Origin of the sequence: Caulobacter segnis, from assembly GCF_003243465.1 — a bacterium.
Classification (GTDB): domain Bacteria; phylum Pseudomonadota; class Alphaproteobacteria; order Caulobacterales; family Caulobacteraceae; genus Caulobacter; species Caulobacter segnis_A.
Genome location: NZ_QFQZ01000033.1, coordinates 1 through 47,055 on the forward strand (window position 1 = coordinate 1; position 47,055 = coordinate 47,055).

Annotated in this window: 51 protein-coding genes; 26 read left to right on the forward strand and 25 right to left on the reverse strand. The window is 69.2% G+C overall.

Translation table 11 applies throughout. The features are described 5' to 3' along the window. Window positions 1–415: 415 nt before the first annotated feature. Window positions 416–781: a PRC-barrel domain-containing protein gene (locus DI526_RS11675; protein ID WP_304277809.1), complete on the reverse strand. Its 366-nt coding sequence runs from the start codon at window positions 779–781 to the stop codon at window positions 416–418. A 154-nt stretch (window positions 782–935) separates the two neighbouring features. On the opposite strand from DI526_RS11675, the gene DI526_RS11680 reads away from it, so the two are divergent. Continuing rightward, on the forward strand, window positions 936–1,289 hold the full coding sequence (locus DI526_RS11680) for a hypothetical protein (RefSeq protein WP_304277811.1): 354 nt from the start codon (window positions 936–938) through the stop codon (window positions 1,287–1,289). On the opposite strand, the gene DI526_RS11685 is transcribed toward DI526_RS11680, so the two are convergent. Then, window positions 1,268–1,651, reverse strand: coding sequence for a nuclear transport factor 2 family protein (locus tag DI526_RS11685; protein WP_304277813.1), 384 nt, complete (start codon window positions 1,649–1,651; stop codon window positions 1,268–1,270). The genes DI526_RS11680 and DI526_RS11685 overlap by 22 nt on opposite strands. 229 nt (window positions 1,652–1,880) lie before the next feature. On the opposite strand from DI526_RS11685, the gene DI526_RS11690 reads away from it, so the two are divergent. Further along, on the forward strand, window positions 1,881–2,702 hold the full coding sequence (locus tag DI526_RS11690; protein WP_304277815.1) for an alpha/beta fold hydrolase: 822 nt from the start codon (window positions 1,881–1,883) through the stop codon (window positions 2,700–2,702). A gap of 180 nt (window positions 2,703–2,882) precedes the next feature. Further along, complete coding sequence (locus DI526_RS11695; RefSeq protein WP_304277817.1) at window positions 2,883–3,638, forward strand: AraC family transcriptional regulator; 756 nt, start codon at window positions 2,883–2,885, stop codon at window positions 3,636–3,638. Between the two features lie 16 nt (window positions 3,639–3,654). Here DI526_RS11695 and DI526_RS11700 read toward each other — a convergent pair whose 3' ends face one another. The 5 genes from DI526_RS11700 to DI526_RS11720 form a co-directional block, all read right to left on the reverse strand. Beyond that, window positions 3,655–3,924, reverse strand: coding sequence for an HPr family phosphocarrier protein (locus DI526_RS11700; protein ID WP_304277818.1), 270 nt, complete (start codon window positions 3,922–3,924; stop codon window positions 3,655–3,657). A 5-nt stretch (window positions 3,925–3,929) separates the two neighbouring features. Then, window positions 3,930–4,337, reverse strand: coding sequence for a PTS sugar transporter subunit IIA (locus tag DI526_RS11705; protein WP_304277820.1), 408 nt, complete (start codon window positions 4,335–4,337; stop codon window positions 3,930–3,932). 75 nt (window positions 4,338–4,412) lie between these two features. Further along, window positions 4,413–4,865 carry an HPr kinase/phosphorylase gene (locus DI526_RS11710; RefSeq protein ID WP_304277822.1) on the reverse strand — a complete coding sequence of 151 codons (453 nt, stop codon included), beginning with the start codon at window positions 4,863–4,865 and terminating at the stop codon, window positions 4,413–4,415. Then, window positions 4,862–6,472 (reverse strand): ATP-binding protein, encoded by a 1,611-nt coding sequence (locus DI526_RS11715; protein WP_304277824.1) that lies wholly within the window; start codon window positions 6,470–6,472, stop codon window positions 4,862–4,864. Before DI526_RS11715 ends, DI526_RS11710 begins: the two co-directional genes overlap by 4 nt. Further along, the gene (locus DI526_RS11720) at window positions 6,447–7,154 is read right to left on the reverse strand and encodes a response regulator transcription factor (protein ID WP_304277826.1); all 708 of its coding nucleotides are present in this window, start codon (window positions 7,152–7,154) and stop codon (window positions 6,447–6,449) included. The genes DI526_RS11715 and DI526_RS11720 overlap by 26 nt, the downstream gene beginning before the upstream one ends. Window positions 7,155–7,366: 212 nt before the next feature. Between DI526_RS11720 and DI526_RS11725 the strand changes: the two genes are divergently transcribed. Both DI526_RS11725 and DI526_RS11730 read left to right on the forward strand, forming a co-directional pair. After that, on the forward strand, window positions 7,367–9,064 hold the full coding sequence (locus DI526_RS11725) for a hypothetical protein (RefSeq protein ID WP_304277828.1): 1,698 nt from the start codon (window positions 7,367–7,369) through the stop codon (window positions 9,062–9,064). Window positions 9,065–9,154: 90 nt separating this feature from the next. Further along, a complete protein-coding gene (locus tag DI526_RS11730; protein ID WP_304277830.1) occupies window positions 9,155–9,817 on the forward strand; it encodes a hypothetical protein in 663 nt (220 codons plus the stop codon). Between the two features lie 61 nt (window positions 9,818–9,878). Here the strand turns inward: DI526_RS11730 and DI526_RS11735 are convergent, their stop codons facing one another. The 3 genes from DI526_RS11735 to pseB form a co-directional block, all read right to left on the reverse strand. Then, a complete protein-coding gene (locus DI526_RS11735; protein ID WP_304277832.1) occupies window positions 9,879–10,976 on the reverse strand; it encodes a DUF5694 domain-containing protein in 1,098 nt (365 codons plus the stop codon). Window positions 10,977–11,092: 116 nt separating this feature from the next. Next, window positions 11,093–12,253 (reverse strand): UDP-4-amino-4,6-dideoxy-N-acetyl-beta-L-altrosamine transaminase, encoded by a 1,161-nt coding sequence (pseC, locus tag DI526_RS11740; RefSeq protein WP_304277834.1) that lies wholly within the window; start codon window positions 12,251–12,253, stop codon window positions 11,093–11,095. Next, the gene (pseB, locus tag DI526_RS11745; RefSeq protein WP_304277835.1) at window positions 12,250–13,290 is read right to left on the reverse strand and encodes a UDP-N-acetylglucosamine 4,6-dehydratase (inverting); all 1,041 of its coding nucleotides are present in this window, start codon (window positions 13,288–13,290) and stop codon (window positions 12,250–12,252) included. Before pseB ends, pseC begins: the two co-directional genes overlap by 4 nt. 120 nt (window positions 13,291–13,410) lie before the next feature. On the opposite strand from pseB, the gene DI526_RS11750 reads away from it, so the two are divergent. After that, a complete protein-coding gene (locus DI526_RS11750; RefSeq protein ID WP_304277837.1) occupies window positions 13,411–13,827 on the forward strand; it encodes a hypothetical protein in 417 nt (138 codons plus the stop codon). Window positions 13,828–14,051: 224 nt separating this feature from the next. On the opposite strand, the gene tadA is transcribed toward DI526_RS11750, so the two are convergent. Continuing rightward, a complete protein-coding gene (gene tadA / locus DI526_RS11755) occupies window positions 14,052–14,549 on the reverse strand; it encodes a tRNA adenosine(34) deaminase TadA (protein ID WP_304277839.1) in 498 nt (165 codons plus the stop codon). A 56-nt stretch (window positions 14,550–14,605) separates the two neighbouring features. On the opposite strand from tadA, the gene DI526_RS11760 reads away from it, so the two are divergent. After that, window positions 14,606–15,877 carry a pseudouridine synthase gene (locus DI526_RS11760; RefSeq protein ID WP_304277841.1) on the forward strand — a complete coding sequence of 424 codons (1,272 nt, stop codon included), beginning with the start codon at window positions 14,606–14,608 and terminating at the stop codon, window positions 15,875–15,877. 106 nt (window positions 15,878–15,983) lie between these two features. Here DI526_RS11760 and DI526_RS11765 read toward each other — a convergent pair whose 3' ends face one another. Continuing rightward, window positions 15,984–16,955 carry a CPBP family intramembrane glutamic endopeptidase gene (locus DI526_RS11765; protein ID WP_304277842.1) on the reverse strand — a complete coding sequence of 324 codons (972 nt, stop codon included), beginning with the start codon at window positions 16,953–16,955 and terminating at the stop codon, window positions 15,984–15,986. Window positions 16,956–17,078: 123 nt separating this feature from the next. On the opposite strand from DI526_RS11765, the gene DI526_RS11770 reads away from it, so the two are divergent. Both DI526_RS11770 and rsmD read left to right on the forward strand, forming a co-directional pair. Continuing rightward, a complete protein-coding gene (locus DI526_RS11770; RefSeq protein WP_304277843.1) occupies window positions 17,079–17,711 on the forward strand; it encodes a TMEM175 family protein in 633 nt (210 codons plus the stop codon). Then, entirely contained in the window at window positions 17,711–18,274 is a 564-nt protein-coding gene (gene rsmD, locus DI526_RS11775) for a 16S rRNA (guanine(966)-N(2))-methyltransferase RsmD (RefSeq protein WP_304277845.1), read from the forward strand. Before DI526_RS11770 ends, rsmD begins: the two co-directional genes overlap by 1 nt. Window positions 18,275–18,420: 146 nt before the next feature. Here rsmD and DI526_RS11780 read toward each other — a convergent pair whose 3' ends face one another. Continuing rightward, the gene (locus DI526_RS11780) at window positions 18,421–18,696 is read right to left on the reverse strand and encodes a YjhX family toxin (protein WP_304277847.1); all 276 of its coding nucleotides are present in this window, start codon (window positions 18,694–18,696) and stop codon (window positions 18,421–18,423) included. A gap of 193 nt (window positions 18,697–18,889) precedes the next feature. Beyond that, window positions 18,890–20,947 carry an AsmA family protein gene (locus tag DI526_RS11785; protein ID WP_369691988.1) on the reverse strand — a complete coding sequence of 686 codons (2,058 nt, stop codon included), beginning with the start codon at window positions 20,945–20,947 and terminating at the stop codon, window positions 18,890–18,892. A 125-nt stretch (window positions 20,948–21,072) separates the two neighbouring features. Between DI526_RS11785 and DI526_RS11790 the strand changes: the two genes are divergently transcribed. The 3 genes from DI526_RS11790 to DI526_RS11800 are packed head-to-tail and all read left to right on the forward strand — an operon-like array spanning window position 21,073 to window position 22,854. Beyond that, window positions 21,073–21,714 carry an HAD-IA family hydrolase gene (locus DI526_RS11790; protein WP_304277928.1) on the forward strand — a complete coding sequence of 214 codons (642 nt, stop codon included), beginning with the start codon at window positions 21,073–21,075 and terminating at the stop codon, window positions 21,712–21,714. Between the two features lie 26 nt (window positions 21,715–21,740). After that, the gene (locus tag DI526_RS11795; RefSeq protein WP_304277849.1) at window positions 21,741–22,025 is read left to right on the forward strand and encodes a 4a-hydroxytetrahydrobiopterin dehydratase; all 285 of its coding nucleotides are present in this window, start codon (window positions 21,741–21,743) and stop codon (window positions 22,023–22,025) included. Window positions 22,026–22,068: 43 nt separating this feature from the next. Then, window positions 22,069–22,854 carry an SDR family oxidoreductase gene (locus DI526_RS11800; RefSeq protein WP_304277852.1) on the forward strand — a complete coding sequence of 262 codons (786 nt, stop codon included), beginning with the start codon at window positions 22,069–22,071 and terminating at the stop codon, window positions 22,852–22,854. Between the two features lie 176 nt (window positions 22,855–23,030). Here the strand turns inward: DI526_RS11800 and spdR are convergent, their stop codons facing one another. Then, window positions 23,031–23,588 carry a stationary phase response regulator transcription factor SpdR gene (gene spdR / locus DI526_RS11805; protein WP_304277854.1) on the reverse strand — a complete coding sequence of 186 codons (558 nt, stop codon included), beginning with the start codon at window positions 23,586–23,588 and terminating at the stop codon, window positions 23,031–23,033. A 76-nt stretch (window positions 23,589–23,664) separates the two neighbouring features. Then, the gene (locus DI526_RS11810) at window positions 23,665–25,065 is read right to left on the reverse strand and encodes an ActS/PrrB/RegB family redox-sensitive histidine kinase (protein WP_304277857.1); all 1,401 of its coding nucleotides are present in this window, start codon (window positions 25,063–25,065) and stop codon (window positions 23,665–23,667) included. 74 nt (window positions 25,066–25,139) lie between these two features. Here DI526_RS11810 and DI526_RS11815 point away from each other — a divergent pair, with 74 nt between their 5' ends. From DI526_RS11815 to DI526_RS11835, 5 genes are all read left to right on the forward strand, one after another. Continuing rightward, complete coding sequence (locus tag DI526_RS11815; protein ID WP_304277861.1) at window positions 25,140–25,727, forward strand: SCO family protein; 588 nt, start codon at window positions 25,140–25,142, stop codon at window positions 25,725–25,727. A gap of 75 nt (window positions 25,728–25,802) precedes the next feature. Continuing rightward, window positions 25,803–26,105 carry a hypothetical protein gene (locus DI526_RS11820; RefSeq protein ID WP_304277864.1) on the forward strand — a complete coding sequence of 101 codons (303 nt, stop codon included), beginning with the start codon at window positions 25,803–25,805 and terminating at the stop codon, window positions 26,103–26,105. Window positions 26,106–26,205: 100 nt separating this feature from the next. Then, window positions 26,206–27,468: a polyhydroxyalkanoate depolymerase gene (locus DI526_RS11825; protein ID WP_304277866.1), complete on the forward strand. Its 1,263-nt coding sequence runs from the start codon at window positions 26,206–26,208 to the stop codon at window positions 27,466–27,468. Between the two features lie 31 nt (window positions 27,469–27,499). After that, window positions 27,500–27,859 (forward strand): hypothetical protein, encoded by a 360-nt coding sequence (locus DI526_RS11830; protein ID WP_304277869.1) that lies wholly within the window; start codon window positions 27,500–27,502, stop codon window positions 27,857–27,859. A 52-nt stretch (window positions 27,860–27,911) separates the two neighbouring features. After that, complete coding sequence (locus DI526_RS11835; protein WP_304277872.1) at window positions 27,912–28,631, forward strand: SprT family zinc-dependent metalloprotease; 720 nt, start codon at window positions 27,912–27,914, stop codon at window positions 28,629–28,631. Between the two features lie 52 nt (window positions 28,632–28,683). Here the strand turns inward: DI526_RS11835 and DI526_RS11840 are convergent, their stop codons facing one another. Then, window positions 28,684–30,633 (reverse strand): transglycosylase domain-containing protein, encoded by a 1,950-nt coding sequence (locus DI526_RS11840; protein ID WP_304277875.1) that lies wholly within the window; start codon window positions 30,631–30,633, stop codon window positions 28,684–28,686. A 194-nt stretch (window positions 30,634–30,827) separates the two neighbouring features. On the opposite strand from DI526_RS11840, the gene recQ reads away from it, so the two are divergent. After that, window positions 30,828–32,669, forward strand: coding sequence for a DNA helicase RecQ (gene recQ / locus DI526_RS11845; protein ID WP_304277877.1), 1,842 nt, complete (start codon window positions 30,828–30,830; stop codon window positions 32,667–32,669). A gap of 45 nt (window positions 32,670–32,714) precedes the next feature. Further along, window positions 32,715–33,029: a hypothetical protein gene (locus DI526_RS11850; RefSeq protein WP_304277880.1), complete on the forward strand. Its 315-nt coding sequence runs from the start codon at window positions 32,715–32,717 to the stop codon at window positions 33,027–33,029. Window positions 33,030–33,128: 99 nt separating this feature from the next. On the opposite strand, the gene mmcB is transcribed toward DI526_RS11850, so the two are convergent. Further along, window positions 33,129–33,584 carry a DNA repair putative endonuclease MmcB gene (gene mmcB / locus DI526_RS11855; RefSeq protein WP_304277883.1) on the reverse strand — a complete coding sequence of 152 codons (456 nt, stop codon included), beginning with the start codon at window positions 33,582–33,584 and terminating at the stop codon, window positions 33,129–33,131. 116 nt (window positions 33,585–33,700) lie between these two features. Next, on the reverse strand, window positions 33,701–34,480 hold the full coding sequence (locus DI526_RS11860) for an alpha/beta fold hydrolase (protein WP_304277886.1): 780 nt from the start codon (window positions 34,478–34,480) through the stop codon (window positions 33,701–33,703). Between the two features lie 140 nt (window positions 34,481–34,620). Between DI526_RS11860 and DI526_RS11865 the strand changes: the two genes are divergently transcribed. Beyond that, entirely contained in the window at window positions 34,621–35,097 is a 477-nt protein-coding gene (locus tag DI526_RS11865; protein ID WP_304277889.1) for a MarR family winged helix-turn-helix transcriptional regulator, read from the forward strand. Window positions 35,098–35,109: 12 nt separating this feature from the next. Here the strand turns inward: DI526_RS11865 and DI526_RS11870 are convergent, their stop codons facing one another. The 3 genes from DI526_RS11870 to DI526_RS11880 form a co-directional block, all read right to left on the reverse strand. Then, window positions 35,110–35,379 (reverse strand): hypothetical protein, encoded by a 270-nt coding sequence (locus DI526_RS11870; protein ID WP_304277891.1) that lies wholly within the window; start codon window positions 35,377–35,379, stop codon window positions 35,110–35,112. Window positions 35,380–35,433: 54 nt separating this feature from the next. Next, window positions 35,434–35,967 carry a lipocalin family protein gene (locus DI526_RS11875; RefSeq protein WP_304277894.1) on the reverse strand — a complete coding sequence of 178 codons (534 nt, stop codon included), beginning with the start codon at window positions 35,965–35,967 and terminating at the stop codon, window positions 35,434–35,436. 138 nt (window positions 35,968–36,105) lie between these two features. Continuing rightward, entirely contained in the window at window positions 36,106–37,233 is a 1,128-nt protein-coding gene (locus DI526_RS11880) for a ferritin-like domain-containing protein (RefSeq protein ID WP_304277897.1), read from the reverse strand. A gap of 173 nt (window positions 37,234–37,406) precedes the next feature. On the opposite strand from DI526_RS11880, the gene DI526_RS11885 reads away from it, so the two are divergent. After that, complete coding sequence (locus tag DI526_RS11885; RefSeq protein WP_304277900.1) at window positions 37,407–38,111, forward strand: NAD-dependent deacylase; 705 nt, start codon at window positions 37,407–37,409, stop codon at window positions 38,109–38,111. On the opposite strand, the gene DI526_RS11890 is transcribed toward DI526_RS11885, so the two are convergent. Then, on the reverse strand, window positions 38,108–38,512 hold the full coding sequence (locus DI526_RS11890; protein WP_304277904.1) for an SWIM zinc finger domain-containing protein: 405 nt from the start codon (window positions 38,510–38,512) through the stop codon (window positions 38,108–38,110). The genes DI526_RS11885 and DI526_RS11890 overlap by 4 nt on opposite strands. Further along, a complete protein-coding gene (locus DI526_RS11895) occupies window positions 38,509–38,910 on the reverse strand; it encodes a metallopeptidase family protein (protein ID WP_304277907.1) in 402 nt (133 codons plus the stop codon). Before DI526_RS11895 ends, DI526_RS11890 begins: the two co-directional genes overlap by 4 nt. A 288-nt stretch (window positions 38,911–39,198) precedes the next feature. On the opposite strand from DI526_RS11895, the gene DI526_RS11900 reads away from it, so the two are divergent. The 5 genes from DI526_RS11900 to DI526_RS11920 all read left to right on the forward strand — a co-directional run bounded on the left by DI526_RS11900 (window position 39,199) and on the right by DI526_RS11920 (window position 46,018). Beyond that, complete coding sequence (locus DI526_RS11900) at window positions 39,199–41,508, forward strand: PAS domain-containing sensor histidine kinase (RefSeq protein WP_304277909.1); 2,310 nt, start codon at window positions 39,199–39,201, stop codon at window positions 41,506–41,508. Between the two features lie 97 nt (window positions 41,509–41,605). Then, window positions 41,606–42,997, forward strand: a complete 1,392-nt coding sequence (ahcY, locus tag DI526_RS11905) for an adenosylhomocysteinase (RefSeq protein WP_304277911.1) — start codon at window positions 41,606–41,608, stop codon at window positions 42,995–42,997. A 103-nt stretch (window positions 42,998–43,100) separates the two neighbouring features. Then, window positions 43,101–43,949: a bifunctional hydroxymethylpyrimidine kinase/phosphomethylpyrimidine kinase gene (locus DI526_RS11910; protein WP_304277914.1), complete on the forward strand. Its 849-nt coding sequence runs from the start codon at window positions 43,101–43,103 to the stop codon at window positions 43,947–43,949. Window positions 43,950–43,952: 3 nt separating this feature from the next. Further along, window positions 43,953–45,077, forward strand: coding sequence for a serine hydrolase domain-containing protein (locus DI526_RS11915; protein WP_304277917.1), 1,125 nt, complete (start codon window positions 43,953–43,955; stop codon window positions 45,075–45,077). 146 nt (window positions 45,078–45,223) lie between these two features. Continuing rightward, the gene (locus tag DI526_RS11920) at window positions 45,224–46,018 is read left to right on the forward strand and encodes a transporter (protein ID WP_304277920.1); all 795 of its coding nucleotides are present in this window, start codon (window positions 45,224–45,226) and stop codon (window positions 46,016–46,018) included. Here the strand turns inward: DI526_RS11920 and rarD are convergent. Next, window positions 46,015–46,926, reverse strand: coding sequence for an EamA family transporter RarD (rarD, locus tag DI526_RS11925; protein WP_304277923.1), 912 nt, complete (start codon window positions 46,924–46,926; stop codon window positions 46,015–46,017). The genes DI526_RS11920 and rarD overlap by 4 nt on opposite strands. Between the last annotated feature and the right edge of the window lie 129 nt (window positions 46,927–47,055).

The following is a 47,055-nucleotide window of genomic DNA, read 5'->3' on the forward strand; positions in this document are numbered from 1 at the left end:
GATCCAAGCGCCCTCCCCCGCGACGGGGACAGCTCTGAGTATGGATGCGGTTTCAACGCGGATGATCCAGCGGCGTGTAGAATCGACAAGCGTTTGAAATCGTTCGGTTCGATTTCGTCTACGCGGATCATAGAGCGCCGCGAACGCTCGTACTCTTTCTCTCCTCCCCCATTGGGGGAGGGGGACCGCCGAACGGCGGTGGAGGGGCCAGCCGCTTCGGCGACGCCCCCGTCAGATCAGAAAATGCTCCCTTGGCCGGCCACAGGATGTAGCCCCGCAGCACAGGGCCCCTCCACCCGCGTTCGCGGGTCCCCCTCCCCCGATGGGGGAGGAGAGATGCACCGTACCGCCCCCCCAAAGAAAAAGCCCCACCCGTGAGGGTGGGGCTGGTCGAGCGGCGAGGCTCGGATGGACGTCAGCCCTTCCAGTCCGGCAACGCCGCCAGTTGCGCCTTGGTCAGCTTGGCGCGGACGATGTGGTCGTCCGGATCGCCGGGCTCGGGCGAGACCGTCACGTCGGCCAGGGCCACGACGACCTTCTTGTCCGGGCCCATGCGGTCGATCTCGATGACGATGGCTGTAGGCTTGCCGGCCGAGTCCAGCAGGACATGCTCGACCTCGCCGGCCTTGCGGTTGGCGGAGTCGATGACGTCGGCGTCCTCGATCTGACCCACCGTGAAGGCGCCCTTGGCCAGCTGGCCTTCCTGGTGCGCGATGGTCGTCTGGGCGACCGCGCCCGTGGCGACGGCGGCGATGGAAAGGCCCAGGACAGCGAACTTCATCGATCAGCTCCTTTTCACATGGCGTAGGTTCGGAATAACGCCGTGTGCGGAGGATCGATCCGGGGGCTTCCTTCTCCCCTTGCCGGAGAGGGGCGATTGACCTGATGAGCGCCGCCTTGCCATCCTTTTTCCGAAGTCGCGGAGGGCTAGCAGCGTGGGACAAGAGGGTGGCTTTCGCGTGGTCGCGGTCACGCCCCGGCCGGCGAAGGGACTGTTTCGGAGCCGTCTCGTCGACCTGACCATCGAGGCCGTGGGCGCGCCATCGATCCCTCGCTACATCCTCGGCTTTCGCGGTCGGTTTCCAGGCGGATTCAAGGTCACCCCGTTCCGCCTCGACTTCACCGACGGCGAGCGACTGAGCGGCGTCGCGCCGGCGCGCGATCAGCCCGCGCCCGGCGCGATCCTGAGCCCCGCCGAGCTGCGCGACCTGGGCTGGTGTCGTCGCGACCTGGATCGGCGCCTGGCGACGACGGCGCCGCTGGGCTCTCAGGCCTGGGGATCGAAATAGAAGTAGTGCTCGATCAGCAGCTCGTCCTTGACCCGCACGACGTCGACGCCGCTGACGATCACCGTGTCGGCCGGGCCGCCTTCCCACCGCGTGGTCGCGACGCCGTGGTGGCCGAGGGTGGGGCCGACGACGCGGAAGGTGAAGCCGGGCGGCATGTCCCTGAGGACGTCCCGCACGACGTCCGAGATCGCCTGATGGCCGGTGACGGCGCGGCTCGGTTCGAAGATCACCGCGTCCGGGTGATAGATCTCGCGCATCGCCGCGAGGCGGCGGGCGTCGTCGTGCTCGTTCCAGACGCGCTTGATGCTGTCTTCGAGCAGGCGGGATTCGATCGGCGTGGTCATGGCGGGCGGCGTGGTCATGGCGGGGACTCGGCGGTGGGCGGCTCGCGCGACGGTCGCGCCAGGCCAGGGCGAGCGCCTAGCTAACGGGCTGTCGGGGGCGGCGCCTACCCGCTTGTTCGCCCTTGGGGGCTCCGTCGCGCATTTGAGCAAACGCCGCCCAAACACCGTCATCCGATACAAGGCCCCCGCTCGCCGCGGACCTAGGGTCGGGCGTCGCTGGCGGCCCGGCGGGCTATCGGAGGGTTCCATGAGCAAGCTCAAGACGTTCGCGTTCAACACCGCCGTGTCCGCCCTGATCGTCGCCGGGGGCCTTTTCGCCGCCGCGCCCACCCGGGCCGCGTTCGCCGCGCCGGCGGCCGCCGAGGCTGCGTCCGGGCCCGTCACGGTCATCCTGGTGCATGGCGCCTGGGCCGACGGCTCGAGCTGGAGCAAGGTCATCCCGCTGCTGCAGGCCAAGGGCGTTCGGGTGCTGAGCGTCCAGAACCCCCTGACCTCGCTGGCCGACGACGTCGCCGCGGCCAAGCGCGCGATCGCCTACGCCAAGGGACCCGTGGTCCTGGTCGGCCACAGTTGGGGCGGCAGCGTGATCACCCAGGCCGGTGACGATCCCAAGGTCAAGGCTCTGGTCTATGTCGCGGCGTTCGCCAACAGCGAGGGGCAGAGCGGCTATGACCTGATCAGCGCCTATCCCAAGCAGCCGGTCCTCGACCAGGTGATCGATGACGGCCAGGGCTTCCTCTATCTGAGCGAGAAGGGGATCGCCGAGGACGTTGGCCAGGACCTGCCCAAGGCCGAGGCCAAGGTGCTCGCCGCCACCCAGGGCGCGCTGGGCGCCGGCGCCTTCGGGGACAAGGTCTCGATCGCCGCCTGGAAGACGCGGCCGTCCTGGTACGTCGTCGCGACCAACGATCGCGCGCTGAGCCCGGCTTTGCAACGCGACCTCGCCAAGAAGCTGAACGCGAAGACCAAGGTCGTGCCGTCGAGCCACTATGCGATCCTGTCGCATCCCGCCGAGGTCGCCGCGGTGATCGAGGAGGCCGTCAGGTCCGTCCAGCCCCAAGGGCGCTGACGCCGCGCCGCGGCGCGTATCGCGGATCGGCGTCGGGCTCGGCCGGGGAGGGGTGGGCGACCACCCAAATGGGTCGCGCCCGGACCCTCCGGACGACATTGAGAGGCGGGGCGAACGCGCCGACCTTGAGCGCGAAGGTTGCGAAGGTGCGGCCTCTCGCGGCCGAGGAAGGCGCGCTCCATGCGTTGCGACACAGCCTCCGATCGACGTGACGACGGTGGAAGCCGCGACCTCGCGGTTTCGCGCCGGCAGGATCCTGCGCGGGCCGGTGACGCGGCCTCGATCGGCCGATCCGGCGAGATCCCGCCGGAGATCGCGATCATTCTCTCGAGCGTCGAAGACGGTCTCCGGCGCCTGAGGACGCCCGCCCCGGACCTGGACGGGGTCTGCGAGCTCCTGCACGTGATCGCCGTCGCCGCGGGCGCGACCGCCCAGCGCAAGGCTCCGGTCGAGGCCGGCGCGCGTCGGCTGAAGAGCTCGGGCGGTCCCGCGCCGAAGCCGCCGGGCGGCGGGCCCGAGGTCGCCAAGGGCGGCCTGTCGCGCTGGCAGCAGAAGCGGGCGGTGGACCTGATGACGCCTCTGGACCGACATCCGCCGAGCGTGTCGGAGCTGGCCGAGGCCTGTCGCCTGTCGAACGGCTACTTCATCAAGGCCTTCAAGCAGACCTTCGGCGTCACGCCGCGGCGCTGGCGGCAGTTGCTTCGGGTGGAGCAGGCCAAGGGGCTGCTGGTCGCCAACCAGCTCTCCATCGCCGAGGTCGCTCTGGCCTGCGGCTTCGCGGACCAGAGCCACCTGACCCGGGTGTTCAGCCAGGTCGTGGGCGTGCCGCCGGCGCGGTGGCGGCGATGCGTCGACGGGCTGGAGATCGCAACCGCGCCGGCGGACGCGCGGCGCTCGACCGACCCGCCTTCGCCGGCAAGTCTTACCAGGGGCTAGCTTTGCGAGGGGCGGCCTACCGCTCCTCGTCGAACCGGTTGGCCACCAGCTCGCACAGGGCTTCCAGGGCGGCGTCCGCCTCGGGGCCTTCGGCGCTGATGTCGATGGTCGAGCCGATGCCGGCGGCCAGCATCATCAGGCCCATGATCGAGCGGGCGTCGACGCTGGCGCCGTCGCGGCTGACCGTCACCTCGGCGTCGAAGCTGGACGCCATCTTCACGAACTTCGCCGAGGCCCGGGCGTGCAAGCCGCGCTCGTTGACGATCTCGACCGTTCTGGAATGCATTCCGCTTACTTCTCTCCGGCGAGCACGTAGGAGGCCACGGAGATATATTTGCGTCCAGCTTCCTGGGCGTGGGCGACGCAGGCCTGCAAGGTCTCGCGCTGGCGCACGCTGGCCAGCTTGATCAGCATGGGCAGGTTGAGGCCGGCGATGACCTCGGCCTTGGTCTGCTCCATCACCGAGATGGCCAGATTGCTGGGCGTGCCGCCGAACATGTCGGTCAGCAGGATGACGCCCTGGCCGTCCTGGTCGACGTCGGCGCAGGCCTTGAGGATGTCGGAGCGGCGGCGCTCCATGTCGTCCTCGGGGCCGATGCAGATCGCCTTCACGGCGGTCTGCGGACCGACCACATGCTCCATGGCGGAGACAAACTCTTCCGCCAGACGCCCGTGCGTCACGATCACGAGCCCGATCATGCCAGATATCTCAAACGGGATCCCCATTCCCTGCGCGGCCGGGAGAATGCCGCGCGGGCGGTCTTGATACGCCCGTTAGAGAAGGACTCCAAGAGACTGCATGATCTGACCGATCTTCACCGGCGCGGAGGGTTCCCGCGGCCACAGGTCGAAGGCGGGCAGGGCGATCCCGGCGAGGGTCGCGGTCCGCGGCTCGGGCAGGCGCTCGACGGCCTCCGGGCCGCCGACGCAGCGCAGGACGACGGCGATCTCGCAGAAGGGCAGGGGCGCCTCGGCCGTGACGACGCCCAGGCCGCGCACCTCGATCAGGCCGGCCAGGGCGCCGGGCGCCTTGCCGTAGAGGCGGCCGCCGCTGGCGAAGGCGAGCACCCGATCGTCGGCGACGAGGCGAAAGCCGTGGCCCAGGGCGCGCAAGGCCAGATCGCTCTTGCCGATCCCCGACGGCCCCTCGATCAGGGCTCCGCGCCACAGGCCGTCCTGGCGGCGGGCGATCAGGCCGGCGTGGCGGAGCTCGGCGGCGCCGCTCACGCCCGGCTGTCCGGCAGGTCGACGACGAAGCGCGCGCCGATCACCGCCCCGGCCGCGTCCTTGCGGTTCTCGGCGTGGATCAGCCCGCCGTGGGCCTCGATGATCTGGCGGGCGATGGACAGGCCCAGGCCCGAATTGCCGCCGAACGCCCGACCCTTGGGCCGCGAGGTGTAGAAGCGCTCGAAGATGGTCTCGAGATTGTCGGGCGGGATGCCCGGACCGTCGTCCTCGACCGCCGCGATCAGCCGGCCGCGGGCGCGGGACAGGCTGACGCGGACCTCGCCGTCGGCGGGGCTGAACGAGCGGGCGTTGTCGATCAGGTTGCGGAACACCTGGCCGATCGGGGTCTCGCGCGCCAGGATCTGCGCCGGGTGGCCGGGGTCGGCCAGGGACAGCCGCACCCGCACGCTGCCAGGCGCGTCGCCGGGACGCAGCTGGGCGTCGTAGAGGCTGGTCACCTCGGTCAGCAGGCGGTTGAGGTCCAGCGTCCGGGGCGGCTCGCGCGACAGCTCCGCGTCCAGGCGCGAGGCGTTGGAGATGTCGGTCACCAGCCGGTCCAGCCGGTTGACGTCGCTCTGCAGGATCGCCAGCAGCCGGGCGCGGGCGGCCGGATCGCTGACAATATCCAGCGTCTCCACGGCCGAGCGGATCGAGGTCAGGGGGTTCTTGATCTCGTGGGCAACGTCGGCGGCGAAGCGCTCGATGGCGTCCATCCGCTCGGACAGCGAATGGGTCATGTCCTCCAGCGAGCGGGACAGGTCGCCCAGCTCGTCGTGGCGGCGCGAGAGGTCGGGCAGCGAGATGGCGCGCGCCCCCTGCAGGCGGACATGGTCGGCGGCGCGGGCCAGGCGCAGCACGGGCATGGCGATCAGCCGGTGCAGCAGCACGCTGGAGATCAGGATCGCGATCATGGCCACGATGATGAACGGCAGCAGGGCCTTGCGCTCGGCGGCGATGATCTCGTCGACATCCCCGGCCTCCAGGGTGAGGACGCCGAGCACGGCGCGCACGTGCTGGATCGGAATGGAGACGGAGACCAGGCGCTCGCCGTCCTCGGAGATGCGCGTGCCGGCGACGGTGCGGCCCTTCATGGCCTGGGCGATCTCGTCAGCCAGGGCCTTCTGGGCGCGTTCGGCCTTGGCCTGCTCGGCCGGGGATTGTCGCGGACCTTGCTGGGCCTCGCCGGGCTTGTGAGCGGGCGGGAGCACCTTCCAGTCGACGCGGTCGGCGACCACGAACGAGTCGGCCAGCACCTTGCCGTGCGCGTCGAACAAGCGGGCGCGCTGCGAGTGCTGGATGAACAGCACTTGCAGGATCTGGCTGGCGGCGACGGGGTCGAGCTCCGGCTCTGGAACGCCCACCGTCGCCAGCTCATCAATGACCTTCGCGATCAGCTGGCCCTGGGTGCTGAGGCTGTCGATGCGCGCGTTGACCAGGCCGCTGCGCAGTTCGTTCAGCACCAGCGCCCCGATGACCACGATCACCAGGGCCAGGACGTTCAGCGCGATGATCAGCCGGCCCAGCCGCGAGCCGCGCGGCCAGGCCAGGCGCCGACGGGGCGGGGGCTGCTCGCCCGCCGCCTCAGGCCTCGCGGTAACGGTAGCCAACGCCGTACAGGGTCTCGATGGAGTCGAATTCCGGGTCGACCTGGCGGAACTTCTTGCGCATGCGCTTGATGTGGCTGTCGATCGTGCGGTCGTCGACATAGACCTGGTCGTCGTAGGCGGCGTCCATCAGGTTGTCGCGGCTCTTCACGAAGCCGGGACGCTGGGCCAGGGCCTGCAGCAGCAGGAACTCGGTGACCGTCAGGCGCACCGGCTTGCCGTCCCACAGGCTGTCATGGCGGGCGGGATCGAGCGTCAGCTTGCCGCGCTTCATCACCTTGGCGCCGGCCGCGCTCTGCTCCGCCGGCGAGATCTCGCCCTCCGGCCGCGCCCGGCGCAGCACCGCCTTGACCCGCTCGACCAGCAGCCGCTGGCTGAACGGCTTGTGCATGTAGTCGTCGGCGCCGAGGTTGAAGCCCAGGACCTCGTCGATCTCCTCGTCCTTCGAGGTCAGCATGATCACCGGGATCTCGGAGTGCTGGCGCAGGCGGCGCAGCACCTCCATGCCGTCCATGCGGGGCATCTTGACGTCCAGGATGACGAGATCCGGCGGATTGGCCTCGACGCCTTCCAGGCCGGCCACCCCGTCGTGGAAGTGGTTCACCGTGTGGCCGTGGGCCTGCAGGGCCATCGAGATCGAGCCGACAATGTTCTCGTCGTCGTCAATGAGGGTGATGAAGGCCATCTATCCGTTCTTATGCTTCGACTTTCGTCGCTTCGCCGATCCTACCGGTCGAGGCTCCCGGCTTCAACGCACGGCGCGGCGAAGCTTTCCAACCTGTGTCGTCGCGCTTTGCGGCCCGAGCATGGCGCGATTGCGGCGTCCCCCAAAGCGGGTTCTTCAACCTCACCTTAAGGTCTCGTGGGCCAAGGTGGCGCTCCGGGAGCCATCGCCGAATGAGCCAGATCCATTACGAGCTATTTGTCCGGCGAAAGGTCGGCGCGCAGTGGACGCTGGAGATCGCGACCGAGAATCGCGCGCACGCCCTGCAGGTGGCCGAGGACGTTCTCGAGCAGAAACGCGGCGTGGCCGTCCGGGTCAGCAAGGAGACGCTGCACCCCGAGACCGGCGAGTACAAGTCCATCGCCATCTTCACCAAGGGCATGGTCGACGGCGGCAAGCCCAAGAAGGAGGCCGAGGATCGCGATCCGCTGTGCGTCCAGCCGGCCGACCTCTACACGGCTCACGCCCGCGACCGCATCGGCCGCCTGCTGGACGGCTGGCTGACCCGCCACAAGGCCACGCCCTTCGAGCTGCTGCACCGCCCTGACCTCGTCGAGAAGCTTGAGGCCTCGGGCACCGACCTGCAGCACGCCTTGCAGAAGATCGCCATTCCCGAGGCCGAGGCGCGCGGCGTCACGGTCCACGAGGTCATTCGCCACTTCCAGGGCCTGGTCGAGCGCACGATCGGCAACCTCAGCAAGGCTTTCAAGAAGGGCGCCTTGCCCGACCTCGACAAGGAAGGCTTCGCCAAGGCCGCCGAGCGGCTGGTCGCCGATCCCGACCGCGCCTTCCTGCTGGGGGCGGGGATCGCCGCCTCGATCGCGCCCGCCACCAACTGGTCCGACAAGATCGCCCGCCTGCTCGACCTGGCCGACGCCGCCCCGGCCGAGCCGCGCGCCCGCGCCGCCGCCCTGGCCGCCATCGAGCAGCCCCTGGCCGAGATCATCGGTTCGCGGGCCGGCATGGCCGACCTGCTGGACACCAAGGACGACCTGGGCTCGACCCTGGCGGCCATGACCCGCCTGACCGGCGGCGTCGCCGTCGAGGCCCTGATCCGGATCGAGGCCAGCGTCCGCGCCTGCATGCCCGAACTGTCGGGCACGGCCCAGCGCCTGAGCGGCTGGCTGTCCGGCGACGACTTTCCCAGCGTGCGAAAGGCCATCGCCCAGCGCGTGCTGACCGAGCTGAACGGCGTGCGGCGCCTGAAGCCCGACAGCGCCGACGCCGAGATCGAGTTCCTGCGGGCCCTGGCCATGAGCCTGACGGCCGCCGCCGGCCGCATCCTGCAAGCCGACGACATCCAGGGCGCCTTCACCACGCGCTCGAAGACCCTGCTGAACGGCGAGTTCATCGACAGCCTGCTGGGCCGCGACCGCTCGGCCCACGACGAGATCAAGATCCTGATCCGCCTGGCCGAAAACGTCATGGGCGCGGTCAACAAGCGTCACGCCGCGCGCTGGCTGAACGGCAATATCAGCGCGATGCGCTTCGAGAAGGAAATGCGCCAGGGGCCGGATTCCCCCGTCAGCAAGCTCAGCCAGCTGGCGGTGCTGCAGCGCTCGCTCAGCCGCTCGGGCCTGGTGCGGGAGGACTACGAGCCGCTCTGCGCCAAGCTGGGCGAGATCGGCGCCCAGATCGAGTCCGACACCCGTCTCCTGACCATGCTGGTGCGCGCCCCGGCACCCCTGCCGCACCGCCTGGCCCTGCTGGCCAAGCTGGCCATGGGCGAGGCCGGCCCCACCGGCCCGGTCGCCGAAAAGGCCCGGATCGAGGCCCTGAAACTGGCCCGCGATCCCGGCTCGCGCGCACAGCTCGCCGAGTCGCCCCAGACCATGGACCTGATCAAGACCCTGGCCAGCAAGGCGGCTTGAACGATCGCGCGGCGCTCGGCGGACCGGAACCCTTGAGCTAATATCCGCGCCGGGGCTCGCCGATGTCGCGGGCGGACTCGGAGCGGTCTGATGAAGTTGGCTCTCATCCTGCTTGGCTTGCTCTCGGCGCCGACAGCCGCCGAGCGCACGCCTGGCGATGTGCTGGCGCGGTTAGCCGAGAAGGTCGACCATAGCGAAGCCTACCGTCCCAATGGCTTGGATCCCCGGCGCGGGGTCGTCTTGACCCTGACCGCCGACCCGATCGGGGACGCGATCTGCCGCGCCCAGAAGCTCTTCGTGTTCTACAAGCGCGACGCTGGCGAAGGCGTCGATCGGGTGGAAGTGCAAAACCGCTACCACGTCGAAGACTGGACGGCCCGCCACGCGGCGCCGCCGCGCTCGTGCGACGGCGTCGCCGACGCCCAGTGGACCGTCGCCCAGGACGACCGCACTTTCCGCAGCGTATTGCCCGCGATCGGTCAGGTCTATCGCCTGACCGCCCAAGCCCAGCCCGCCTCGCGCTACCCGTTCAAGTTCATCTGCCGCGACTACGCCAAGGCCTGCGCCGACCCCGCCGCGAAGCTGAAGGAGGCGTTCGCGCTCGGCGTCGACGAGGTGGACCAGGACGGCGCGATCATCTGGGCGCGCCGCACGGCCTATGGCATGGCGCCGCACTGGGACATGAAGATCGAGTTGAGTTCAGGAGCCATATCCACCGTGACTCTGAGCTTCACCCCCCCGCCGTTGTCCTGAGCCCATACCTGGAGTGAGACAGGCGTCCGACTTCCCCGAGACGCCCACCTCGACGCCGCGCTCACCGCAGCACCGCCTCCGTATCCACCAGCCGCACGTCGTGCATCTGGTTCAGATAGGCCTCGTAATAGCCCTTGTGCGAGGCCCCGACGATGCCCAGCAGGCGCATGCCGGGATGCTGGCCCAGGACGTCGCGGATGTTGGCGACCATGCGCAGGTTCCGCGTCTCCCAATAGCCGAGGTACTGCCGGCCGAAGGCCTGCGGCGAAGGCTCGACCAGGGTCGCGCCGAAGTCGCCCCCATAAGCCATCTGCTGGGCCTTGGGGCTGTTGTAGGCGCGATAGACGTTCAACAGTCCCTCCGGTTTGTCGAGATCCTGTTGCAGGCGCTGGTCCTCGGCGCGGCGGGCGCGGGCGACCGGATTGTCCCAGGCGGCGCGGATCGCCGTTTCGAACGCCTTCTGCTCGGCCGGATCGGGGCTGTCGGGCGTATCGGCCGAATGGTCGTCGACGCTCCACAGGCGCTCGTGTCCCAGGCGCGCGGCGAGGACGGCGGCGATCTGGTCGGTCTCGTTGCGGCGGACGCGCAGTTTCTCGAGCTGGGCGACGAGCGTGTCGTCCAGGCCGTCGCCGGCCCGGCGCTCGGCCTCCGGAAGGCGCAGCCATTGGACCAGGGCCGAGGCCCGCTCGCCCGCGGCCAGGAACACGGCGGCCAGGTGTCGTCGCTGGGCGGCGGTCGGCGAGGCGGGCCAGGCGGCCAGCAGGCGCTCGGCCTCGGCGTTGGCGGCTGGGACGTCCAGACCCGTCGCCTGGCCGGCCGCCGTGGGGTCGGGGCAATAGGTCTTCACGGTCTCCGCGTAGCGGGACGGATAGCGCCGCAGGGCGTCGCACTGCAGGCCGGACAGGTCCTCGGTGGCGATCCCGGTCGGCTTCCAGGCCGCCAGCCGCTCCAGCAGCGGCGACAGCCGACCCAGGTCCACGGTTTTGGGCAGACCGCTCAGGTGGGGCGTGCCCAGCACCATCACCATATTCGGCGCGCCGTGGGGTGGGCCCTTCAGGGTGTCGGGATGGAAGGACGGCCGATAGTCCCCGGCCTGGGCGGTGGTCGCGATGATAGCCACGGCCAGGGCGGTGGTCAGGATGCAGGTGGTGCGGAACATGGAATTCCCTAGGCGGCTCTTGCCGCTTAGAGGCTCCGGCGCGGTGTCGTGGAGGCGCCTGACGGATATTTAATCTTGGCTGGGCCGCTGGATCGGCCGACCGCGCGCCTGCGCCGTCAGCCCAGCACCTCCGCCAAGGCGTCGACGACCCGCTCCACATCTGCTTCCGACATCGCCGGAAAGAGCGGCAGGGTCAGGCAGCGCGCGTACCAGGCGTCGGCGCCGGGCAGATCCGCCAGGCCCTGGCGGTTGACGTAATAGGGCTGGCGATGGACCGGGATGTAGTGGACCTGCGTCCCGACGCCCTTGGCCTTCAGCGCCTCGACGACCGCGCGGCGGGTCAGGCCCAGGCCCTCGAAGTCGATCAGCACGGTCAGGAGGTGCAGGGCGGCGTCCGAATAGGCGGGGCTCGTCGCCAGGCGGGCCTTGGGGGCGCGCTCGGGCAGCAGGCGGGCGTAGAGCGCGGTCAGCGCTCGGCGACGGGCGACGAAGCGATCCAGCTTGTTCAACTGCGACAGCCCCAGGGCGCAGAGCACGTCGGGGATGCGGTAGTTGAAGCCCAGCTCTGGCATCTCGTACCACCAGGGATCGCCGTCGGCGGGCCGGACCATGCCATGCGAGCGCAGGCGGCGGGCGCGCTCGGCGAGGGTCGCGTCGTTGGTGGTCAGCATCCCGCCCTCGCCGGTGGCGAGGGTCTTGACCGGGTGGAACGAGAAGCTGGCGAAGCTGGAATAGGCGCCGTCGCCGACCGGGTGGGCGACGCCGTCGAAGGTGGCGATCGAGCCCAGGGCGTGGGGGGCGTCCTCCACCAGGACCGCGCCGGCGGCGTCGGCCAGGGCCTTCAGGGCCGGCAGGTCGCAGACGTCGCCGCGCAGGTGGACGGGCAGGATGGCCTTCACCCGCCGGCCCTTGGCGCGCTCGAGGGCCTCGGCCAGGGTCTCCGGCGTCATCAGGCCGCTGCCCTGGTCGACATCGGCGAACACCACCTCGGCGCCGACATAGCGGGCGCAGTTGGCGGTGGCCAGGAAGGTGACCGAGGGGGCGATGCAGGTGTCGCCCTCGCCAATCCCGAGAGCCAGCATGGCCAGGTGCAGGGTCGCGGTGCCGTTCGACACCGCCACGGCGTGCGAAGCGCCGACCTTGCGGGCGAAGGCGGTCTCGAACGCCTCGACCGTCGGGCCGGTGGTCAGGAAGTCGCCGCGCAGGGCCTCCGCGACGGCCGCGATGTCGTCGTCCTCGATCGTCTGGCGGCCATAGGGGAGGAAGGAGCCGCTCATCGGGCGGCCTTCTCCTCCAGCATGGCCAAGAGGCCCTCGGGCGACAGCCAGTCGTGGTTGTTGTCGCTGCTGTACGAGAAGTCCTCGCCCACCGGCTTGGCGCCGTCGGCGGCGGAATAGGGCTTGCGGCCGAACTCGGCGAAGTTGGGCTCGATCGCGTAGCGGTCCTCGAACTCGACGGTGGCGCGGGCGTCGTCGGCGCTGATCATGATCTCGTGCAGCTTCTCGCCCGGACGGATGCCCACGACCTTGATTCCGGCGGTCGGGGACATGGCCTTGACCAGGTCCGGCATCGACATCGACGGGATCTTCGGCACGAAGATCTCGCCGCCGCGCATCATGGTCAGCGACGACAGCACGAAGTCGACGCCTTCGTTCAGCGTGATCCAGAAGCGGGTCATGCGCGGATCGGTGACCGGCAGCTCGGTGGCGCCGTTATCCAGCATCCGGCGGTACAGCGGCACCACGCTGCCGCGCGAGCCGACCACGTTGCCGTAGCGCACGACGCAGAAGCGCGTGCCGATGTCGCCCGACAGGTTGTTGGCCGCCACGAAGGTCTTGTCCGAGGCCAGCTTCGTCGCGCCATAGAGGTTGGTCGGGTTGCAGGCCTTGTCGGTCGAAAGCGCCACCACCTGCTTGACGCCATTGCTGAGGCTGGCCCAGACCACGTTCTCGGCGCCCAGCACGTTGGTGTGGATGCACTCGGACGGATTGTACTCGGCCGCCGGCACCTGCTTGAGGGCCGCGGCGTGGATGACGATGTCGACGCCGCGCAGGGCCAGGGTCAGGCGCTCGCGGTCGCGAACGTCGCCCAGGAAGAAGCGCATCTTGGCGTAGGTCTTCTCGTCGAATTGCTCGCGCAGCTCGATCTGCATGTCGCTCTGCTTCAATTCGTCGCGGGAGTAGACGATGACTTTCCGCGGGGCGTAGCGGCGCAGCACGGTCTCGATGAAGCGCCGGCCGAACGAGCCGGTGCCGCCGGTGACCAGGATCACCTTGCCGTCCAGATCAAGGGACTTGGGTGAGAAACGGCCCAAGGTCTGCCTCCGAGAGACGCGCGTCCGGCTTGCGGCCGCGACGACGAAGCGTGGTTAACGATGCTGTTTGCACCCGCAGACGTAAAGAGGACGTCAACCCAGGCGCGCTATCAGGGACGCATGCGTCGCTTTCGCTCCCTGCCGCTGGTCCTGGCCGCCGCGCTCGCCGCCGCGCCCCTGGTCGCGCCTGTCCCGGCTTTCGCCGGTCACGGCGAGGAGAAGAAGGAAGCGCCCAAGACCTATTTCGCGCTCGATCCGATCAATGCGGTGGTAATGCGCCGCGACGGCCGACGGGGCGTCATGACCCTGGAGACGGGCCTGGAGGTCAAGGATCCCGAACTGATGAAGCGCGCCGAGGCCTCGACGCCGCGTCTGCGGGCGGCCTTCGCCCAGGTGCTGATGATCTACGCCGCCGGCCTGCGCGGCGGCGCGGCGCCGGACATGGACTATGTCGGTCGCGAGCTGCAGAAGGCCGCCGACCAGGTGCTGGGCAAGCCCGGCTCGAAGGTCCTGCTGGGCTCGGCCCTGATCAGCTAGGACGGATTACGCGCGGGTCGAGACGCGACCTCATGATGATCCCGGGCGACTGACCACAGAAGAATCCGACCTTCCCGGCGAATGCCGGGACCCAGATCGAACCCGCGCGCGACAATCCAGTTAGCGCTGCGGAATGTCGCGAAACCCCACGCGCTCCGGCTGAATCTGGGCCCCGGGCATTCGCCGGGGAAGTCGGGGAATTGCGGTTAATGATGGCGATTCACCTAGCCCTTGCTCTTCCGCCGCGCCCGGAAGAAGCCGCGCAGCAGCTCCGCGCTCTCCTGCGCCAGCACCCCGCCCGTCACCTCCGGCCGCCAGTGGCAGGTCGGTTGGGCGAAGAACTTGGGGCCATGGACGACGGCGCCGCCCTTGGGGTCCTCGGCTCCGAACACCACGCGCCCGATCCGCGCGTGGCTGATCGCCCCGGCGCACATGGCGCAGGGCTCCAGCGTCACGACCAGGGTCAGGTCGGTCAGGCGATAGTTCTTCAGCTTGGCCGCCGCGGCGCGCATCGCGGCGATTTCGGCGTGGGCGGTGGGGTCGTGGGCGGCGATGGGTCCGTTGCCGGCCGTGGCGATGATCTCGCCCGTCTTCGGATCCAGGATCACCGCACCGACCGGCGTCTCACCCGCCTCGGCGGCCGCGCGAGCGGCGTCGAGCGCCAGGCGCATCATCCGCCTGTCCTGCTCGGAGCCTTGATCCTCGTCCTGATCGGTGCGCATTAGCTGACCTGAAAAGCCCATCGCGAGATGCGCCCAGCCCAAGACGGACGCCAAAAATGACCAAACCCCACGATCCCCTGTACGAGCCTGAACTCGATGGTCAAGACGGGGAGCTCGACGGCGGTCCCGGCGAGCGGGTCGCCAAGGCCCTGGCGCGGGCGGGCGTCGCCTCGCGGCGCGAGGTCGAGCGGCTGATCGAGGCCGGCCGCGTCGCCATCAACGGCAAGGTGCTGACCACCCCGGCGATCAAGGTCAAGCCGGGCGACTTTCTCACGGTGGACGGCCAGCTGGTGGCCGAGCGCGAGCCGACGCGGATCTTCCGCTACCACAAGCCCACCGGCCTGATGACCACCCACAACGACCCCAAGGGCCGGCCGACGGTGTTCCAGACCCTGCCCAAGGACCTGCCGCGCCTGATCTCGGTCGGGCGCCTCGATTTGAACTCCGAGGGCCTGCTGCTGCTGACCAATGATGGCGAGCTGTCGCGCGCTCTGGAGACGCCCAGCAACGCCTGGGTGCGCCGCTACCGCGCCCGCGCCTTCGGCGACACCACCCAGGCCAAGCTCGACACCCTGAAGGACGGCGTCATCGTCGAAGGCGTCAAGTACGGCCCGATCGAGGTCAAGCTGGACAAGGCGCACGACAAGGCCGGCGGTGGCAAGAATATCTGGCTGACGGTCTCTCTGTCGGAAGGCAAGAACCGCGAGGTCCGCAAGGTGCTGGAGTCGATCGGCCTGAAGGTCAATCGCCTGATCCGCATGTCCTACGGCCCCTTCGCGCTCGGCGCCCTCGCCGCTGGCCAGATCGAGGAGGTCGGCCCCCGGGTGATCCGCGAGCTGCTGGAAGGCGTCGTGCCGCCCGAGAACATGCCGACCGGCGATCGTCCGAAGTTCGCCGGGATCGCCAATCCGGTGAAGGCGCCGGGCACCGACGGCGGCGGCGACCTGCAGCGCCGGGGCGTCCCGCGCGCCGATCGCGTGCTCGAGCCCAAGGCGCCGGAAAAGCCCGAGAAGCCGGTCTACAAGGCCGGATGGGCCAAGCCCAAAAAGAAGGTCTCGCCGCACGCGCCGGCCAAGGGCGCCGCCAAGCCCAAGCGTGCGCCGGCCAAGTCGATCGAGACCAAGTTCATCGATGACAGAAAGCCCGTCGCGCGCAGCAAGCCGGTCACCCGTCCGGACGGAAAGGCCGCCCCGAAGACCGTCGACGGCGCGGCGCGGCGGGTGTCGGAGACGTCTGGCAAGCCGATGGCGCGCCCGCCCGCGCGGCCTGGGGGCGCCCGTCCCGCGACCGGACGCGGGCCCGCCCCGCGCGGCGGGCCGAAACGCTAGGCGTGTGGCCGAAAGTGGGAACCGGTTTCGGCTGACCTCATGCTCTAAGTCTTTGATTTGGAGCCTTTAACCGCCTGAAGTCGATTCCGATTTCAGGCTAAGGGCTCTAAGCCGTCGCCGGGCTCTGCAGCCGCGTCCAGCGGCGCAGGGCCGGCCAGCGGGCGGCCAGTTCCGCCACCCCGATCAGGCCCGCCAGCATCAGCAGGGCGCTGGCGATCAGCCCCGCCTTGAACTCGTGCGGCGCGTCGGGGCGGGTGGTCATCGGGCGGACTAGCAGCAGGATCACGGCGTTGTTGGCCGCGTGAGCCCCGATGCCCAGCTCGATGCCGCCCAGCCGCAGCGCCATCCAGGTCAGGCCCGCCCCCATGGCGGCGCGGACCAGGAAGGCGTCGATATTGGGGTCGAGGTGGATGGCGGCGAACAACAAGCCGTTCAGGGCCATCAGCAGGATCGGATCACGGACATAGGCCGCGCTCTGCTTGAGCAGCCAGCCCCGGAACACCAGCTCCTCGGCCGCCGCGGCCAGGACCAGCAGGCCGATCGCCATAGCGGCGTAGAGGGTGCGGCCGACAAGGTTGGGCGCGGTGCGCCACAGCGGCGGTTCGATGGTCTGGCCGGTGACGGCGGCGACAGCCACGAGGCCGCTCATGGCCACGCCGACGATCAGCAGGCCGCCGACCAGCAGGCGCTTGCGGAAGCGGCCGCCGCTGTTGACGTATTCGGTGATCTTGCGGTGGTGGATCGCGCCGGCGGCATAGACGAAGCCGACCGCCGCGCCCAGATTGACCCCGGCCAGCACCGCCAGCAGGAACAGCGACTGTCGCGCCGAAGGATCGGTCAGGGTCGGATCGCTGAAGATCTGGAACAGGTCCCCGGCGGCCGGCGCGCCGTCCAGGCCGCTGACGATCAGCAGGGCCGCCAGGGTCGCGGTGATCGCGCCCAGCAGGGCGGCCACGGCGCCGGCCAGCACGCCGACCGGCACGGCGAACAGGCTGCGCCATGGGTCGCGATCATACGGCGACAGGTCGCCCAGAAAGGGCGAACGCCTCGCCGCCTCCAGGATATCGCCCATGCGCATCGTTCGATCGCCCTTCCCTTCGACGCCGACTAAGAGGGGGCGGCGGGCGACTTGTAAAGCGCGCGCTTGCGGCGGCGCCTCCGGGACGGCACACATCCGGTTACGGGTTGTAAGGGGAACACGATGAGCGATCGGGATTCGGGCAAGGGCGACGGTGGCGGCGCGCACCTGCACCGTCTGGTGCTGTTCTCGGACGCCGTGTTCGCCATCGCCATCACCCTCCTGGCGATCGAGATCCATCCGCCTCACGCGTGGAACGGCATTGGCGATCTGTTCGCGAAGATGGGCGTCAAGCTTTGGGCCTACGCCATCAGCTTCGCGGTCGTCGGCATCTATTGGATGAGCCACCGCCGGATTTTCGAGCGCTTGCGCGCCGCCAACGGCGTCCTCGACGTCTTGAATTTCCTGGTTCTGGCCTTGGTGGCGCTTCTGCCGCTCGGCACGGAGCTGCTGTGGGAGCAACACGGCGGACAAGCCCTGCCCATCTATGTCGGGCTGGTCGCGGCGATCGGCGTCGCGATCGCTCTTCTATGGGCCTATGCGGCGTTCATCGGCGGCTTGGCCGAGCCTACGCCCAAGGCCGAGGCGCTGTACGTCATGCTGCGCGTGGCCTTGCTCCCGGGCTTCATGTGCGGCTTGAGCTTCTTCAGCCTGGTCTACCCCTGGGGCTGGGCCGTCATGGCGGCGATCCTGCTTGGTCTTCGCTGGCTGAACGGCTGGGTGGCTCGTCTGTCGCGGGCGGAGGCCGCCGCCTGATGCGCATCGTCTCGGGCCAGTATCGCGGCAAGGCCATCGTCGCGCCGCCGGGCGACGCCACCCGCCCCACTTCCGACCGCGCGCGGCAGGCGGTTTTCAACATCCTGGAGCACGCCGCCTGGGCGCCGGAACTGCACGGCGCGCGGGTGATCGACGTGTTCGCGGGCTCCGGCGCGCTGGGTCTGGAAGCCCTGTCGCGCGGCGCCAGCTTCTGCCTGTTCGTCGAGACCGACGACGCCGCGCGCGGCGCGATCCGCGAGAACATCGACGCCATGACCCTGTTCGGCGTCACCCGCGTGCATCGCCGCGACGCCACCGACCTTGGCCCCCGTCCGGCCAGCGCCGGCGCGCCGTTCGACATCGCCTTCCTCGACCCGCCCTACGCCAGGGGCCTGGGCGAAAAGGCCGTGGCCGAGCTGAAGGCCCATGACTGGCTGGCCCCCGGCGCGATCCTGATGTTCGAGCGCGGCCGGGGCGAGCCCGATCCCGTCCTGGAGGGCTTCGAACAGATCGACGCGCGCGACTACGGCGCCGCGCGCGTCCTGTTTTTCAAGGCCCTGTAGAGTCAGCCAATAGACCCGTGTCATCCCGGAAGCCTCGAAGAGGCTATCCGGGATTCAGGGGCTAGCGGCGGTGAGGCCACCCCTGGGGCCCGGCTATTCGCTTCGCTACGGCCGGGGTGACACGAAACGGGTTAATCCGAGCCATGTCACCAGGCCTTCGCGCCTACCCGGTTGTCGAGTTGGGCGCGTAGGTTGGCCAGGCCCTGTCGCGTGATGCGATAGGGGCCGCCATCCTGGCTGGCGATCAGCCTTTTCCTCTTCAGCGACTGGAAGATCCCGACCGTGCAGTCGGTGAGGGTCCAGCCGTCGCGGGTGACGCAATAGGCCGCGATAATGCGGCCGTCCTCGTCGCGTTCGAGGTCGATCCGGCCGCCTTGGGCCAGGGCGTGCAGCGTCCTTTGCTGCGGCTTTGAGATGTTCAAGGGATTGTCCGAGAGATCGAGGCGTACGATCGCGTCCACCAGCGGGGACGCGGGCGGAAACGGGCCTGATCGACTTTCGAACCGAGGTTCGGAGCCTGTTAGGCCCGGACCTCGCGCACAATCTCGGACATGAACCACACTGGGCTTCGGATGACGCGGAGCATGGCGCCAAGGCGGGCCAAGCTCAAGCGCCCTACTGCTTCGGCTTGGCTGGCGTCGTCTGCGACACCTTCACGGGCGCGCCCGATTGGCGAGCGTCGCTGACCAGGCTGGCGCAGTCGGCGTCCTTGGCCTCGCCGGTGGTGAAGAACGGCAGCAGGGCGGCCAGCGGATTGACCAGCGAGCCCAGCGCGGCGGCGATGCCGCCCTGGCCGACGGCCTTGCTGGCGTCCAGGCCGACCTTCGGCGCCAGGAACGGGCCCTTGATGGTGATCGGCACGAACAGCCGCACCAGGCGCGGCTTCTTGCTGTCGCCCTCGATGCGGAAGTCCATCCGCTCGGTCTCGAGATTGATCGTCCCGCGCCCGCGCGCCAGCACCACGCCGGTGTCGGCCACCAGGTGGTTGGTGGTCATGACGCCGTTCTTGACCGAGAAGTCGGCGACGGCGCAGCGGACGGGCGTTTCCTTGTCGCTTTTCGACAGCAGCAGGATCAGGCCCTTGGAGGCGTTGACGCCCAGCAGCTCGGCGAAGGCCTGGCGGATCTCGCCGCGCGGGGCGACGACGGTCATTTCGCCATTGGCGGTCGAGGCCGCGCGATGGACGCTGTTCCCCACGCCGCTCAGCCTGACGCGCGCCATGACCGTGCCCGAGATGGCCGGCTTGCCCTCGCTCTGGATCGGAATGAACTCCTCCAGCCGGCCATTGGTCAGGCGCACGTCGAGATCGGTGCGCGGCACGGCCGGGCGGGCGTCCAGGCGGACCTTGCCGCGCAGGTCGCCGCGCGAGAAGGTCACGGCCAGCGGGTCCAGGGTCAGCACGCCGTTGTCGAGCACCGCGTCGACGCTGACCTTGCGCAGCGGCAGGTTGGGCGCGTTCACCGTCTCGGCGCGATAGGTGACCTTGGCGTCCATGGCGCGGACGCGCTCGGTCTGCAGGGTGGCGTCGGGCAGCAGCCGCTGGGTGGCGTCGCGCTGGGCGGCCTCGACCTTCTGGCCCGCGGAGGCGGTCTCGCCGCGGCCCGTGGCCGGCGCGGCGCCGACCAGGCTGCCCAGGTCGTCGAAGTCCAGGCGCCTGGAGCGCAGCGCCGCCTCCAGATAGGGCCGCTCGCGATCGGTCAGGACGAACATCTGGCCGGCGATGTCGCTGTCGCCGATGCGCCCGGCCAGCTTCTGGAAGTCGTATCGCGAGCCCTTGCGGACCATGTGGCCGGAGACGCGGTAGGGCGGGGTGTTGGGCAGGGTCAGGCCGGTCAGGTCGTGCAGACGGTTGAGGTCGGCGCCGGACACGGTGAGGTCGGTCTCGAAGCGCCCCAGGTCGAAGGGCCTGGTCACCTGGCCGTGGGCGACGACCCGCGTCGCGCCGGCGCGAACCTGCGCGTCGAACGGATAGGGCCGGCTGGGCGAGATGTTCAGAAGCGGCCCGCCGCTGACCTCGGCCGTGAACGGTGACTTGTTCAGGGTCCCGTCGCCCTCCAGCACGAACCGGCCGCCGCGCTCGCCGGCCCGCTCCTGGGCGTTGACGGAGCCGACGAACAGCGTGCCCCGCTGGCGGTCCTCGTAGCGCAGCTTGCCGTCGTTGATCACGAAGCGCTGGATGGCCGGCAGCTTGAGCGGCTTGTCGCTCTTGCGGGCGCCGAACGTCCAGTTGGCCTTGCCGTCCTTGTCGCGCAGCAGGCGCACGTCGGGCTTGTCCAGCGCCAGGAAGGGCATGATCACGTCGCCGCGCAGCAGCGGCAGGATCTTGACCTGTACGGCGATGCGCTGGAGCTGGACCATCTGGCCAGCCTGGGGATCGGCCTTCCGGGCCCAGTCCGGCTGGCCGATGCGGACGCCATAGGCCTCGGCCTTGGGCGAGAACGACCAGGGGTGGACCCGCAGGTCGCCGGTGATCGCCACCTCGCGCTGCAGCTGGGCCGAGGCGAAGCGGGCGAGGGGACCGCGCAGCCAGTTCCAGTCGAAGATGACCAGGAAGGCGATGATCGCCGCGGTCAGCGCCAGGGCCGATCCGATCCCGATCAGGGCGCGCCGCGACAGGCCGCGAAGCGGATGGCGGGGAGGCCTTGGCGGCAGGGGGACGTCGGCGGTCGACAGGGGCGTGGCTCCGGTTGAACCCTCCTAACGCGCGAAGGCGGTGGTCATGTTCCCTGCCAGGGCCTTCCCCTTGGCGCGACGGGCGGCTAGCGTCGCGCTCAAACAATTGTTTGATGGGGCGGAAGATGGCGATCGAGGCGGTGATCTGGGATTTCGGCGGCGTGTTCACGACCTCGCCGTTCGAGGCCTTTCGTCGCTACGAAGCCGAACGTGGGCTGCCGAAGGACTTCATCCGCACGGTCAACGCCACCGATCCCGATGTGAACGCCTGGGCCAGGTTCGAGCGCGCCGAGATCGACGCGGCGGCGTTCGATGGGCTCTTCCTCGCCGAGGCGACGCGGCTGGGCCACGCCGTGCGCGGCGCCGAGGTGCTGCCGCTGCTCTACGGCGACTTGCGGCCCCGGGTGATGGACGCGCTAAAGGCCTGCAAGGCCCGCTTCAAGGTCGGCTGCATCACCAACAATGTCCCCACCGGCCACGGTCCCGGCATGGCCCAGAGCGCCGAGAAGGCGCTGGCGGTCGGCGAGATCATGAGCCTGTTCGACGCGGTGATCGAAAGCTCCAAGGCCGGCGTCCGCAAGCCTGACCCGCGCATCTATCAGATGATGTGCGAGCTTCTGGGCGTCGCGCCGGAGGCGTGCGTCTATCTCGACGACCTGGGGATCAACTGCAAGCCGGCGGCGGCGCTTGGCATGACCGCCATCAAGGTCTCCAGCGAAGACCAGCTGCTGGCGGACCTTGCCGAAGCGACCGGATTGGCGTTCTGAGAGGGCCAGACTTTCCCGGAGGAACCATGTCCCGTCCCCGTATCGGCGCGGCCGCCGCGACCCCCCAGCTCGACGGCTGGAGTGTGGCGCCGGACCACAAGGACGCCATCAGCAAGACCTTCCGCTTCGCCGACTTCAACGAAGCCTTCGGCTTCATGACCCGCGTGGCCCTGATGGCCGACAAGCTCGATCACCACCCGGAGTGGTCCAATGTCTACAACCGCGTCGAGGTGCTGCTGACCACCCATGACGCCGACGGGGTGACGGATCTCGACGTGACGCTGGCGAAGTTCATGGACAGCGCGGCCTGAAGAATTCAAACTCCCGTTTGAATTATAATCGGGAGGACGCCGCATGGCGCAGAGCACGGGCCGGGTCGCCGGCAAGAAGGCCTTCATCACCGGCGGGGCCCAGGGCTTGGGCGCGGCGGCGGGGCGCCGGCTGGCCGAGGAGGGCGCCAAGGTCGCCCTGGCCGACCTCAACCTGGCGGGCGCCCAAGCCGTGGCCGACGAGATCAACGCCAGGCACGGCGCCAGCACGGCCTTCGCCTATCAGCTGGATGTCACCCAGGAAGACCAGTGGATCGCGGTGCTGGAAAAGGCCGTCGGCGACCTGGGCGGCCTGTCGGTGCTGGTCAACAACGCCGGGATCGGCGGCGACGGCCCGATCGAGAGCCTCGACTTCGACCTCTGGAAGAAGGTCATGTCGGTCAATGTCGACTCGGTGTTCCTGGGCGCCAAGCACGCCCTGACCCACATGCGGGCCCACCAGCCCGGCTCGATCATCAATCTGAGCTCGATCGCCGGCCTGATCGCCAACGGCAATTCGCCGGCCTACAACGCCAGCAAGGCGGCCGTCTGGCTGCTCAGCAAGAACATCGCGCTCTACTGCGCCAAGATGAAGCTCGACATCCGCTCGAACTCCATCCACCCGACCTTCATCGACACGCCGATCCTGGACGGCTTCTCGGCCCGCTTCGGCAAGGAGGAAGCCTTCGCCAAGCTGGCCCGCCAGGTGCCGATGGGCCGGATCGGCGAGCCGACCGACATCGCCAATGCGGTGCTCTATCTCGCCAGCGACGAGAGCAAGTTCATGACCGGCGCCGAGATCAAGGTCGACGGCGGCATTTCGGCGATGTGAGGCGGAAGCCCTTCTCCCCCTGCGGGAGAAGGTGTCGCCGGTAGGCGACGGATGAGGGTTGAACAACGAAAACGCCGCGACAGCCGATCGGCCGTCGCGGCGTTTCTGTCGGTGCTACCCCTCACCCGGCCCTGACGGGCCACCCTCTCCCGCAAGGGGAGAGGGGAGACGGCGCCCTACCGCGGCGCCCTTTTCGCCAGGATTCGCTGGAGCGTCCGGCGGTGCATGTTCAGGCGGCGGGCGGTTTCCGAGACATTGTGGCCGCACATCTCGTAGACGCGCTGGATGTGCTCCCACCGCACGCGATCGGCGCTCATCGGGTTTTCCGGCGGGGCGGGGGCGGCGTCCTTGGCCGCCAGCAGGGCGCGGGCGACGTCGTCGGCGTCGGCCGGCTTGGAGAGATAGTCGACCACCCCGGCCTTCACCGCCGCGACAGCGGTGGCGATGTTGCCGTAACCGGTCAGCATGATGACCTTGGCGTCGGGGCGCGCGTCGCGCACAGCCTCGACGACCTTCAGGCCCGAGCCGTCCTCGAGCCGCATGTCCAGCACCGCGTGAGCCGGCGCCTCGGCGCGCAGGATCGTCAGCGCCTCCGCCACGGAAGCCGCCAGCGTCACTTCGAACCCGCGCTGCTCCAGGGCGCGGCCGAGACGGGTCCGCAGCGGGCCGTCGTCGTCCAACAGAAGCAGAGTCTTGTCCGGCAGCGCCGAAACCAGCTCACCGATATCCGCCATGAAGTCAGCGCCTCCCCGCGCTAATATTCAACGCGCCAAGTCCTCGCACCATCCTTCCGCGCATCCGCACCATAACTCAAGCCCCTGTATAGCCAGGGGCTTCGAGCGCGGCGCGCGGCCAACGCGCGGACACCACGGCGCCGCCGCGACGTCCATTACGGAAATCCACCGTCGCCCCGGTCCGTTCCAGCAAGGTCTTGGCGATGAAGAAGCCCAGGCCCATGCCGATATGGCCGGTACGCGAACCTTCCGCGCCCGGACGCGTGGTCACGTACGGTTCGCCCAGCTTGGCCAGCACCTCGGGCGAGAAGCCGGGGCCGTCGTCGCGGGCCTCGATCACGATGTGGCGCGGGTCGAAGCGGGCGATGACGATCACCTCGCTGCGGGCGAAATCGACGGCGTTCTCGACGATCGAGGTCATGGCGTGGATGATCTCGGGCCGGCGCCAGATGTCGGGGGCGGTCTCGCCCGACGGCCCGTTGACGACGGCCTCCACCCGGATGCCGTGGACCAGGTGCGGCTCGATGACGTCCTGCACCAGCTGCACCAGGCTCATGCGCTCGTGGACGGCGTCCTGGGCCTCGGGCATCTCGGTCAGGCGCTGCAGGATCTCGCGGCAGCGGGCGGCCTGGCCGATCAGCAGCTCGGCGTCCTCGCGGACCTCCTCGTTGGTCGTGTTGCGCGCCATCTCGCGCGCGACGACCGAGATGGTGGCCAGGGGCGTGCCCAGCTCGTGCGCCGCCGCCGCCGCCAACGCTCCCAGGGCCGACAGCCGCTGCTCGCGGGCCAGCACCGTCTCGGTGACGTTCAGGGCCAGCTCCATGCGGGCGGACTCGCTGGCGGCCTGCCAGGCGTAGGCGGCGGTCAGGATGATGCCGACGATCCGCGCCGTCACCACGAACCACAGCGTCAGCGGATTGGGCGCGAACGGGATCGGCTCGCCGTTGATGCTGGGCAGCGGCATGTGGAAGATCGCCAGCAGGATCGAGGCGGCGATCGCCAGGGCGCCCAGGGCGATCGCATAGCGCGCCGGCAGGGTCGCGGCCGCCAGGGTGACCGGCGCGATCAGCAGCAGGGCGAAGGGATTGTGCGCCCCGCCGGTCAGATAGATCAGGGCCGACAGCTGCAGGATGTCGAAGGCGATCTGGGCGGTGGCCTCGCCGTCGCGGGCCAGTCTCTGGCCGTTCGAGGCCAGGCCCAGCAGGACGTTCAGCCAGGCCGACAGCGCCACGAGCGTGAAGCACATCGCCCAGGGCACGTGCATCTTCAAGGCCAGGCCCGAGATCAGCAGGGCGGTGGTCTGGCCGACCACCCAGGCCCAGCGCTGGGCCAGCAGCGTCCGCACTCTCAGCCGGCTGCGACGAAGACCCGGCGCCGTCCAGCTCCAGGCGTCGTCTTGCGTCGGCTCGTCACCCGGCCTATCGAGCCCGCTGCGGCGTTGATCCTCGGGCGTTCCAGCGAACGAGACGTCAGCCATGACTGCAGGATTGTCCAGATTTGCGCGCTTTGCGAGTGCAAAAGGCCGATCCAGAACAAAAGGATGCACAGCCCATGCCGCGTCAACGCCTCGTCCTGATCGTCGTCTGCCTTCTGGGCCTGCTTGTCGTCGGCGGCCTGGCCTGGCGCGCCAACAGCCTGCGCGAGCCGCCCGCCGCCGCCGCCGTGGGCGGTCCCTTCCAGCTGGTCGACCAGAACGGTGCCCCGGCGACGGAAAAGGTGCTGAAGGGCAAGTGGAGCGCGGTGTTCTTCGGCTTCACCTACTGCCCTGATGTCTGCCCCGGCACGCTGCAGGGCCTGGCGGCCGCCACGGAATTGCTCGGCCCGCAGGCCAAGGACCTGCAGATCGTCTTCGTCTCGATCGATCCCGAGCGCGACACCCCCGCCCAGATGAAGGCCTACCTGTCGGCCGACTATGTGCCGAAATCGACGATCGGCCTGACCGGGACGCAAGGTCAGGTCGACGCCGCCGCCAAGGCCTACAAGGTCTATTACGCCAAGGTCGGGACGGGGCCGGGCTACACCATGGACCACTCGACGGCGATCTACCTGATGGACCCCAAGGGCCGCTTCAGGACGGTGATCCCCTACAACCAGCCGCCGGCCGACATCGCCGCGCGGATCAAGGCGGCGATGGACTAGGCCTGAGGGCTTCGGTCTTTCGGGCGCCGCCCCGCGAAGCTAAGCTCGAAATGTCCGCTTCCACCGAGGTTGGCTTTGCCGCTCTTTCTCCTCGTTCCCTTCGCGGTGTTTTTCGGATGCGTGCTGGGCCAGTTCTATCTTGTCCGGAAGGTCCGACGCGCTCTGGTCGCCCGCCATCCCGCGCTGTGGCTACAGCTTTCCGATAAAGCCTTGTTCATCGACAACGCGATCTTCAGCTTCGTTTTGAAGAAGCGGGACAAGGCGCTCGGTGATCCCGCCCTGAGCGCGATCACCGGCCGCATGCGCAAGCTGCAGATCGTCGCCATCGTGGCTTGGGCGGCATACGGGATCGGCATTGTCACCGCCGGCTTTCGCTAGGCGCCGTCAGGCCAGGCTGTCGCGGCGCGAAATGCGTTCGAGGGATAGACTCCTTTAGGCTTCGATATGCTATGCTGCGATGCAACATAGCGGATGCGCCATGCTCTACGCCCTGCACGAGGCGGCCTACTACGCCTCCACCCCGATGCGCCTCGCGGCGCTGGCGGCCCGGGACTTCTGGGGATCGCCGCTGAATCCGGCCGGTGAGACGGCCGTGGGCCGGCGCATGCGCGCCGGCGCGGACCTGTTCGCCAACGTCACCCGGCGCTACGGCAAGCCCAAGTGGAACATCGACAAGGTCAAGGTCGGCCAGGTCGACGTCCGCGTCCGCCCGACCGTGGTCTGGGAAAGTCCGTGGGCGCGTCTCGTGCAGTTCGACCGCGACATGGCCGACATGCGTCGCGCCGGCAAGTTCTCGCTGGATCCGGCGGTGCTGATCGTCGCGCCGCTATCGGGCCACTACGCCACCTTGCTGCGCGGCACGGTCGAGGCCTTCCTGCCCGACCACGCCGTGTTCATCGTCGACTGGGTCAACGCCCGCGAGGTCTCGGTCCTGGAAGGCCGCTTCGACTTCCACGACTATATCGACCACGTGATCCAGATGCTGGAGGTGCTGGGGCCGCGTCCGAACGTGGTCGCCGTCTGCCAGCCCGGCCCGCCGGTCCTGGCCGCCGCCGCCCTGATGGCCGAGCAGAACCATCCCTCGCGCCCGGCCAGCATGACCTTCATGGGCTCGCCGATCGACGCGCGCCTGTCGCCGACCGTCACCAACCAGCTGGCCGAGGAAAAGCCGTTCACCTGGTTCCAGTCGAACATGATCTACACCGTGCCGCCGCCCTATGTCGGCGCGGGCCGGCGCGTCTATCCGGGCTTCGTCCAGCTGGCCAGCTTCATGAGCATGAACGCCGAGCGCCACCAGGAAGCCCACCGCCGCTATTTCAACGACCTGGTGAAAGGCGACGGGGACAGCGCCGACAAGCACCTGGAGTTCTACGACGAGTACCTGTCGGTCCTGGACCTGACCGAGGAGTTCTATCTCCAGACCATCGACATCGTCTTCCAGCAGCACCTGCTGCCCAAGGGCGAGCTGACGCATCGCGGGACGCGGGTGAAGCCCGAGGCGATCACCGACATCGGCCTGATGACGGTCGAGGGCGAGAACGACGACATCTCCGGCATCGGCCAGACCCAGGCCGCCCATGGCCTGTGCCCGAACATCCCCGAGGCCATGAAGCTGGACTACGTCCAGCCCAGCGTCGGCCACTACGGCGTGTTCAACGGTCGTCGGTTCCGCGAGGAGATCTATCCCCGCGTGCGAAAGTTCATCCGCAAGTGCGATCCGCATTTCGCGGAAGAAGCTTGAGGTTCGCGAACGGATACGGCCAAGTCCGGTCATGTCCGACCAAAAAGTTTCGCTGATCGACCGGCTGGCGAACCTCAGCTTCCGCACGAAGCTATTTGCCGTGGCGGTGGTCTACATGTTCTCCATGTTTGGCGTTTCGGAAGCAGGCGGCGGTGAGGCGGCGCTCCGGTTCTGGTTCGCCTCGGCCCTGCCTCTGGTCTGGCTGGCGACCCTCGCCCTTCATTGGCTTTCACTGCGGCCCAGGCCCCCTATGGGGGCAGCCGTTCGAGGCTTAGTCGAGCAGGCTCGCGCGCGGCCACTGATCGCCACGTTCTACGGCGTCGCAGCAGTGGCGATTGAAGTATTCGTCGTGGCTGAGGCGCTCGGGCGGCCGCTGTTTCCCGCCGTCTAGGGTCTTGCGCGGGCTGGGCTGGGGGCCGATCTAGCGGACAATGGCCTTCTTCATGTCGAAAACCGCATCGACACGCTTTGCCGACGGCGATCGGCTGGAGATCGGCGGCTGGCCGGTCCGGCTGCGGGTCGATGGCCGGGCGCGGCGGGTGTCGTTGCGCGTCGATCGGGCCAGGTCCGAGATCGTCGCCCTGGCGCCCCATCCCAAGCGGCTGAACGAGGCCGTGGCCTTCGCCCAGGAAAAGTCCGGCTGGATCGCCAAGCAGCTGGCGGCCCTGCCCCAGCGGATGAGCCTGGCCCCCGGTGGCGTGCTGAGGCTGAACGACAAGCCCTATCGCCTCGAGGTCGGCCCCGGCCGGGCCCGAATGGAAGCGGACCGCATCGTCGCGCCCGACGATCCCAACTGGGGACTGAAGGTCATCCGCCTGGCCAAGCGCGAGGCCTTGAGCGTGCTGACCGAGCGCACCGCCGTCCACGCCGCGGCGCTGAGCCGGCCCATGCCGTCGGTGGCGGTGGCCGACCCGAAGGCCCGCTGGGGCTCGTGCCGGCCGGCGACGCAGCGCGCCCCGGCGGCGATCCGCTACAGCTGGCGGCTGATCCTGGCCCCGGCGGCGGTGGCCGACTATGTCGCCGCCCACGAATGTGCGCACCTTATCGAGGCGAACCACGGGCCGAGGTTCTGGGCGCTGTGCGAGCGGTTGGCGGGCGATCCGGCCCCGCACCGGGCGTGGCTCCGGGCCCACGCGGCGGAGCTGCACGCGATCGGGGCGTGAGGGCTGGCGCTGCCCCCTCCGTCGCCCGAAGGGCCGGAGGGGGCTTCGCTAACTAGTAAGGCAGCTGCCCCGGAGGCGGCGCCGCTCCTGCCGGTGTTTCCGCAGCGGGACCTTCGGGCGTGGGGTTGATCAGGTCGCCGATCGGGTCGGGCGCTTGCGGCGGCGGGGCGACACCGCCGGGGATCGGGGTGGCCTTCAGGCGCGGCAGGGCCGCGGTCATGAACGTGCGCCAGATCTCGGCCGGGGCGCCGCCCCCGGTGACGCGGCGCATGGTGGTGTTGTCGTCCTTGCCGGTCCAGACGGCGGTCACGAAGCCGCCGGTGTAGCCGACGAACCAGGCGTCGCGATAATCGCTGGTCGTGCCCGTCTTGCCGGCGATGTCGTAGCCGGGGACGTTGGCGCGCGTCCCGGTGCCCGAGGTCACGACCTCGCGCATCATCTGGTTCATGTACTGCAGGCCCGGCGAGCCGATCACCGCGGCGCGAGCCTGCTTGTCGACATTGTGGTCGTACAGGACCTTGCCCTTGGCCGTGCGGATGCGCTCGATGCCGTAGCCCTTGGCCAGGAAGCCCCCGTTCGAGAACGGCGCGTAGGCCTGGGCCAGCTCCATCGGGGAGACCTCGACGGCGCCCAGGGCCATCGACGGGTCCAGCTGGATCTTGCTGGTGATGCCGAGGCGTCGGGCGGTGTTGGCGACGTTGCTGGTGCCGACCTCGCTGGCCAGGCGCGCGGCGACGGTGTTGATCGACTGGGCCAGGGCCGTCTGCATGGTGATCTGGCCGAGGTACTTGCCCGTGTAGTTGCGCGGCTCCCAGTTGCCGATCTTCACCGGCTCGTCGACCACCATCATGTCGGGCGTGCGGCCCTGCTCCATGGCGGTCAGGTAGACGAACGGCTTGAAGGCCGAACCGGCCTGGCGGCGGGCGGTGGTGGCGCGGTCGAACTGGCTGTCGGCGTAGTCGGCCCCGCCGACATAGGCGCGGATGCGGCCCTCGCCGTCGATGGCCACCAGCGCCGACTGCTGGACGCCCTGCTTCTCATAGGCTTCCACGCCCTGCTTCACCGCGCGCTCGGCGGCGACCTGGATCGGCAGGTCCAGGGTGGTCTCGACCACAAGGTCCTCGGTCGGTTCGCCGACCAGCGAGCGGACCTGGGCGTCGATATAGTCGGTGAAGTACTGGGCGCGCTGGTTGGCCAGGGTGGCCGAGACCTGCACCGGGGTGCTGAAGGCCTGGTCGCGCTGCTCGGGCGTGATGGCCTTGATGCGCACCATCTCGTCGAGGACGATCGTGGCGCGGCGGGCGGCGCGGTCCTTGGCCGAGACCGGCGAATAGCGGGCGGGGCCCTTCATCATGCCGGCCAGCAGGGCGGCCTCGCCGACCGACAGCTCCTTGGCGGGCTTGTTGAAATAGCGCTGCGAGGCGGCCTCAATGCCATAGGCGCCGGCGCCGAAATAGACCCGGTTCATATAGAGGGCCAGGATCTGCTTCTTGGAGAACTTCATCTCCAGCCAGACGGCCAGGATCAGCTCCTGGGCCTTGCGGCGGTAGTTCTGGGCTGGGCTCAGGAACAGGTTGCGGGCCAGCTGCTGGGTGATGGTCGAGCCGCCGCGCTGGGGACCGTCGTGGGTGGCGTTCCACACGGCCGAGCGGATGATGCCCCAGGGGTTGAAGCCGAAGTGGTGGTAGAACTGGCGGTCCTCGATCGCCACGAAGGCGGCGGGCACATATTCGGGCAGGGCGTCGATGTCGACCGGCGGCGCGTACTGGCTGCCGCGCACGGCCAGGAGGGCGCCCGAGCGATCCAGATAGTTGATCGAGGGCTGGCGCTTGACGTCGTACAGGGTCGAGGTGTCGGGCAGGTCGCGCGCGAACACCGCGAAGAAGGCCACGACGAAGATCAGGCCCCAGACGCCCAGCACCGCGCCCCAATAGACCAGGGCCTGAAGCGGAGTGCGTTGCGGCTTCGCCGGCTTGTTTCCGCCGAAGGGTCCGTTCGCCATCTTGGTATCGTTCCTGCGCGCGCCGGGGGTCTTGAGCGCGATCCGTTTAGCCGAACCCCACAGAACGCGCGACAAGATTGACGAGATATGAACGCGGCGGTTTTCAGGCCGTTCGAGCCTGCCCGGTCCAGAGAAACGCCGGCGCCTGCGATCCTGCCTTGGCGGCGCGCGGCCGGACCGCCATAACCACGCCCGTGTACGTTCCTCCCGAATCCCCAGAGCTCGATCAGGCGCGCGACGTCCTGCGCCGCACGTTCGGCCACGCCGACTTCCGCGGCATGCAGGCGGGGGTGGTCAATGAGATCCTGGCCGGGCGCAGCGCCATGGCCGTGCTGCCGACCGGCGGCGGCAAGAGCCTCTGCTACCAGATCCCGTCGCTGATCCGGCCGGGCGTCGGCCTCGTCGTGTCGCCGCTGATCGCCCTGATGGCCGACCAGGTCCAGGGCCTGCGCCAGGCGGGCGTGGCGGCCGAGCGGCTGGACAGCAACATCTCTCTGGACGAGCGCTCGGACATCTGGCGGCGGATCGACGCCGGCGAGGTGGACCTGCTCTATCTCTCGCCCGAAGGCCTGATGCAGCCCTGGATGCTGGAGCGCCTGTCGCGCACGCCGCTCGCCTTGGTCGCGGTCGACGAGGCCCACTGCGTCAGCCAGTGGGGCCACGACTTCCGGCCCGAATACCGGATGCTGGGGCGGCTCGCGGAGCTCTTCCCCGACGTCCCGCGCCTGGCCGTCACCGCCACGGCCGACGCCCGCACCCGCGACGACATCCGCGCCGAGCTGCGCCTGGACGGCGCGGCCGAGTTCGTCGACAGCTTCGCCCGGCCGGAACTGGCGCTGAGCGCCGAGCGCAAGCGCGGCAAGGGGCACGACCGGGTTGTTGAGCTGGTGCTGGAGCGCCGGGGGCGTTCCGGCGTGGTCTACGCCGGCTCGCGCGACGCGACCGAGAAGCTGGCCGAGAAGCTGAACGCCGAGGGCGTGCCGGCCCTGGCCTATCACGCCGGCCTCGACAAGGCCGTCCGCGCCCGCCGGCTGGAAGACTTCCTGGAGGCAGATGCCGCGGTGATGGTGGCCACGATCGCCTTCGGCATGGGCGTCGACAAGCCCGACGTCCGCTTCGTGATCCACGCCGATCCCCCCGCCGCCATCGAGGCCTATTGGCAGGAGGTCGGCCGCGCCGGCCGCGACCGCCAGCCGGCCGAGGGCATCACCCTCTACGGCTCGGCCGATATGGCCTGGGCCGGGCGCCGGATCGAGACTCGCGAGGCGCCGGACGAGGTCAAGCAGGTCCAGTCGCGTAAGCTGCGCCAGTTCTACGCCATGCTCGAAGGCGTCACCTGCCGGGCGGCGGCGGTGCGGCGCTATTTCGGCGAGGAGGGGGTGGCGCGCTGCGGGGTCTGCGACATCTGCGTCTCGCCGCCGGCTGCGACCGACGCCACCGAGGCGGCGCAGAAGGCCCTGTCCGCCGTCCATCGCCTGGGCGGGCGGCTGGGGCGCGGACGGGTGATCGAGCACCTTCTGGGCAAGACCAAGGACGTCACCCCCAGCGAGGCCCAGCTGCCGACCTTCGGCATCGGCCGCGAAATGAGCCAGCCCGCCTGGCGCGACCTGTTCGACACCCTGATCTTCGAAGGCCTGCTGCGCGAGGACCCCAATGACGGCCGGCCGCTGATCGGCCTGGGCGACGTCGAGGGCGTGCGCCAGGTCTATCGCGGCGAGCGGCGCGTGGCCCTGCGCCAGATGGTCGACGCGCCCGAGACCGTCCGGGCGTCCGGCGCGCGCAAGCGCCGCGAAGGCAAGGCGCTCTCGATCCCGGCCGACAACCAGGTGCTGTTCGACGCCCTGCGCGCCTGGCGCAAGGAGGCCGCGCAGCTGCAGCACGTGCCGCCCTACGTCATCTTCCACGACGCCACCCTGGCCGAGATCGCCGCCGCCAGGCCGGCCACCCTCGCCGCCCTGGGCAAGGCCGGCGGCGTGGGGCAGGGCAAGCTCGATCGCTATGGCGAGGCGGTTTTGAAGGTCGTTCGGGAGAACTAAAGCGGCGCGGACGTGTTAGACTGGCTCAAGCCGAGGAGCCTCCCCATGACCGACGTCACCAGTTTCACCCCCGACATGTCTTCCGCCCTGGACAACGCCGAGAAGACGGCGAGCGACAAGACCAAGCGCGCCAAGGACGCGGTCAGCAAGGCCGTGAAGTCCGCGCGCGCGACCGCGGCGGAAGTGGCCGAGCAGACCCGCACCTTCGCCGCCGAAAAGGCCAAGGTCGGCGCGGCCTGGACCCGCGAAAAGGCCGAGGTGGCCCATCATGTCGCCGAGGAGCGCCCGATCGCCGTGGCCCTGGGCGCCTTCGCCATCGGCCTGGGCGTCGGTTTCCTGATCGCCCGCAATCTCGACTAGCTCCTTCACGGCCTGACCGTGTCAGGTCGTGAGGTCTAGTCTTGTTTTGGCGCATTGTTCTTCACGCGAACCGGGACCACTTCGCGCGAAAAATGCTTGCTAGAGACTGAGGCGCTCGGCGTTCACGCCCGCCGCCCGCAAGGCGGCGAGGCGGGCGAACGCCAGCGTCAGGGCCTTGCGACGCGCCGGCGCCAGAGGGGCGAGCGGCGCCTCGCGCACGACCGCCCCGCCAAAGCCGTCGGCCACCAGCAGGCCCGGCTCGTCTGGCAGCACGCCGTCCGGAAAGTTCGGCGCAACGGCGAAGTAGAAGGCGTCGCAGAACGGCGCGTACTCGCCCCATTTCCGATCGACCCGAAAGTCCTCGAGCCCCGATTTCACCTCGACAATCAGCACGTCGCCCTTGGGACCCAGCGCCATCAGGTCGGCGCGGCGGCCGTTGGGCAGCGTCACCTCGGCCAGCGGCGCATAGCCCAGGTCGACGAGCAGCCGCGCCGCCCCGCGCGTGACGGAGAGGGTGGTTTCGGGGCGGCTCTGCAGCTGGATGATCACGTCCACGCCGCAATCATGTTCCAGCTTTGTTCGCGGATCAAGTCCGCGGACTTAAACACAAGGCCGCCGACGCATCGGATGCGCCGGCGGCCAATGTTCGCCCGGGTTGGGTCGTCCCGCGATCAGTTCGTCTTCTGGCTCGCCGTCTTCGCGGCCTTGTCGATGACATTGGCGACCGCTTCCGGCTGGCTGAGGAAGACGACGTGGCTGCCCTTGATCTCGACGGTCTGGGCGCCGATGCGGGCGGCGGTCTTACGCAGCAGCTTCGGATCGATGGCGCCGTCCTCGGTCGCCACGATGAAAGAGCTGGGCTTCACGCGCCAGGCGGCCTTGGTGACCTTGTCACCGAAGGCGGACATGGCGATCGGAACCTGGGAGTCGCGCATGAAGGCCGCGTCCGCGTCGCTGACGTCGCCGGCGAAACCGGACTTGAACTTGGCCAGGTTGACGAAGCCGAAGCCGTCCGACTGGGTCTCGATGACGAAGCCGGGAGGGGCGGGGATTTCGGCGAACTGGTCGCCGGTCGACTCGCCGGTGTCGGGCGCCAGGGCGGCGACATAGACCAGGCCAGCGACCTTGGGGTCATTGCCGGCTTCGGTGATCACCGTGCCGCCGTAGGAGTGGCCGACCAGGATGGTCGGGCCGTCCTGGCGGGCCAGGACGCGTCGGGTCGCGGCGACGTCGTCGGCCAGGGAGGTCAGGGGGTTCTGGACGACGCTGACCTTGTAGCCCTTGGCGGTCAGGCGGTCGTAGACCCCGCGCCAGCCCGACCCGTCGGCGAAGGCGCCGTGGACCAGGACGACGTTATGGACGTTCGCCGGAATGGTCTGGGCTTGCGCGGCGGAGGCCAGGCCGGCGAAGGCGGCCGCGGCGATCAGAATGGTGCGGAACGATCGGGTCATGGGTGTCTCCTCTCAATCTTTTGCGATATCGTTTATCGCGATAATTATCTTGTAGTGGCGGCATTCGGCCGCGTCCAGCAAAAAATTATCGCGATATGTTTTATTGCCGCTCGCGCCTATATAGGGGACAGGAGACCACCATGACCGACACGCCCCCGCTCCCCCTCGACGGCCAGCTCTGCTACGCCATCTACTCCGCCGGCATCGCCATCCAGAGGACCTACAAGCCTCTGCTCGATGGCCTCGGCCTGACCTACCCGCAGTATCTGGTGCTGAACCTGCTGTGGGCCGAGGACGGTCAGCCGGTGGGCCGTCTCGCCGACCGGCTGGCGCTGGAGTCCAGCACCCTGACGCCCCTGCTCAAGCGTCTCGAGGCCGGGGGCATGGTGCGGCGCGCGCGCAATCCCGATAACGAGCGCCAGGTGATCATCACCCTGACCCCGGCGGGACGCGATCTGCGTCAGAAGGCGGGCTGTCTGGCCGCGGCCCTGCTCGAGGCGTCGGGCCATGCGCCCGACGACCTGAACGCCCTCAACGATCGAATTCGCCAGCTGCGCGACGACATCTATCGGGGCGCGGGCGGCTGGCGCGCGGGGGCGGAGCCTGACGAGACCTGAACGCCGGGCAGGTCAGGCGCCCCTGGGCTCGTAGACCACGCGGCACTCGCCGTCGATCGTCGTGTAGCGATGGCTGGCGGCGTCGACGAACGAGATCCGGCCCTCGTCGTATTCGACCTTGCCGGTCGAGCGACCCTTGAAGGTTTCGGTCCCGTAGCTCCAGCAGGTGATGTCGGCTGGGCGATCGGTCCAGGTCGCGTCGTTGCGGGCGCGCTTGCTGTCGGTGCAGGCGGTGGTGGCCACGAGGCCGGCGAGGGCGAGGCAGATCAGGGCGGCTTTCATGTCCGCACTGTTCCACGCCATGGTCCGCGCCGAAAGCCCGACTTGGCGCCCGTCTTACGGGGTCGGCTGCTTGGTCTGGCGCAGCATGCCGACGTCGTAGCCCAGCGCCTTGGCGCGAGCGGTCAGCGCCTCGCGATCGGCGGGCGTCGGCAGCCGGCGCGACAGCAACCAGAGATATTTGCCCGAGCCCTCGCCGACGATCGCCCAGCTGTAGTCGTCGGCGCGGTCAAGGACCCAATAGTCACCGAAGAACGGACCGAAGAAGCTGACCTTCAGCTTGGCGTTGGTGGTGGTGTCGACGATCTTGGCCTTGCCTTCGGCCGTCTTCACCGGGCCGTCCAGCGCGCCCTGGCGGCAGGTGTTCAGCACCCGGATCAGGCCGTCGGTGCGCTTGGAATATTCGGCGGTGACGCCTTCGCAGCCCTTCTCGAACCGCATGTCGTAGCGCGCGACCTCGTACCACTTGCCCAGATAGCGATCGAGCTCGACGGCCTTGGCCGGCTGCGGCGGGTTCGGATTACCGCTGGGACCGGACACGCAGGCGCTCAGCGCCAGGACGAGCGGCAGGGCGAGAAGGGCGGCGCGCATGGAAGCTCCGGGAATAAAGGCGATCGACCGAGGTTACGATGCAAGGCGCGCCGCGGACGCAGCGGGACCGTGAAACGACGACCGCCCCGCCGGGGTTCCGACGGGGCGGCGCTGCGCCGGGCAGGGTGGTGGGACGCCCTATTCGGCGGCGATGCTGACCGCCGAAACGGGTCGGTCCTTGAAGTTGATCGCCTGCAGGTGGCGGATGCCTTCCTCGGCGATGTCGTCGCCGACCATCCGCTCGCCCTCGCTCTTCAGTTCATCGAGGTCGACGTACATGGCGTAGAAGGCCCGCGTGCGGTCGGTGATGATGCCGGCGTTGAGCAGCGTCTTGACCAGCACCCGGAAGATGTTTGTCTGCTCCTTCATGTTCTCGCGACGCACGTCGTCGGTCATGATCTTCCCGTACTCCTCGACCACCTTGTCGGGGTCCAGGCCGAACTCGGCGTAGAGGTCGAGCTGCTGGTGCGGGGAGACCAGGTTGAACAGCAGGGTCTGGAAGCAGTGCGCGGCCCAGTCCTCGATGATCGCGTGCTCCTCGGCCGAGAGCTTGGGCACCGTGCGGTCGGCCCAGATCTTCCCGAACTTGTGGTGGAAGGCCTCGTCGGTCATCACCAGCTGCAAGAGCTTCTTCCCGACCGGGTCGTGGATCGTGTTGTAGAAGGTGGCGAAGGCGCCCATGGCCAGGCCCTCGACCAGCATCTGCATGCCGATGATCTTCTTGTAGACCTCCGGCGCGCCGATGATCTCGACCAGCAGGCTCTTCAGGGCCGGGCCGCACTCGACCGGCCGCCCCCAGCGGGCCTTGATGTACTTGGCGAAGGCCGTGACGTGGCGAGCCTCCTCGCGCGTCTGGTTGGCGGCGTATTCCTGCGCGCCCTGGTCCTTCAGCACGTGGCACAGGCTGGCCGACAGGTTCAGCGCGCCCTGCTCGCCGTGCAGGATCGACGAGAAGTTCCGCAGCACCGACTGGTTGATGAAGCGGATGCGCTGCTTGGGATCGGACAGGTGGTTGGAGACGTAGTCGGTCGACAGGGCGATGACCATGTCCTCGGGAACCAGCGCCTGGTTCTCCATGTCGAACGGCTCGTCGAAGTCGATATAGGCCTTGTCCAGCGGATCCCAGAAGTGGTCATGGGTCGCGGAGATGATCTTGTCGAAGGCGGTCGAGCGGTTCTCGTACCGATCGAGCTCGAGCATCGCCTCGAAGTCGTCCGGCGCCACCGCGTCGTACATGGCGTCCTTGGTGATGTTCTTGTCCGTCATGGCGTGGCTCCCTAATCGCCCCGTGTCATGGCTTTGAGCGACATGGCTTGTGACGGGTCCGTCTTGCGCGGATCCTCGTCGATCTGAACACTGTCAACTCAAGGCTTGACGCGGGTCAAATTAAAAATGACGGAGGCGTCAGGTTTGTTGGCCAAGAGGGGCTTGGAGGCGGAATGAGACTCTTCGTGCTGACAGGAGCGGGCGTCTCGGCCGAGAGCGGCCTGGGCACCTTCCGCGACAAGGATGGCGTCTGGACGAGGTACGACCTCCGAGACGTCGCCACGCCCGAGGGCTTCGCGCGCGACCGGGCCCTGGTCCGCGCCTTCTACAACGCGCGCCGCGCCAATCTCGCCGACGCCGCGCCCAATGCGGCGCACGTGGCGCTCGCCAAGCTGGAAGCGGACCTCTCCGCGCGGAGCGGCGAGCTCTATCTCTGCACCCAGAACGTCGATGACCTGCACGAAAAGGCCGGCTCGCGGCGCGTGGTCCACATGCACGGCGAGCTGGGCGTGACCCGCTGTGACCACTGCCAGGCGCTGAAGCCCGACATGACGCCCTTGACCGCCGAGGCCGTCTGCGAGGCCTGCGGCCTGGCGGACGGCGCGAGGCCGCATGTGGTCTGGTTCGGCGAGATGCCGCTGTTCCTGGACGAGATCGACGAGGCCCTGTCGCGCGCCGACCTGTTCGTCTCGATCGGCACGTCTGGCTCGGTCTACCCCGCCGCCGGCTTTGTGGCGCAAGCGCGGGCGATGGGCGTGGCGACCTGCGAGATCAATCTGGAGCCCTCGGCCAACGCCTACATGTTCGACGACAAGCTCTACGGTCCTGCGAGCGAGGTCGTGCCGGCCTGGGTGGAACGGGTGCTGAACGGCCTCTAGCGCCCCTCCAGCGCCGCCAGCACCGCCGGTTGCAGGCGGGCCAGTTCGGCGAGCCGCTCGACCAGGGCTTCCTTGCTATCCACCGCCAGGCCGTCGCGCAGGCGGGCCATGCGGTCGCGGACCTTCCCGAGATCGGCGGCGTTGGCGGCGGCGACCACGGCCGCCTGGTGCTTGCAGGCGCCGAACTTCTCGAAGCCGGGGCAGGTGCAGGTTCCGTCGCCCGCTGGGGCCCACAGCTGCACGACATAGAGGTCGCCGACGCTGCCGGTGACGTGGGCGGTGACCTTCTCGTCCTCGATCGCCACGAGGTCGACATCGCCCTTCTCGGCCATTGCGACGCCGGTGTCGAACCAGCGCTCGTCCATCCGTTCGCGCCAGGCTTCGGTGTCGAAGAAGCTCATGCCTCGTCCTCGATGCGGTGGATGTCGTCGTCCGACAGGCCGAAATGGTGGCCGATCTCGTGGACCAGCACGTGCGTGATCAGGTCGCCGAGGCTGACGTCGCCGCGCTCGACCCATTCGTCGAGGATCGGCCGACGGTACAGGAACACCCGCGACGGCTGGGTCGCGAAGTCCAGCACCGAGCGCTGGGACAGGTCGACGCCCTGGTAAAGGCCGGTCAGCTCGAACGGATCCTGGATGCCCAGGGCGTCCAGCACCTCCTCGTCGGGGAAGTCGTCGACCCGGATCACGACCTCGCCGGCCAGCTGTCTAAAGCCGTCGGGCAGGGCGTCGAAGGCCGCCTTGCCGAGGGCGGCGAAGTCGTCCAGCGACGGGGCGAGGCGGTCGGACCAGGTCATGGACTCCACATAGAGCGATTGGCGGACGGCGCCATAGCTCTTCTCCGATCTTCCCGGCGAATGCCGGGACCCAGATCGAGGGCGCCGGGATCTGACGGCCTGTCTGAGCGAAACGGCGCGAAATCCCTAAGCACTCTTGGTGTATCTGGGCCCCGGCATTCGCTGGGGAATTCGGAAAGAAGGAAAATCGCGGCGACGGGCCATGGGTGGCCTTGATCGCGTTCTGGCCATGACCCGACTAATCTGGGATTCTGATTCGAAGACCCGCTGGGGCAGCGACCCGTTTTGATGACTTCGTATGACCTGATCCTCGCGGCCACGGCCGGGGCGGTTTGCCTCGCGCTTTGCGTCGCCCTGTGGGCGTTCGGCCAGCGGCGGGGTTTCGAGGCGCGGATCGCGGCGCTGAAGGCGCGGCTGGCGCTGCAGGGCGCCGACGCCGAGGCGCCCGCCTGGATCGAGGCCTTCGACTCCGCCGTCATCGCCGTCGAGAGCGGCCGCGCCAGCCTGATGGCCGGGAGCGACGGGCTCGCCGCCTGCGCCCAGGTGTTGGGCGTCGCCGCCGACGTCCAGGCGGTGGTCGCCGCCCTGGGCGGCGCCGACCCCGACCACGCCCACAAGCTTTCGGCGCTGTTCGAGCGCGGGCAGCCCTGCGCCTTCGACGCGCGGGGGCAGGGCGGATGGGTGTCCGTCGAAGGGCGCGCCGCCGGGGCCATGGCCTGGCTGCGTCTCGCGCCGGTCAGCGGCCATGACGCGGGCCTGCCGTCGGCGACCCGCTTCGCCGCCTTCGTTGACAGCGTGGTCGAGCCCGCCTGGATCGCCGGGGCCGACGGCCAGGCGGTCTGGGGCAACACCGCCTTCGTCCGCGCCGTCGGGGCCAGCGGCGCCTCGGCGCCGGCCCTGCTGGGCAAGAGCTTCGACCGCGCCGTCGACGCCATGGTCGTCGAGGCCGCCGGGAAGGGCGAGCGCAAGGAAGCGATCCGCTGGGTCAATCTGGAGGGCCGCCGTCGCGCCTTCCGCCTGTCGGCCCAGCCGCTGGAAGGCGGCGGGGTCGGCGTCTTCTGCGCCGACGTCACCGAGATCGAGGACGTCCGCGACGCCTTCAAGAAGCACGTCGAGGCCCACGACGAGACCCTGAACCACATCGCCGAGGCCGTGGCGATCTTCAGCGCCACCCGGCGCCTGTCGTTCCACAACACCGCCTTCGCCGAGCTGTGGGGCCTGGAGCCGGCCTGGCTGGCCGACCGTCCGACCCACGGCGAAATCCTCGACCGCCTGCGCCAGCGCCGCCGCCTGCCCGAGACGATCGACTACGCGGGCTGGAAGGCCGCCGAGCTGGCCCGCTACGAGAGCCTGGGTCCCCAGGCGGACGACCTCTGGCACCTGCCCGACGGGCGGACGCTGAAGGTCGTGCGCCAACCGCACCCGCTGGGCGGCATGCTGCTGATCTATTCCGACATCACCGGCGAGCTGCGCCTGAAGGCCCAGTACAACGCTCTGATCCAGGTGCAGCAGGCCACGCTGGACAAGCTGAACGACGCCGTCGCCGTGTTCGGTTCGGACGGCCGCCTGCGTCTGCACAACGAAGCCTTCGAGACCTTCTGGAACGTCACGCCGCACGCCCTGGAGGCGGCCGGCGACTTCGAGGGCGTCGTCGAGCTGTGCGTGCCGCGCCTGCACGACCTGGCCTTCTGGCGCGATCTGAAGGGCCGGGTGGCCGATCCCGATCCGCAGATGCGCGCCCCGACCTCGGGCGAGGTGCGCACCTCGGACGACCGCATCGTCGTCTATCAGAGCCGGCCGCTGCCGGACGGCGCGACCCTGATCGCCTTCGCCGACGTCACCGACACCCGCGACCTGCAGAGCGCGCTCGCCGACCGTTCGGCCGCGCTGGACGAGGCCGAGCGCCTGAAGCGCGACTTCGTCGGCAATGTCTCGTACGAGCTGCGCACGCCGCTGACGACGATCATCGGCTATTCGGAACTGCTGGAGCGGGCCGACGGCCTGTCGGAGCGTGGCCGCAACCACGTCGCCGCCGTTCGCGCCGCCGCCACCCAGCTGGCCCGCTCGATCGACGACGTGCTGGACATGGCCCAGATCGACGCCGGCGAGATGGCGCTGGAGATCCAGGACATCCGCGTGTCGGACCTCCTGATGAACGCCCAGGAGCGCGCCCTGAAGGACGCCCAGCTGGGCGCGGTGACCCTGGCCGTCGAGTGCGAGGAGGACGTCGGCCTGATCCGCGGCGACGGCAAGCGCCTGGCCCAGACGCTCGACCATCTGGTCGAGAACGCCCTGCGCCAGACGCCGCCCGGCGGCCGCGTGACCCTGTCGGCCCGCCGGGCCCTGGGCGAGGTGCGGCTGGATGTCTCGGACACCGGCCGCGGTGTGCCCTTCCACGTCCAGGCCCACATCTTCGACCGCTTCGTCGGCCGCGATCGCGGCGGCCCGGGCCTGGGGCTGGCCTTGGTCAAGGCGCTGGTCGAGCTGCACGGCGGCTGGGTGGCGCTGGAGAGCGAGCCGGGCGCCGGCTCGACCTTCACCTGCCACCTGCCCGAGAAGCAGCAGCCGGGCGCCGCCCAGCCGGAGCTGGGCTTCTAGGTTCTCGAACGCATAAGGATATCTTTATGCGTTAATTGCTCGGAAGGGCTCGGCGGGGTATAACCCGCGGCAAGACCCCATCCCGCAGGAGCCGCACGTGGCCGACTATATCGTCAAGGACATCTCGCTCGCCGATTACGGCCGCAAGGAAATCGCCATCGCCGAGACCGAGATGCCGGGCCTGATGGCCACGCGCGCCGAGTACGGTCCGCAGCAGATCCTGAAGGGCGCCCGCATCGCCGGCAGCCTGCACATGACCATCCAGACCGCCGTGCTGATCGAGACGCTCACGGCCCTGGGCGCCGAGGTCCGCTGGGCCTCGTGCAACATCTTCTCGACCCAGGACCACGCCGCGGCCGCCATCGCCGCCGCCGGCGTCCCGGTCTTCGCCTTCAAGGGCGAGAACCTGGTCGAGTATTGGGAATACGCCCACAAGATCTTCGAGTGGGGCGACGGCGGCTATCCGAACCTGATCCTCGACGACGGCGGCGACGCCACCCTGCTCTGCGTGCTGGGCCCGAAGGCGGAGAAGGATCCCTCGATCCTCGACAACCCGCAGAACGAAGAGGAAGAGGCCCTCTACGCCGTGATGAAGAAGTACCTGGCCGAGAAGCCGGGCTTCTATTCGGCGATCCGCTCGGCCATCGGCGGCGTCTCGGAAGAGACCACCACGGGCGTCCACCGCCTGTACCACATGGCCCAGAAGGGCGAGCTGCCGTTCCCGGCCATCAACGTCAACGACAGCGTCACCAAGTCCAAGTTCGACAACCTCTACGGCTGCCGTGAAAGCCTGGTCGACGCGATCCGTCGCGGCACCGACGTCATGCTGTCGGGCAAGGTCGCGGTGGTCTGCGGCGATGGCGACGTGGGCAAGGGCTCGGCCGCCTCGCTGCGTCAGGGCGGCGCCCGCGTGATCGTCACCGAGATCGACCCGATCTGCGCCCTGCAGGCGGCGATGGAAGGCTATGAGGTCCAGACCCTGGCCGACGTCGCCGACAAGGCCGACATCTTCGTGACGGCGACCGGCAACAAGGACGTCATCACGCTGGACGACATGCGGAAGATGAAAAACAACGCCATCGTCTGCAACATCGGCCACTTCGACTCGGAAATTCAGATCGCCGCCCTGCGCAACTACAAGTGGGACGAGATCAAGCCGCAGGTCCACCACGTGGAATTCCCGGACGGCAAGAAGCTGATCGTGCTGTCGGAAGGCCGCCTGGTGAACCTGGGCAACGCCACCGGCCACCCCAGCTTCGTGATGTCGGCCTCGTTCACGAACCAGACCCTGGCCCAGATCGAACTCTGGACCAACAAGGACAAGTACCAGAACCAGGTCTACACCCTGCCCAAGCACCTCGACGAGAAGGTCGCCTTCCTGCACCTGGAAAAGCTGGGCGCGAAGCTGACCCAGCTGCGCAAGGACCAGGCCGACTATATCGGCGTGCCGGAAGCCGGTCCGTTCAAGCCGGACCACTACCGCTACTAGGCCGATCAATCTTAGCTCTACGGAGGGCCCGTCGCGCGAGCGGCGGGCTCTTCTGCTTTTCGACGCCTGTTCAACCCCGCAAGGCTCGGCTAATCGCTAGGTCATGCCGCTCGCCTTGATCCTCTCCAGCCACGTCGCCGGCAGCCAGGTCGGCGCGACCGCCCAGGCCGCCGCGCTGGCGCCGTTCGCGATCGACGCCATGGTCGTCCCCACGGTCCTGTTCGGCCGCCATCCCGGCTGGGGCGCGCCCGGCGGCGCGGCGACGCCGATCGAGATCTTCGAGGGCATGCTGCAAGGGATCGCGGCCAACGGCCTGTTCGGCCTGACCGACCTCGTCATCACCGGCTATTTCGCCAGCCCCGCCCAGGTCGAGGCCGCCGCCCGCGCCATCGACGCCGTGCGCGCCGCGAAGCGCGCCGGCGCCTTCGCCCCGGCGCCGACCGTGATCGTCGACCCGACCGTGGGCGACGAGGGCAAGGGGCTCTATGTCGCCGCCGAGACCGCCGAGGCGGTCCGCCAGTTGCTGGTTCCCCGCGCCGACCTCGTGGCCTGCAACGCCTGGGAGCTGCAGTGGCTGACGGACGCCGACGCCCGCGAACCCGCCGCCGCCCTGCGCGCCGCGCGGCAGCTGGGCAAGCCGGTTCTCGTTTCCTCGGTGCGCCGCGGCGATGAGATCGGCGCGGTGCTGGCCACGACCGACGAGGCCTGGCTGGCCCTGCACGCCGAGATCGACACCGCGCCGAACGGAACCGGCGACCTGCTGACCGCGCTCTACGCGGCGGCGGTGGTCGAAGGCCAAACCCTGTCGCACGGCCTGGCCCGCGCGGTCGGCGGCGTCGCCGAGACCGTCTCGGCCGCCAAGCTGTGGAACGCGCCCGAGCTGCCGATCGTGGCGATGGGCGCGCGCCTCAAGCAGACCTCTCCTTCTGTCCGCATCGAACGGCTGGCTTAAGACATGACCGACATCACCGGCCTCTGCCCCGACCGCTTCGCCCGCGTCCGCGACGTCTTCGAGGCCAACTTCCAGGATGGCGGCGAGCTGGGCGCGCGTTTCGCCTTCGCCATCGACGGCGAGATCGTCGTCGACCTGATGGGCGGCTACGCCGACCGCAAGCGCGAGGTCGCGTTCGGCCCCGACACCCTGACGGCGCTGTTCTCGACCACCAAGGCCGTGGCGGCGCTGATGGTCGCGCGGCTCGTGGACGAGGGGCGGCTGGCCTACGACCAGCGCGTCGCCGATGTCTGGCCGGAGTTCGCCCAGAACGGCAAGCAGGACGTCACCATCGAGCAGGCCCTGTCGCACCAGGCGGGCCTGTCCGGCTTCCCGGACGAGACCGATCCGGCCATCTGGTTCGACTGGGACGCCACCTGCGCCAAGCTGGCGGCCATGGCCCCCCTGTTCCCGATCGGCTCGGCCAGCGGCTATCACCCGGTGACCTACGGCTATCTGGCCGGCGAAATCTTCCGCCGCGTCGACGGCCGCACGATGGGGACGGCGCTGCGCGAGGACATCTGCGTCCCGCTGGGCCTCGACCTGTGGATCGGCCTGCCCGACAGCGAGCACGACCGTGTCGCCGACCTGATGCGACCGACGGCCATGCCGCAGTTTGGCGAGATCAACGCCGCCGTGACCGCCGCCTTCTTCAAGCCCTGGTCGTCGCCGGGCGGCAAGGGCGCGGCCGAGTGGCGGCGGGTCGAGATCCCCTCGGCCAACGGCCACGCCACCGCGCCCGCCCTGGCGCGGCTGATGGGCGCCCTGGCCAGCGGCGGGACCCTGGACGGCCGCTCGCTGATCACGCCCGCCGGGATCAAGGCCGCCACCGCCGAGCGCATCCGGGGCCGGGACCTCGTCCTGCCCTACGAGATCAGCTGGGGCGCGGGCTTCATGCGCAATGAGCCGAACATGTTCTACGGCCCGACCGGCGAGGCGTTCGGCCATTCCGGCTGGGGTGGTTCGTGCGCCTTCGCCGATCCGACTCGGGGCGTCTCGGGGGCCTATGTGATGAACAAGCAGGGCAATGCGCTGATCGGCGACCCGCGCGCGGTTCGGTTGATCGAAGCGGCCTACGCGAGCCTATAGGATCTCCAGTCTCCCCGATCTCCCCGGCGAAAGCCGGGGCCCAGGTTCAGCCGTGGCCTTCAGACTCTCTTGGCGCTTTCGAGCCTTATGATCTGGGCCCCGGCATTCGCCGGGGAAGTCGGGTTGGTGAGTTCGGGAAACTTCGGATGACACGCGCTCTCGCTATCGCCATCGGGCTCCTTGCTATCGCCGGCGCCGCCCGCGCGGAGGAGCGAGAGTTCTGCGTCGATCGTCCGGGCAAGGGCTCGCCGCCCTGCGTGCTCGACAAGGGCCGCTTCCAGGTCGAGATCGGCGGCGCGGACGCGGCCTTCACGCGGGGCGGCGGCGTTTCGATCGACGACGTCTCGTACGGCGCGCTGGAGCTGCGCCTGGGTCTGGCCTCGACGCTCGAGGGGCAGATGAGCTGGACGCCGCGCGAGCGCGTGCGCACCCGCGATCACGGTTCTGCCTCGACCGTTTCGGGCGCGGGCGATCTGACGTTCGGCCTTCTCCAGTCTCTCAAGAACCCCGACGGCGATGGCCTCGCGATCGCGGTCGGCGCGTCGGTCACCGCGCCGACGGGCGCGAAGGGGATCAGCGACGGCAAGTGGCAGGGCGGGTTGATCGCGCCGGTCTCGGTCCCGCTATCCGCCGACTGGTCGCTCAGCCTGACGCCGCAGGTCGCCGCGCGGCCCAACGAGTCCGGCGACGGACGCCACGCCGGCTACGCCCTGGCCGCCGGCGTCGACCGCGCGGTGGGCCCGGTGAACCTGGGCGTCGAGCTCTGGGTCGACGTCGACGACGATCCGGCTGGGCGTGTCACCCAGGCCAGTTTCGACCTCAGCGCCGCCTGGACGCCCAAGACGCTGAAGGACGTCCAGTTCGATGTCTCGGCCTATGTGGGCCTGAACCGCAAGACGCCCGACCTGGAGCTGGACTTCGGCTTCGCCCACCGCTTCTAGGCCGGCGCTAGGACCCGCGCCTTCCTCCAGGCGCCGTAGGCGAACACCGCCACGCCCAGCCAGATGAACACGAACGACAGCGCCCGCATCGGGGTGAAGGGCTCGCCCAGCGCCACACCGACCGCGAACTGCAGGGTAGGGGCGATGAACTGAAGGAAGCCCATCGCGCTCAGCGGCATCCGGCGCGCCGACCAGGCGAACAGGGCCAGCGGCACGACGGTCGCGGGCCCCGCCAGCAGCAACAGCGTGGTGACGCCCGCGCCCGCGCCCAGGTGGCCCGCGCCGGTCGACTGCAGATGCAGCACGTAGAGCAGGCCCGGGACCGCCAGGTAGGCGCACTCGATGAAGAGGCCGGTCTGGGCGTCGGCCTTCACCTGCTTTCGCAGGATGGCGTAGCAGCAGAAGCTGAGCGCCACGCCCAGTGAGATGACCGGCAGGTGTCCCAGGGCGGCGGTCTGGATGGCCACGCCGACGGCGGCCAGGCCGATGGCGATGGCGCCCTCGCGGCTGATCCGCTCGCGAAACAGCACCGCGCCCGCCGCCATGTTCATCAGCGGGTTGATATAATAGCCAAGGCTGGTCTCGATCACGTGCCCGGCGTTCACCGCGAAGACATAGATCGACCAGTTGACGAAGATGGCCAGGGTCGAAAGGGCCAGGACGAGCAGCGTCTTGGGTTGGCGCAGGACCGCCATCACCTGATGTCCCTGCCGCGCCAGCAGCACGATCAGCAGGGCCCATGGCACGGACCACAGGGTGCGATGGGCGATCATCTCCCAGGAGCCGACGCCCAGCCTGGACAGCAGGTGGAAGTAGAGCGGCAGGAAGCCCCACAGGGTGTAGCAGCCGACGCCGGCGATCAGGGCCGCGCGCCCTTCGTCTTTGGTCTCGTTCAGGCTCGCCGACATGGCGTCGTCACCCCAAAAGTCAGAATGGTAGGGTCGAAAATGAAAAAGGCTCCCGGGACGTCTGCCCCGGGAGCCCTGATTTCCACCCGCTTGTTGCGGATCGGGATCTTAGGCGGGGGTCTTCTGCTT

Bases quoted from the DNA above. Each gene is read 5' to 3' on its own strand.
- DI526_RS11675 (WP_304277809.1), bottom strand. From the start codon at position 781: ATGAAGTTCGCTGTCCTGGGCCTTTCCATCGCCGCCGTCGCCACGGGC.
- DI526_RS11685 (WP_304277813.1), bottom strand. From the start codon at position 1,651: ATGACCACGCCGCCCGCCATGACCACGCCGATCGAATCCCGCCTGCTC.
- DI526_RS11690 (WP_304277815.1), top strand. From the start codon at position 1,881: ATGAGCAAGCTCAAGACGTTCGCGTTCAACACCGCCGTGTCCGCCCTG.
- DI526_RS11695 (WP_304277817.1), top strand. From the start codon at position 2,883: ATGCGTTGCGACACAGCCTCCGATCGACGTGACGACGGTGGAAGCCGC.
- DI526_RS11700 (WP_304277818.1), bottom strand. From the start codon at position 3,924: ATGCATTCCAGAACGGTCGAGATCGTCAACGAGCGCGGCTTGCACGCC.
- DI526_RS11705 (WP_304277820.1), bottom strand. From the start codon at position 4,337: ATGATCGGGCTCGTGATCGTGACGCACGGGCGTCTGGCGGAAGAGTTT.
- DI526_RS11720 (WP_304277826.1), bottom strand. From the start codon at position 7,154: ATGGCCTTCATCACCCTCATTGACGACGACGAGAACATTGTCGGCTCG.
- DI526_RS11725 (WP_304277828.1), top strand. From the start codon at position 7,367: ATGAGCCAGATCCATTACGAGCTATTTGTCCGGCGAAAGGTCGGCGCG.
- DI526_RS11730 (WP_304277830.1), top strand. From the start codon at position 9,155: ATGAAGTTGGCTCTCATCCTGCTTGGCTTGCTCTCGGCGCCGACAGCC.
- DI526_RS11735 (WP_304277832.1), bottom strand. From the start codon at position 10,976: ATGTTCCGCACCACCTGCATCCTGACCACCGCCCTGGCCGTGGCTATC.
- pseC (WP_304277834.1), bottom strand. From the start codon at position 12,253: ATGAGCGGCTCCTTCCTCCCCTATGGCCGCCAGACGATCGAGGACGAC.
- DI526_RS11750 (WP_304277837.1), top strand. From the start codon at position 13,411: ATGCGTCGCTTTCGCTCCCTGCCGCTGGTCCTGGCCGCCGCGCTCGCC.
- tadA (WP_304277839.1), bottom strand. From the start codon at position 14,549: ATGCGCACCGATCAGGACGAGGATCAAGGCTCCGAGCAGGACAGGCGG.
- DI526_RS11760 (WP_304277841.1), top strand. From the start codon at position 14,606: ATGACCAAACCCCACGATCCCCTGTACGAGCCTGAACTCGATGGTCAA.
- DI526_RS11765 (WP_304277842.1), bottom strand. From the start codon at position 16,955: ATGCGCATGGGCGATATCCTGGAGGCGGCGAGGCGTTCGCCCTTTCTG.
- DI526_RS11770 (WP_304277843.1), top strand. From the start codon at position 17,079: ATGAGCGATCGGGATTCGGGCAAGGGCGACGGTGGCGGCGCGCACCTG.
- rsmD (WP_304277845.1), top strand. From the start codon at position 17,711: ATGCGCATCGTCTCGGGCCAGTATCGCGGCAAGGCCATCGTCGCGCCG.
- DI526_RS11790 (WP_304277928.1), top strand. From the start codon at position 21,073: ATGGCGATCGAGGCGGTGATCTGGGATTTCGGCGGCGTGTTCACGACC.
- DI526_RS11795 (WP_304277849.1), top strand. From the start codon at position 21,741: ATGTCCCGTCCCCGTATCGGCGCGGCCGCCGCGACCCCCCAGCTCGAC.
- DI526_RS11800 (WP_304277852.1), top strand. From the start codon at position 22,069: ATGGCGCAGAGCACGGGCCGGGTCGCCGGCAAGAAGGCCTTCATCACC.
- spdR (WP_304277854.1), bottom strand. From the start codon at position 23,588: ATGGCGGATATCGGTGAGCTGGTTTCGGCGCTGCCGGACAAGACTCTG.
- DI526_RS11810 (WP_304277857.1), bottom strand. From the start codon at position 25,065: ATGGCTGACGTCTCGTTCGCTGGAACGCCCGAGGATCAACGCCGCAGC.
- DI526_RS11815 (WP_304277861.1), top strand. From the start codon at position 25,140: ATGCCGCGTCAACGCCTCGTCCTGATCGTCGTCTGCCTTCTGGGCCTG.
- DI526_RS11825 (WP_304277866.1), top strand. From the start codon at position 26,206: ATGCTCTACGCCCTGCACGAGGCGGCCTACTACGCCTCCACCCCGATG.
- DI526_RS11830 (WP_304277869.1), top strand. From the start codon at position 27,500: ATGTCCGACCAAAAAGTTTCGCTGATCGACCGGCTGGCGAACCTCAGC.
- DI526_RS11835 (WP_304277872.1), top strand. From the start codon at position 27,912: ATGTCGAAAACCGCATCGACACGCTTTGCCGACGGCGATCGGCTGGAG.
- DI526_RS11840 (WP_304277875.1), bottom strand. From the start codon at position 30,633: ATGGCGAACGGACCCTTCGGCGGAAACAAGCCGGCGAAGCCGCAACGC.
- DI526_RS11850 (WP_304277880.1), top strand. From the start codon at position 32,715: ATGACCGACGTCACCAGTTTCACCCCCGACATGTCTTCCGCCCTGGAC.
- DI526_RS11860 (WP_304277886.1), bottom strand. From the start codon at position 34,480: ATGACCCGATCGTTCCGCACCATTCTGATCGCCGCGGCCGCCTTCGCC.
- DI526_RS11865 (WP_304277889.1), top strand. From the start codon at position 34,621: ATGACCGACACGCCCCCGCTCCCCCTCGACGGCCAGCTCTGCTACGCC.
- DI526_RS11870 (WP_304277891.1), bottom strand. From the start codon at position 35,379: ATGAAAGCCGCCCTGATCTGCCTCGCCCTCGCCGGCCTCGTGGCCACC.
- DI526_RS11875 (WP_304277894.1), bottom strand. From the start codon at position 35,967: ATGCGCGCCGCCCTTCTCGCCCTGCCGCTCGTCCTGGCGCTGAGCGCC.
- DI526_RS11880 (WP_304277897.1), bottom strand. From the start codon at position 37,233: ATGACGGACAAGAACATCACCAAGGACGCCATGTACGACGCGGTGGCG.
- DI526_RS11885 (WP_304277900.1), top strand. From the start codon at position 37,407: ATGAGACTCTTCGTGCTGACAGGAGCGGGCGTCTCGGCCGAGAGCGGC.
- DI526_RS11890 (WP_304277904.1), bottom strand. From the start codon at position 38,512: ATGAGCTTCTTCGACACCGAAGCCTGGCGCGAACGGATGGACGAGCGC.
- DI526_RS11895 (WP_304277907.1), bottom strand. From the start codon at position 38,910: ATGACCTGGTCCGACCGCCTCGCCCCGTCGCTGGACGACTTCGCCGCC.
- DI526_RS11900 (WP_304277909.1), top strand. From the start codon at position 39,199: ATGACTTCGTATGACCTGATCCTCGCGGCCACGGCCGGGGCGGTTTGC.
- DI526_RS11910 (WP_304277914.1), top strand. From the start codon at position 43,101: ATGCCGCTCGCCTTGATCCTCTCCAGCCACGTCGCCGGCAGCCAGGTC.
- DI526_RS11915 (WP_304277917.1), top strand. From the start codon at position 43,953: ATGACCGACATCACCGGCCTCTGCCCCGACCGCTTCGCCCGCGTCCGC.
- DI526_RS11920 (WP_304277920.1), top strand. From the start codon at position 45,224: ATGACACGCGCTCTCGCTATCGCCATCGGGCTCCTTGCTATCGCCGGC.
- rarD (WP_304277923.1), bottom strand. From the start codon at position 46,926: ATGTCGGCGAGCCTGAACGAGACCAAAGACGAAGGGCGCGCGGCCCTG.